The sequence below is a fragment of the Thiofilum sp. genome, assembly GCF_016711335.1.
Classification (GTDB): domain Bacteria; phylum Pseudomonadota; class Gammaproteobacteria; order Thiotrichales; family Thiotrichaceae; genus Thiofilum.
Window position 1 is genome coordinate 2,588,224 of sequence record NZ_JADJTF010000001.1, and the last position, 55,196, is coordinate 2,643,419.

The following is a 55,196-nucleotide window of genomic DNA, read 5'->3' on the forward strand; positions in this document are numbered from 1 at the left end:
AAAGTTCCACTCAACGCGTGAGCATGGTGTAGCGGTTTAAGTAAATAGGGGTAATCAAGTACTCGATGATTAATCGAGTACTTAACAGAAGGCAGGGTCTAATTATTGGGGTGCTGCGGGAGCAGTTGCAGCAGGAGCTTGCATTTTACTAGCTTGAGCGGCTTGCATTTCCTGCATAAATTCTTGTTGAATTTGCTGCATTTTGGGTTGTAAACCCACCATCATTTCTTGCGTGGCAGCCATAGTTTTTTGCATCAAGGTGGGCATTTTACTAGCCATAGCCTCACCTGCTGGGGTTTTGTAAAACTCAATCATGCCTTTTACCTCTTCTTCAGTAAAAGTTTCTTTATATAGATTCATGGTGAGGGGTTTCATTTTTGCCCAACTAATTTCCTCTTTCATCGCTACCAGCATTTTACTGACCATATTATCCAGCGCCTTTTTTTCTTCTGGACTAGGTGCTTGATCTTGGGTCATTTTAGCCATACTTTGTTCCATCATGGTTTTCATTTGATCCTGCATATCGGTAATCATTTTTTCCGATTTAGTTAAGACCAATAATTCTTCCAAAGTGGCATCGGTAACGGGTTCAGCAAAGGCTAAATTAGCACTGAGTAATAAAGAAAGGGCTAAGATTTTTAAAGGTTTCATCATCGTTCCTAGGGATTAAAAAAAGTGGCTAACTAAAATCTAAAGTGAAGCGCCATCAAATACCGTAAAAGCTAGCGCCAATGAATCAAGATTGTCTATACAACCTAAATTTACCCGATAATGTCCGGGTTTACGTACTGTTTGGTGGAAAGGATAAATCCCGCAATATTTACAAAAATGATGTTGGGCAATACCCGAATCAAAAGTATAGGTAGCGAGAGCATCCTGATTAATCTTAATCTGCAACTCGTCCGGTGCTAACACAAAGTCGCTCATAATTGCGCCTTTACGCTTGCAAATCGAGCAGTTGCAGCGCAAACCACTGCTAATAGCAGGTGCTTTAAACTCAAATTGAATCGCACCGCAATGGCAACTACCTTGATAGTTTTGCATTATAAACTCCTAGCTGGGGTGAGCGGTTTAGCTTATCCCTGTTTGGCAAGTGGCGCATAGACCTATCTAGGGATAATTAAGCGTTTTAGTAGCCATGGGTGCTAATGGGTTAGCACGATTTTAGTGCCAAACGCTATGCTAATAATAGGCTCATCAGCCTCTAAAGGTTGGTAATGCGCTAGCTGCTGCTGTAACACACTCAAATCCGCATCCGAAGCATCCTGATTATTTGCCAAGCGGGTACGAATATTTTGCGCTAATTGTTGTGGTGTCGCGCTAAAGTGCAAAATAGTAAAAGGCAGGTTTAAGCGCTGAGCGAGTTGAGCAAAAGGGTCACGGTGACTACGCTCTAAAAAGGCAGCGTCGACCACCACTGAATAGCCTGCTGTTAAGATTAACTCACTCAATTCAAGTAAGTAGTGATAGGTTTTTTGGCTCATTGCGGGAGCGTAAATCCCTTGCTGTAAACCAGTCGAGGCTCGCTCGGTAGCGTGCAATCCTACTAAGCGCTTACGTTCCACATCGGAGCGCACTTGAATCACACCATATTCATCGACTAAAGTGCGACATCCCCACGATTTACCCGAACCACTCAAGCCATGAGTAATAAAGAGTTGTGGGCTAGTAGTTTGGGTATAGTGCTTAGCTAAGTTGATGTAATCAATACAGTGCTCTTGGTAGCTAGCACCTTGTTGCTCATCCGTGTGTTGTTGAATCTGTAAGCCCTGCACTTTAGCGCGTACTAGCGCACGATAGATCTTGTAAAAATTCAATAACGCTAAAGCACTATAGTCGCCCGTAGCACTCAAATACTCATTCAATACTCGTCTCGCATGTGTTGGGGCGTGACGGGCTTCTAAATCCATCATCAGAAAAGCCAGATCGCATAAGGTATCAATCCAACGTAATTGCTCATTAAATTCAATCCCATCGAACGCAGTTGGTTGCCCCTCAATCAGCGCGATATTGCCTAGATGTAAATCACCATGACAAGCACGAATAAATCCTTGTTGCTTGCGCTGCTCTAATAGGGGTGATAAGGCTTGGTACTGCACTTGAGTCCATTGTTCTAAGGTATTAAGCGTTGCACGGTGCGCAGCGGGTAAGGGGATGTGCGCTAGGGTAGTAAAGTTTTCGTGCATTAAGTCGTAGATAGCGGGCGGTGTACCAAATAGTGTATTGGATGCAGCTCTTTCAGCTTGTTGGTGAAACTGTGCAATTTGTTGTGCGAGTTTTGGCATTAAATCAAGGGGCAGTTTGCCTTGCTCTAATAGGTGATCAAATTCTTGATTGCTAGCAAATTGGCGCATTTTAAGCACGTATTCGACTACTGTATCGTGCTCGCTTAGCTCAGTGGTTGATTTTAAAATAAATTGCTGAGCAGAAGTCTTTATAACCGCTAATACCGTTAGATAAATCTGCGGAGCGAGGCGCCGATTAAGCGTCAGCTCCAATTCGGTGTGATGCTGACGCAGCGCTAAAGTACTGTAATCAAGGAAGTCAAAACGTACTGGCTTTTTGAGTTTATAAGCATAGTCACCCGTCAAAATAATGTAGGAAATATGGGTTTCAATGAGTTGGATCTCACTAACCGCGTGTGGATAGAAGATGCTATTTTGCATAGCAGCAAGGAGTGATTCGAGGGTGTTAGGATTGTCCATTTCATCATCCTTGAGGTTGCGTGAGGAACTGATGAGAGCGCTCAGTCATTTAAAGCCGCCTAAGTGATTCAGACGGCTTAAAGGGTAAAGATTAGCGTTTTGCTAATACCGGAGCGGTCATTTGGGTAGCATAGTCACGCGCTTGTGCTAAATAAGCATCATAACTTTCTACCACTTTGGCTACATCCTTATTTTGCGCTACTAATCCAGCTTTGACCTCGTTCCAAGCATTGCGTTGTGCTTCAATAATCTCGTCAGAGTATTGTAAAAACTCCACACCATCCGCTTTGAGTTTAGCTAAGGCTTGTGCATTCATATAATCAAATTGGGCACAGGTTTCAGTGTTGACCGCTAAAGCTGCACTCTCACAAATTGCTTGTAAGTCTTTAGGTAGTTTATCCCATTGCTCTTGATTAAATACCACAGCTAAGCCCGCACCTGTTTCAAGGAAACCGGATAAGTAGCAAATTTTAGAAATCTTTTGTAAACCAAAAGCTTGATCGAGCATCGGGCCGACCCATTCCGCCGCATCAATTGCACCCGATTGTAGGGCTTGGAAAATTTCGGGAGGAGGCGTGAGTACGGCATTGACACCTAATTTACGCATCACTTCACCGCCTAAACCTGCGATACGCATATTCAAGCCTTTTAAATCTTCGAGCTTGTCAATGCGCTTTTTGAACCAGCCACCTGCTTGTACATTCGAGTTACCGCAATACAAGGGCTTTAATTTACGTTGCGCATAAATTTCATCCCAAATAGCTTGTCCACCACCCCATTTGAGCCACGCCGCCAATTCATTAGAGGTCATCCCAAACGGCACACCCGTGAACCAATGCAGCGCTGGATTCTTACCTGCACTGTAATAGGTGGGGCCATGTCCAACCGGAACATTACCGGCTTGCACCGCATCTTCCACACCAAAGGGTGGAACTAATTCACCCGCGCCAAAGACTTCAAAGCTTAAGCGTCCATCGGACATCGCCGCTACTTTTTCGGCAAAAGCAGTCACATTAGTTCCAACTCCAGGCGCCATTTTGGGAAAGGCGGTAGGAAGTTTCCATTTGAGTTTGTCATCCGCCAAGACAGGTTTCATCATGACGGTAGTGCCTAAGCCTGTGGCAACACTTCTGGTTAAAAATTGTCGACGTTGCATCAATCATCCTCCTAATTAAAAAGTTGTTTTGGCAACCAAGTGGCAAGCTCTGGCCAAAGTATTAATAACCCTAAAGCAAGTAATTGCAGTGCTACAAAAGGCACTATGCCTTTATAAATCGTTACAGTACTAATGGAAGCAGGTGCGGCGGAGCGGAAATAAAATAAAGCAAAACCAAAAGGGGGTGTTAAAAAGCTGGTTTGCAGATTCATAGCCAGCAGTACCCCAAACCATACCGGAGAAATATCGCCACTGAGCACCACTGGCCCTAATAAGGGTACTACGATATAAATAATTTCCACCGCTTCTAAAATAAAGCCTAGCAAAAACACAATAAGCATAATGATAAGCAGTGCACCCCATTCGCCCCCCGGTAAGGCTTGCATCCATTTGGCGACTTCGTGCTCACCACCCAAGCCACGAAACACTAAGGCGAGTAATGAGGCGGCTATGACAATACCAAATACCATGCCGGAAATTTTTATAGTATCTAAAGCCGCCAGTTGCAGTAGTCCAGTTTTAGCTGTATGTATCAGCGCTATAAGTACTCCCCCGACCATAAGTAAAGCCGCAATAAGGGCCAGTCCAAAGCTAAAACCTGCTGTAGGCGGATGCCCACCACTAGATATTCGTAATAATACTAAAGTGAAAGCGCCTAGCCCTGCGGCAATAATTATCTTTTTGCTAATCAATCCTAGCTGAGGATAAGCCGTCAATAATAAGGCTCCGATAGCCCCTAATCCTGCTGCTTCGGTAGGTGTAGCGACCCCAGCCAAAATCGATCCTAAGACGGCAACGATTAATAATAAAGTAGGGAAAAAAGCGGCGAGTAATGCAGTAATAGGTGGCTTTTCAGTGGTAGCACTGACGGATAAGGGAGTGCTTTTAGGTAAAGTGACAATCATGTAAATCCCATACAAGACTACCAGCACTAAGCCCGGAATCACCGCACCCGCAAATAGATCGCCCACCGATACTGCATCAGGTGAAAAGTTTCCAGCCTTTTGCTGTGCTTCGGTATACACATTACCGATTTGGTCACCGAGCAGTACTAACAATACTGAGGGGGGAATGATTTGCCCCAACGTTCCACAAGCACAAATTAGCCCAGCGGCTTTTGCTTCAGTCATACCTGCTTGTAGCATCGGGCGTAAACTGACCATGACCAGCATAACCACAGTAGCACCCACGATTCCGGTGGAGGCTGCAATCAAAGTTGAGAGTATCAAAACCGATAATGCCATACCGCGTGCCGAGCCACCCATGACTTGGGCGAGTACTTCGAGCATACGCTCGGCTAGGCGCGATTTTTCTAGCAATACACCCATTAGGACAAACAGCGGTACTGCCATCAATAGGCTATTGGACATAATGCCCCACACGCGGGCTGGAAATAATTGTAATAAAGTTAGATCAAACACCCCCACAAAATGCCCCGCCACTGCCACCAGTAACGGCACACCTGCAATTGCAATCATGGCAGGCAAACCACTCAAAATACCCGCAAATAAACCGAGTACTAATAGGATTAAAAATAATTCTTCCGTACTCATGAGGTGGTTTGTCCTTGGCGTATCACGACAGCCATACCCTGAATCAGGGTAAATAAAGCGGCAATAGGTAGAGCGGTTTTTACTAAAAACAAACCAGATAAGCCGCCGGTTTCCACTGAAGCCTCATAAATAGTCCAAGCGTATTGCAACGAAGGCCACCATGCCCAAATCAATAAACTACAGACGGGAATGAGCATAAAAATCAGACCGAACCAGTCGAGTTGACGCAAATAATTCAGCCCCAAACGCTCAGAAATAATATCGACTCGTACATGACCATTGCGTGCCAAGGTCACGGGTACAGCGAAAATTAACAGTATGGCAAACGCATAAGACGCCGCATCTTGTAGTTTAATAAAGCCAGTGCCAAAGCCATAACGTAAAATCACAATGGTCAGTATTGCACCCACCAATACGCCTAAAGCACTCAAACAAATCCACACCGTCAGGCGGTCGAGCCATTGAGCCAGCCGTAAAATCATCATGGATACTCTAGCGATTAGAAAAAATTAAATTCAGTTTCAAAGCACCCTGTAAAACTGTCAAGCGCTTTTTGTCTTATGAGCTGTGGTGAAAATATGTTATTAGTGCGTAATGGATTGAGATCAGATCATGGTTAGGAGTCGTTTATGGGCATTCAATACTGTCATAGTTTTAATGATTTTAGGCAATTAGCTAAAAAGCGTTTGCCTGCCCCCTTATTTCATTATATTGACGGTGGTGCTGAAGATGAATGGACATTAAAACGCAATACCGAAGCGTTTGAGCAAGTGGCATTAGTACCCAATGCTTTGGCTGATTTGACAGGTTTGGATATTTCCACCACAGTTTTGGGGCGCAAACTGTCTATGCCATTATTTTGTGCGCCTACCGGTATGACACGTTTATTTCACCCTGAAGGTGAATTGGCGGTTGCACGGGCAGCGAGCCAATTAGAGACCTATTACAGTCTTTCTACTCTTTCAACCGTCAGCATTGAGGCCATTGGACAAGCCACCACTGGTCCAAAAATGTTCCAACTGTATATTCATAAAGACCGCTCTTTAACCACTGAATTTATCGAGCGCTGCAAAGCCGCTCATTTTGATGCCTTATGTTTAACGGTGGATACTTTAGTGACGGGCAATCGTGAACGCGATAAACGCACCGGATTGATTATGCCACCCCAATTAACTGCTCAAAGCTTATTGAGTTTTGCTCTGCATCCGTTATGGGCGTGGAATTATTTAAAAGGCGAAAAATTTGAATTGGCGAATTTAAGTACGCGCTTAGCTCGTAGTGAGCAGGATTTAGTGTCGGTGATGAGCTATGTCACTGAGCAATTTGATCGTGGTGTAGTGTGGCGTGATGCGGAGGCGATTATTGCCCAATGGGGTAAACCGTTTGCTATTAAAGGCATTATGTCGGTCGCTGATGCTAAGCGGGCGGTGGAGATTGGAGCCAGTGCCATTATGCTATCTAATCATGGAGGACGCCAATTGGAGGGTTGTGCAGCTCCGTTTGATGTTTTACCTAAGATTGCCGATGCAGTAGGCGGGCAAATTGAAATTATTGTCGATGGCGGTATTCGTCGCGGTACGCATGTATTAAAAGCGCTAGCTATGGGGGCGACTGCGTGTTCAATGGGTAGGAGTTATTTATTTCCACTTGCAGCAGGCGGGCAAGCAGGAGTAGAGCGAGCATTGGGTTTATTAAAGGCTGAGATTGAGCGCAATATGATTTTAATGGGTTGTCAAAGCTTAAAAGATTTGGATCGAGATAAAGTTATGAGGTTGTAAAACCAGCACTTTTTTTAAAGTCCAGGTCTAAATTGACTGCTTTACCCTGTAAATAACGGGCAAGCTTCGCCGATTCTGGCTTTCCAATAACCGTAACCTCCTCATAGACCGTCTGCGAAACTCTGATTTCACCAAATAGCTGTTCCAATACATCCAAACAATCACAAGTTGCTAAAGTAACCAGAGGCGAAGCATCAGCCACTATAATCACGACAATTCCTTTGCCAATAGTTCAATTTCTGCCTGTAATTCCTCTATATCTTCATAAGTTTGTGGCTCGACCCCGCGTTTGCGGCATTCGTACAAAAATTCGTAACGATCAATATTGCCAACAAACTCAACGGCTGCACTCGCAGATAGTCTACCGTAGCGATAAAGATCAATAGCGGTATTGAGTTTGAGCAAACGTATTAGCTCAGCAGGAGACTGATAAATAAGATATTTTTCAGGAATGTCTAAGGTTAATTGCATAATGTAGCTCCTTAATACATTTTTAGGATATTAGCATATTTCAGGAGCTACCACCCAATCGGGTAAAATATCTATCTTACCCTTAGGAGAAGTAGGGAAGCACTCTTTACGCCTAAAGTACACTAACCCCGCTTCCAAGTAGTCACTCCAGCCTTGTCTTCTAGCAAGATACCTTGTGCTTTCAATTCATCGCGAATACGGTCGGATTCGGCCCATTGTTTATTAGCACGAGCTTCATTGCGCTGTTGAATCAAGGCTGCAATCGCCGCATCATCCAAGCCGCCTTTGCTTTCACCTTTAAACCAGCTTTCTACCTCACTATTGAGTAACCCCAAAATACCCGCAAGCTGTTTCAGTAGCGCTGCATGAGCATGAACGGATTCATTATTTTCATTGCGTAGGCGGTTAATTTCTCGCGCTAAATCAAACAATACTGCAATCGCTTCAGGGGTATTAAAGTCATCTTGCATAGCAGTGTGAAAGCGCTGCTCGTAAGTAGTCCCGGTCACAGGAGCAGCATTCAAATCTAACTCACGTAATGCAGTATAAAAACGGGTCAATGAGCTACGTGCATGGTCTAGGGTTTCAGTGCTGTAATTGACAGGGCTGCGATAATGGCTATTGAGGATAAAGAAACGAATTTCTTCGGCCTTATAGTGTTCAAGTACCTCGCGGATAGTAAAGAAATTGCCCAGTGACTTAGACATTTTCTCGCCATCGACGCGAATAAAACCATTATGCATCCAATAGTTGACGTATTGATGCCCGGTGCAGCCTTCACTTTGGGCAATTTCATTTTCATGGTGCGGGAACTGTAAATCATGCCCGCCGCCGTGAATATCAAATTGCTCACCTAATAGCTGGGTCGACATTGCCGAGCATTCAATATGCCAGCCCGGACGCCCATTACCCCAACTCGCTGCCCATGCAGGCTCCTGCGGTTTAGCCGCTTTCCACAGCACAAAGTCGAGTGGATCGTTTTTGACTTCATCAATCGCTATACGCTCACCTGCACGTAAATCCTCTAGTTTACGCCCTGATAATTTCCCATAACTCGGAAATTCCGACACATCGTAATACACATCCTGATTACTGCCCACATAAGCCAAACCCTTATTAATCAGGGTGTGGATCATACTTTGCATTTCGGGAATGTATTCCGTGGCTTTGGGTTCTAACGTGGGACGCAATACATGCAGCGCTTCTTCATCTTCATGCATAGCGGCAATAAAACGTTCAGTAAGGGTTTGAATCGACTCACCTTTTTCATTGGCACGCTTAATAATTTTGTCGTCAATATCGGTGATATTGCGTACATAGGTCACGTCATAGCCTAGTGCTGTTAAGTAGCGATAGACCATATCAAACACCACCATGACACGCGCATGGCCTAGATGACAATAGTCATACACCGTCATACCGCACACATACATGCGTACCTTTCCAGCTTCAAGGGGAGTAAAGGTTTCTTTTTGACGGGTCAAACTATTGTAAATCTGTAACATAATAAATGACTTATTCTCTAAAATTAATCAACTAATCGACTTAAAATACTAGCACCATTGCTTAGGGTTTTATGTACTGGACAGCGGTCTGCTATATCTAGTAAACGTTCACGCTGCTCTTGATCTAAATTACCTACTAATTTTATATCACGCTCAAATACACTATTTTTATTGGTATCGCGGCTATGGCGCAGAGTAATTTGAGCATCTTGTAAGTCCCATTTTTTGCGCTCAGCATACATACGAATGGTCATGGCGGTACACGCACCTAGAGCGGCTTTGAGTAATTCATAGGGAGCCACGCCTAGATCCTCACCCCCTAAGGGCACGGGTTCATCGGCAACTAAAGTATGATGGCCTGCTTTAATATCACAAGTATAACCAGTCGGGTTACGCAAATTGACGACAACCGTATGGGGGTCTTTACTAGGCATGATAGCTACTCCTTCTCGTTTCAGCATCGCATGGTAGCGAAAAGGAGACTAATGCGCCACTTGTGTATGTAGTCTTAGCATTTAAATCACTAGGGGGAATGAGCCATGCAGGTAGGTAAAGTCTTTATTCGTGGGCTATTTGGCTTACTCATTTTAGTGCATCTCGTAGGATGTGCTAGCACACGGTATATACCTAGCCAAGAACGCACTAAGCCTACACTGACAAGCCAGTATTTTATCGCTGATGATGCGACTAAGTTGCCCCTACAAGTATGGACACCACCACATAGGGTACAAACCCAATTAGTGTTACTACACGGCTTTAATGAGTATGCGGGAGCCTTTGAGCGAGTAGGGCAATATTTCGCTAGCCAAGGTGTCAAGGTATGGGCTTATGATCAACGCGGTTTTGGACGTGGTGAACAGCGCGGCTTATGGGCGGGTGGGGAGCGTATGGCTCAAGACGCGCGACAGTTTGTACAGTTAGTGCATGCCCAAGCGCCTGATCAACCACTCTTTTTATTAGGTACGTCAATGGGAGGTGCAGTCGCCCTAAAAGCTACGTCTAATGATCCCAACTTACCGCTTAAAGGGGTTATCTTAGAAGCGCCAGCCGTATGGACACGCGCTACACAACCTTTTTATCAACGTTGGTCTTTAGCTATTGCACGACAAGTTGCTCCACATTGGTCGCCCTCAGGGAATAGTTTGAAAATCCGTGCCTCGGATAATGACGCCATGCTGCGCGAGATTTGGCAAAGCCCCTATATGATTCGTAAAAGCCGTATTGATACGGTAGCAGGTTTAGTCGATTTAATGGATATGGCTTATCGAGCGGCGCATAACCTGTCTTATCCCACGTTAGTATTGTATGGTTTAAAAGATCAGGTGATTCCCCAAAAACCGATTATGCGTTTGCGCCAACGTTTGCCTACATTAAAAGGCAGTGAATATAAAGAATATACGCATGGTTGGCATATGCTGGTGCGTGATTTACAGGGGAAGCGTGTGATGGATGATAGTCTGCAATGGATGAGTGGTGTAGTTCAGCAAAATCTTTAGTTCTAGAATCAGCGGCATTGTCTGGGTTGTTGCTTCTTTTGTTAACCATCTAGTCGCGTAGTATTATCATCTAAGATTCTCAACAGGTAGCTATTATGTACGCAATAGAGTTTGAGTCCTTTATAAAAGGCAATACGCTGGAAATTCCCGCACATTTGCTCCAGCGTATCAATAAAAATCGGCAGGTGAAGGTGATTATGCTGATGCCTGAAAAAACGGAAACAGTCCAACGCCCCTCTCAGGTAGTACTTAAAGAACGATTGTTGAACATTGCTGAGCGTTGTGCTGCGCTGCCTCTGCTTGATCCGCGCACACCCGATGAAATTCTGGGTTACGATGATTATGGGATGCCCAACACATGATGATTGACTCCTCAGTTTTGATTGCCATACTCGAAAATGAGCCAGAAGCAGCTCGCTTGATTGAAGCAATTGCCGATGATTCGGTAAAGCTGATTTCAGCCGTATCTGTGGTAGAAACCAGCATTGTCATTCTAAATCGTCGGGGCGAAGCGGGAGTAAAGGAGTTAGATGCTTTTTTGCAGGAAGCAGGCATTGAAACGGTTGCAGTTACTCCCGAACAAGCCACATTGGCACGGCATGCCTACGAGCGATATGGCAAAGGCAGACATCCCGCTAAACTTAATTTTGGAGACTGCTTTTCGTATGCGGCAGCGTTGGCGTGTGGTGAGCCTTTGCTATTCAAGGGTAATGATTTTAGCGAAACAGATATTCCGTGCTGTATTGACTGGAAGATCAATTGAATTAGCCTGTTTTGATTTTCTAAGCCACAAAACAATGTATTCAAGTCGCTCGCATCTTGTGCATTTTCCAGTTTGCAAGCATCAACGCCGTGCTGATTCGGTTTTAAGACGGTAAATTCGTGATTGGTAGACACACCTTGAGAATAAATACGGCATGAAAGCTCGACTATAATCTAAGTTTATTGTTGTTATGCCCTTGAATTGATTAAGCTCTCAAAGAGTTTAACCCCCATGATTAATCAGGAGTGTTCCATATGCAGAAGTTGGGTCTACTAATGGCTACTGCCGTGCTGTCTCTGTCGACGTTGCTAAATCCAGCACTAGCAGAGACTAAGCCCGTAGTTGTGTCCTCTAAGATTGATACCGAGGGTACTTTATTGGGCAATATGATTATCCTGACGCTAGAAGCCAATGGCATCAAAACGCAGGATAAACTCTCTATCGGAGGTCTGCCGATTATTCGTAAAGCGATTATTGGCGGTGAGGTGGATATAGTCCCCGAATACACAGGCAATGGTGCATTCATGTTTGAAAACCAAAAAGATGCACCCGAATGGAAAGACCTGCAAAAAGGCTGGGAAAAGGTCAAACAACTCGATTATGAGACTAATAAATTAGTATGGCTTACCCCTGCCAATGCTAATAACACCTATGCCTTAGGCGTGCGCTCCGATGTGGCAGGTCCAAATAGCCTCAAAACCATGACTGATTTTGGTAAATGGGTTGCAGGGGGCGGTAATGTCAAAATGATTGCTTCTCAAGAATTTGTGAATTTTGATGGTGCATTACCCGCGTTTGAAAGTACCTATCAGTTTAAAATGAAGCCGGAACAAATGATTGTGGTATCGGGTGGTGATACCGCGAATACCATTAAAGCCGCTGCCGAGCAAACCAACGGCGTCAATACAGCTATGGTTTATGGTACGGATGGAGCCATTGAACCAGCAGGCTTAGTCGTCATGGAGGACGATAAAAATACCCAAGTGGTCTATGCCCCAGCTCCGGTGATTCGTGAGGAGGTTTTAAAGGCTAATCCCGATATTGAGAAAGTGCTCGATCCAGTATTTAAGTCGCTAGATGCTAGTGTATTACGTGGTTTAAATGCTCGCATTCAAGTAGATGGTGAACTCTCCAAAGCAGTAGCAGAGTCTTACCTTAAAGAAAAAGGCTTTATTAAGTAAGCTGTATTTGGAATCTTTAAGTAAATTGGATTACTCGAAGTAGGGGTATGTTTCTGGAGCAGTCTTGTCGGCATGGATGCCGACTTGTAGCGTACAGGGATGTATTTACAGCGACTGCGCAAGAAATATGCCCCTGCTTCGAGTTAAAGGTTCACTCTAATCACTTCGGAACGCTCATGACTCGTATTTTACCCCTCAAAGTCGACCGCGTTACCTTGCTATTAGTGACTGTGGCGTGGTTAGTGATGATGACTTTGCCGCTATTAGTGGTAAAGCCTAACCGCATTGCAGCAGGCAGTAGTAAAACCCTATTAGAGCTGCTAGATCAGCCTATAGCGGGAGTATTATTGCTAGCCTTATTGGGCTGGTCACTGATTAATCTACTGACTACTCAAGTACTTTGGCGCTTTTTAAGTGCCAATATTGCCTTGATTACTCTCATGATGTGCCTAGGTCTTTTAGCCACCCAATTTGCTGTCAAACCCGCCATACGTATTACCCCCGCCAGTGCGTTTTGGATAGTCATTACGGTGTTTAGCTTATGCATTACCGATGCTTTAGTGCATATGCGTTTAGTTGCGTGGCAACGCATTTTAGTGCTGGCGACTTATTTGCTCTTAGGCGTAGCGCTGATTCAATCGGGTTTATTAGATAATTTAGCCGTTATGCGGGAGTTTTATGCACGCGAACCACAGTTTTGGGCCGAAGCACTGCGCCATTTACAACTCACTTTTGGCTCCTTGGTCATTGCCTTACTCATAGGGTTGCCTCTAGGGATTATGAGCTTTCAAACCCCTGTACTGCGGGGATTGGTATTACAAAGTTTAAGTCTTATACAAACTATTCCTAGCCTTGCTTTATTTGGTTTGCTCATGGCTCCTTTGGGTTGGCTAGCGGCTCAAAGTGAGTGGGCTAAGGCGTTAGGTATTAGTGGTATTGGGGTTGCGCCTGCGCTGATTGCCTTGGTGTTGTATAGTTTATTGCCTATCGTAGCTAATACAGTAGTCGGGTTAGAAGGCGTATCGCCTGCGGTACGTGAAGCCGCTAGAGGTATGGGTTTAACTCGTCAACAACGCTTGTGGCAGATTGAAATGCCATTAGCCTTTCCGGTGATTTTAACTGGGATTCGGATTGTACTGGTGCAGGCAATTGGGCTAGTCACGGTCGCCGCATTAGTAGGGGGCGGAGGTTTAGGAGCCTTTGTATTTCAGGGATTAGGGCAAACGTCGACTGATCTAGTATTAGTCGGTGCATTGCCGATTGTCATGTTGGCGTTTGTCGCCGCCGTCGTGTTAGACGCTATTGTCGATAGCCTAAAGCCAGCCTAGCAGGAGACCCGCATTATGATTTCAATTCGTCAAGTATCTAAGCGTTATGGTTTTTCCACTGTGGTGGATCAGGTCTCGATGGAGATTGAACAGGGAACGATTACCGCGATTGTCGGCACGTCGGGTTCGGGTAAGTCGACCTTATTACGTATGATTAATCGCTTAACCGATATGAGTGAGGGTGAAATTTGGATTGAGGGGCAGGATATTATGAGCCAGCCCGCCACCGAATTACGCCGCCGCATTGGTTATGTGATTCAGGGCAATGGCTTATTTCCGCATCGTACCGTAGCCGAAAATATAGCGACGGTTCCTAAGCTGCTCAAATGGCAAGACTCCGATATTCACGAGCGTGTGTATGAATTATTGGATTTATTTAATTTAGAGCCAAAACAATACGCGCATAAGCTACCGCATCAGCTTTCTGGTGGACAACAACAACGCGTCGGAGTCGCCAGAGCGCTAGCCGCCCGCCCGCAATTATTATTGATGGATGAACCATTTGGAGCCTTAGATCCGGTGATTCGTCATAAGGCGCAAGAAGACCTATTAGCTATTCAACAGCAATTCGGTATCACCGTATTAGTGGTCACCCATGATATGGATGAAGCCTTTTTGCTCGCGGATAAGGTCGCAGTGATGCACGGGGGTAAATTACTCCAATACGCGGCTCCTGAGGATATTTTAGTTCAGCCTGCTGACCCGTTTTGTGTGCAACTCACAGGTACATCGGATCGTGCCTTAAAATTATTGTCGCTGGCAAAAGCTAAAGATTATCTAGCGCCTGTGGATGAGGCTATTGAACTGGATATGCCAGACGAAGCCTCACTGCGCGATGTGCTTTCGGAGCTTACATGGCGCGGTGTGCCCATGACTAATATTATTAATGCACACGGACAGCGCATTGGTTCGATAGGCTTAAACCAAATTTTAAAAGCAGGGCAGGCACGATGAGTCTGCTACGTACTTATTGGCCGTGGTTATTGCGCTTGGGTGTGTTGCTACTGTTTTTAGCCTTAGTGTTTAAGCCCTATTGGTTTGAAGGGGTATTTGCGCCTTTAGTCTCACCGGGTGCAACCGTCATTTATCCTCAAGATAGTCTTGCTTCTCTCACCCTTCAGCATTTAGAGCTAGTACTAATTTCATTGGTGGTGAGTGCGCTATTAGGAGTCAGTGCTGGAGTATTTGTAACACGTCCTAGTGGTGCGGAATTTTTCCCCCTCTCGCGGGCGATTGCTAATATTGGGCAAACCTTCCCTCCGGTGGCAGTGTTAGCACTTGCGGTATCAGCGGTGGGGTTTGGTGCGTATCCAACTTTAATTGCTTTAGCACTCTACGGTTTACTGCCCATTTTTGAAAATACCGTAGCAGGCATTAATCAAGTGCCTAACTCAGTGTTAGACGCAGCGGATGGTATGGGTATGTCCGGTACTCAACGTTTGTGGGGAGTGGAGTTACCCTTAGCGTTGCCATTAATTCTAGAAGGGATCAAGGTAGCAACAGTCATTAATATCGGTACGGCTACTATTGGTTCTACGGTGGCGGCTAAGTGTTTGGGAGAGGTCATTATTGCCGGATTATTGGTTAATAATATGGCGTATGTATTGCAGGGTGGGTTGATTGTGGGGCTAATGGCGGTATTGATTTATGACCTATTAGGTTTGACTCAAACTTTCTTGGTGCAGCGTATGGGATTGAGTACGCAGGTGGCTTAATTAACTTACCCCCCCCTCCTTGATCCTCCCCCCGCAAGGGCATAAGTATCTACACAAGTTGAAGTGATGATGAGAAGATAACGGTATGGATATAAAAAAAGTTAGCGGGTGTGGATGCCCGCCTGAGTTTGCGTTATGAACGCATGGTTCAGAGTTACATGAAGGTCAGTGAGCCGCTGAGTGCAGGTATGAAAGCCTTGAACGATGGGGTGAGCAGTTTTGCCCACACACAAGCGGCGTGGCGTTTTTATGCGAATCCGATGGTGAGTTTGTCAGTGCTGCAAGCGCCGTTAACGGCAGCGGCTCATGAGGGCATTACGGAGCGCTGTGGTTCGTATGCGTTGTGTATCCACGATTGGTCGCGGTTAGCGTATCGTCATGCGAATAAGGCAGATCGTTATGCGATTACGCATGCCAGCGATCAAGGCTATGATTTACAAAGTAGTTTAGTCATCAGTGATCAAACCGGTGAACCGATTGCCCCGGTAGCGCAATGCCTAGTGAGTGGAGTGGGTCGTCAAGCACGTATGAGGAGGAGGTGTTAACGCCTCGTACGCATTTGGATGAGGTGAGCCGTGCGATGGAGCATCTGGAGGGCTTAGGGTTTTCCCGTCCCTTGGTTCATCTGATGGATCGCGAAGGGGATTCGGTGGGTCATTACCGTCGTTGGCAGTCATCCGGGGATTCAGTGGTTGGTTCGTATTCGGGACAACCCGCAGTTGACCTATCAAGGGTCGGCTCTAGCCAGTAAAACCCTAGCAGAGCAGCTCACCTACCATCGAGCCAGAACCGTACAGGTTCAGGGTAAACCCCATGAACAATACGTGGGCGAAATACCGGTGAGTGTAACCCGTCGGTCTAAACCGAGCTGTAAAAAGCAGGTCCAACCCTCGGTCGCGGGGGAGCCGGTGATGGCACGCTTGGTGGTCAGTCGCCTCTTCAATGAACAAGGGGACATGATCGCTCAGTGGTTATTGCTCACTACCCTCACAGCCCCCACCGCCGACACACTGGTCTTGTGGTACTACTGGCGTTGGCAGATTGAGAGTTTCTTTAAACTACTCAAATCCGCCGGACATCAACTCGAAGCGTGGCAACAGGAGTCTGCACTAGCCGTCGCGAAACGGCTTTTGGTCACGAGTATATACTTGTGTCACCGTCTGGGCGATTGCCGTGAGTCCTCAACCGGAAGTACAGCAACTTCGGCAGTTGTTGATTCGCTTGAGTGGTCGACAGATGCGTTCTAAGGTCACCTTTACTTACCCAGCCTTATTAGCTGGGTTAGAAACTTTTCTGGCGTTAGTCCAGCTACTGGACTCGTATTCACCCGCAGAGATTCAAACCCTCTCCCAGACCCTCCGTTCGGTAATGCATAAAAATGTGTAGATACTTATGCCCGCAAGGGGTGGAGGAGTGCATAACTCTTGCTCCCTTCCCCCCTTGTGGGGGCAAGGGTTGGGGATGGGGGGTAAGTCTAAATGATTCGAGGCTAATAGCCATTGAGCAGTAGATGGGCTATGATGCGCACCGCATAACAACTGACCAAAACAAAGGGGGCTAGCATGAAACGTTTTATGAATTATGTTTTCGCAACCATGATTGCATTAGTAGGTATGAATGCTACTTTTGCGGAAGAGGCGAAACCAGCAACGGGAGGCACAATGTCTACAAATCCAAAAGTATTGCTCGAAACTAGCAAAGGTAATATCACTATCGAATTGGACGCAAAAAGCGCACCGATTAGCACCGAAAACTTTTTAGGTTATGTGCGTGATGGTTTTTATGATGGTTTGGTTTTCCATCGCGTGATTCCTAATTTTATGATTCAAGGCGGTGGCATGAATGAAGCGATGCAAGAAAAATCCACTAAAGCACCGATCAGAAATGAAGCCAATAATGGTCTGAAAAACATGCGTGGTACCTTAGCGATGGCACGTACTAACGTGCCTCATTCTGCGTCTTCGCAGTTCTTTATTAATACTAAAGACAATGATTTCCTCAATTTCCGCTCTGAAACACCACAAGGCTGGGGCTATGCGGTATTTGGTAAAGTGACAGCGGGTATGGATGTGGTTGATGCGATTGAAAAAGTTAGAACAGGCTCAAAAGGTCGTCATGATGATGTACCTGTTGAAGCGGTAACGATTGTAAAAGCAACCGAAATCAAAGAATAAATGAAGCATTGGTTTTAGTTGACTTGCAAACGGCTCCTTAGGGAGCCGTTTTTGTATGGATAAGTTGTAGGAGTGAGATGATGAATACCATTCAAATAGGGGCGCGTACTTTAATCCCCTCCAAAGTGGTTTGTATTGGGCGCAATTATGTCGATCATATCGCTGAGCTGAATAATGAAATACCTGATGATATGGTGGTTTTTATTAAACCTAATTCCGCTATTAGCTCAACCTTAAAAGCCTTTCACCAAGAGCCGATTCACTATGAAGGCGAATTATGTTTTGTGTATGAACAAGGGCGCTTTAGTGCGGTAGGTTTTGGTTTAGATTTAACTAAGCGTGGTTTGCAAAATAAACTGAAAGCCAAAGGACTACCTTGGGAGCGAGCAAAAGCATTTGATGGTGCAGCCTTATTTAGTGAGTTTGTGCCTATTCATGCCGATGATAACGCTTTTACGTTTGATCTCAGTATTGATCAGCAAATCGTACAACAGGGCAATAGGGGTTTAATGATTTATTCGCCGGATACTATTTTAAGTGAATTGAGTACTTTCATTACTTTAAATGACGGCGATATTGTGATGACGGGTACTCCGAAAGGCGTGGGAGAGATTAATGCGGGTGCTAGTTTTACGGGACAGGTTTATTTAGCTGAGCAGTTGCTTGTGACTCAGACGTGGAGGGCGGAATAAATAAGGCTAAGACTATCTATTGGGAACAATGGTAGCGATAAGCGAGTCTCAGTTATGATGATGTAAAAGCTAAGAGAGTATTATGATGACTGATCGAAATCGTTCTATTAAAGCCATACCACGTCGAGGCTTTTTGCAAGGTTTGTTAGGTTTGGGTGCATTGGTGGGGCTTAGTGGGCTAGGCATACGGTCTTTACAGGCCGAAAGTGTGGTGAAGTCGCCTTTTCCGGTGCAAAAATCGGTGCAGGAGTGGAAGCAACAACTGACTCCTGAGCAGTATGCGGTGTTGCGTGAGCATGATACCGAGCGCCCTAATACTAGCCCTTTATTGCATGAGAAGCGTGCGGGAATTTTCCACTGTGCTGGTTGTGATAATGAGCTGTATGACAATGCCACCAAGTTTGATAGCGGTACGGGTTGGCCGAGTTTCTATCAGGCACTCGAAGGGGCGGTAGGTACTCAAGAAGATCGTTCGTGGTTTATGAGCCGCGTGGAGGTACATTGTGCTGATTGTGGCGGACATTTAGGGCATATTTTTGATGATGGCCCTGCACCCACCGGAAAGCGCCATTGCATTAATGGAGTCGCCATGACCTTTAAGCCTAAAGCAGCATAAATCCATTTTTATCTAAAATTCATTTCATAGTTAAACCCTGATTCGTCTAAACTAGACTTTATACTAAGTCCTGTTAGGGTTTAACTATGCTGCCCGCTATTCTACGTCAAGCTTCTGCTTATATTCTTAATCGTAATCTCCCCAGCTATAAACGCTTTTTGTATCAGGCTATTGATTTTAAAGAGCATTTGATTGGAGTTAAGGGAGCACGGGGTTGTGGTAAGACCACCTTATTATTGCAATATGCTCAAAGTACAGGCTTAGAGCCACAACGAATTTTATATATTGCTTGTGATCATCCGGCGATGATTGATGTGAGTTTATATGAGCTAGCCCAAACCTTTTATCAAGAAGGTGGGGAGCTATTGCTGATTGATGAAATTCATAAGGTCAAGGGCTTTGCCGCTCACCTAAAAGCTATACGTGATACTTTTGATTTACAAGTACTTTTTTCTGGCTCATCTGCTTTACGTCTAGAGCATGAGTTAGGAGATTTATCACGCCGTGCGGTGGTGTATGACTTACCTGTGTTATCGCTGCGTGAGTTTATGGAGATTGAAACAGGATTGCGTTTTAAGGCTTATGCTTTAGCTGAAATCGTGCAACAGCATAGTGCGATTGCCGCTCAAGTGATGCAGCAGGTGCGCCCTATTGAGCAATTTAAAAAATATTTACAGTACGGTGCTTATCCGTTTTATCGTGAATCGGTGGAGAACTATCCACGTAAGCTGTTGGAGGTGATTAATCTGACCATCGATGTGGATTTAAATACGCTTTATAGCATTGAAACCGCCAAGCTCGATAAGCTTAAAAAAGTGCTTTATATGCTATGTAGTACTGATCCCGTGGAGCTAAATATTGCCAAACTCAGTGCGGCGGTAGGTACTTCTTGGGCAACGCTAGCCAAATATTTAGAGCGCATGCAGGCAGGAAGTTTAATTCATTTGGTGCGCGGGGGTAGTGGCATGCGAGCGGTCACTAAACCCGACAAGTTATTGTTAAATAATCCGAATTTATTTTATGTGTTGTGTGCACATCCGAGTGTGGGATCCGTGCGTGAGAGCTTTTTTGTGGCGCAATGTGGGTATCAGCATCAGGTGCATTGTCATGATAAGGGTGATTTTGTGGTGGATGAGCAATGGGTGTTTGAGATTGGGGGCGCGAGTAAGACCCTGAAGCAATTAGAGGGGCAGGCAAACGGATATGCGCTGGTGGATGATGTGGTATTGGGGGAAGGGAGACGGATTCCGCTGTGGTTGTTGGGGATGATGTATTAAGCGCTTAAGTTACCTTTTTTAAGGCATCCGCAGTCTCAGCAATGATCGCCTCCAAGCGCATTTTTTCTTCAACACGAGTTTCTAAATCATAGCTTTTATAAAGCGCCCGTAGTTTTTCTTCGAGCCGTGCGCGGCGCTCGGCATTGATGCTAGTCAGTGCACTGGAGCTATTAGGTGCTGGCGGTGGTGAAGTGTTGTTTTGATTAAGAGTGCTGCTAGAAGTATTGCCTAAAGGTGGGAGTACTTTTTTCGAGCCTAATGGTGGTGGTATATAAGCAGGTTGTTTAGTTAAATAGCGGTATAAATTATCGTAGTCATCGGGTAGGCGGTAACAGTCATAGGCTCTCAAAGGCAGCGGAACATGATCTAGACTGCCGTCATGCGGAATTACCGGAATAAATTTATCGTTACGCTGAAACGCGTCATATAAAGTTTGCGAAATCACCACACCTTCAAAATTTACTCCCCGACCCTTTTCTAAATCCTGCCCACGATAGCGCTGCAAATAAACAGGGGTACACATCAGTAAAACAAAATCAGCCGTTTCAATCTGTTGCTCCATCCATTTAATCCAACCTTCACGGGGTGAGCCATTAAGGTATTGATCAATTAAAGCATCTATGCCGTCTGTGCGTAACTGATCCGCAATAGAGCGCACAAAATCACGGTGAGTTGAAGAGTCATGGCTGTAACTAATGAATACTTTAGGGGATGTAGTCATGGGGTGTACCTACTCAGGGATGCTGATTTAATTATACACAATTTTAAGCACTGGATACGGTAAAAACCTTATTAAATAGCTACTACGTTTACCTAAGACTTACCACGCTTTACGCACAAAACTATCTTTAGGAATAAGCTGTTGTTGCATTAGCTTATCTTTCCAAGTATTAGCGCTCGTAGCATTAGCAAACTCTCCAATCATAATATGATATTGATTGGGCTTATTAGGGGCTATTTTGTAGTAGCTTTTAGCGGTATTTAAATAAGGTTGGAGTTTAGTAGTGAGTTTTTCAGCCTGCGCTTGGTCAGACAATGAAGCGATTTGAATAATAAATTTAGTTTCAGTTAAAGGATTAAGAGGTTGTGCCGTATTGGGTTGGGTAGGTTTTATAATTTCATTAGCGCGAATAATTAAACTAATAATTTCAGTATTCCAGTATTTAGGTAAATACATGATACCTTGATAGGGGGAGATTAATTGGTATTGAGTGTTATTAATAGCCAGCTTTAGTTTGTCGCCTTCTGCAACATGAGGTGGAAGGGTTAATCTGAATACCCCTTTCTGATCTGAGGCGGCACTGATTTGATAGGCGTCTATCGTGACAGTGATGTTAGGAATCGGCTTGCCTGCGGTTGTCAAAACCTCCCCTGTCAATACAATGCTGGTTGCTTGGGCAATGGTGGATAGGCTCAATCCTATTAGAGTTGGTATTAGGGAGATGAGTAGTTTTCTCCATAGATTCAAAGACATTATGCATAAACCCTCGGCTACTGTGGTGGTAGTACATCATACTATTCTATAGAGCGAGAGTAACCCTAATACGCTTATTTCTTAGCCGATAAGCATCTCTGTATTAAGGCTAGGAGTGATGCAGTGTTTGAGTTAATAGTCACAATTATTAACTAATTAATGTTAAAAAACTGCTCAATCAAACCCAATACCATCCGATACCGCGTAAATCCATGATCCCCACCATTAAAAATCAACTGGTGACAATCACGGTAGTAATGTGCGGCTTGCGTCCAATCCAGCACCTCATCACCTTTTTCCTGCATCATTAAAATATTATCGGGATAAAGCGGAGCAGATAGTTCTAAAGCTAATAGCTCATTCAAATGCGTCTGAGTAAAGAAATAAGTACTATCACCATACCAAGACTTTTGTAAGGTATTAAGTGCAGGCTTGAGTAATTGTGAGGGAGTAACAGCGGGATTGATTAAAACGGCTTTGAGATTAAAACGTGCTACTAAAACAGTGGCATAAAACCCACCTAAAGAGCTACCTATTAATACGGGAGGTTCAGCGCATTGCTTCATAAGTGTGGTGAGTTGCTCAATAGCTTGACTAGGGTAATGCGATAAATCAGGGCATAACCAATCGGTTTCACGACCGTGAGCGGCTAAATAGCGTTTTGTTTCTTGGGCTTTGCCAGATTGTGAGGAGGAATTAAAACCATGAATATAAAGCCAGCGCATGATTGACTCTCAACTAGGTATGATGATGAATCATACCATCATACCTAATCATGAGAGCGTCAGACGCGAGATTAATTAGTCCACTCTTTATAAGCTTCTAAATCACGCTCTTTACCAGCGGCATAGCCTGCTTCATACGCTTCAGTAATGCGCTGTTCTTCGCGCTCTGGTATTAATAAATAACCACATTGGAAGCCTTGTACAAACTCTGGATCAGTACCTGCCTGTTCCATTGTAACTACGGCATCGTAATATTGTTGATTCATGCTCTCATCCTCTATCTAAAACTAAAATAATTAAGCTGCCGCTTTAAATACGGCTAAGGCGCGACCACTATCGAGTACAGTACGTACAGCGTGTGCCGCATCGGTGAGTTGGGAATAACGCCCTAAATGGGTTAGTGCGATAGCGCTGGCATAGACAATACTGTCGTACATTAAGCCTTTTTCACCGCCAAGTGCCGCCAAACCTAGTTGAGCTGAACGCTCAGCTAGCGCATCGCTATTAACGGTGGTACTAATATTATCTTGCGCTTCTACCGCTGGCAGATCATCAGGCAATGGAATAGCGCGTGTAGGGGAGTCAATATCTAGTTCTCTGGGGCTTAGATCCCATTGCGTTAATGCGCTATCAGCGTGGTAATAGAATAATTTTCCAGCTTGTTGTAAGGAGGGAATAATGCCGCCTTCCACACCGCGTACAAACATAGCACTGGTGAATCCAGCCTGACGTGCCAGATATTCATAAATCGGTGGGTAAGCCGTGTGCACATAACCACCCATGCAATGCGTTTGCTCAGCGCCTCGAATCGGACCAATTAAAGTCTCGACTGTAGTCAGTACTTGACGTTTGATCATGCGCTGGCGAATGGGGATTAAATCATGTAGCTGAGGAGCGAATTGGCTTTGATCAATATAGGTCCAACCGATTTGCTCTAATTGTCGGCAAGCTGCTTCAGGACTTAACTGTACGTTTAACCCTGCTGCTTTTAAAATCTTGTGATGAGTTGCCCCGTATTTGGGTCCTACTTGATTGAGACCGTGAATAACTGCGTATTCTCCCATTGCTGCCAGTACCGCAGGCACAAAGCTAGAAGCAGGGATACCACGAGCATAGCCATCATAGGGGTCAGAGAAATCAATAACCGAGGGTACTTTAGCGGTTTGAATTTGAGCCGTATCTACAATGGCTTGCAGCGTACCGCGATTTTCCGCCTCCGTTTCACGCTTCATCCGTAGCGCGATAAAGTACACCGCTACTTGGACTGGATCCGCAGCACCACTAAGAATGTAGCGCATGGCATGGTAGGCCTCCTCATAGCTTAAATCCTTACTGTATTCAGGACCGGTGGCTACTTTTTGGATGCACTGGCGTAAATTACGCTTAAGTTCTAAGTCTGTCATCATAGGTTCATTCATGGGGTTAGAGTGTAGAAATCGGGCTAGTAATACTAAATACCCCTATCGGGGTAAAGAGAGCGCTACCTTAGATTATTAAAGCCGAACAGTTGAGTAGGTGATAGCGTTTAATGAGTCAAGCGATCAAGAACATCATCAGAGCTTAAGTACCTCGGTGCTTAGTGCTAAGGGTGCTTTATTCAGTACTTAGCTGGTTAAATCATGCAATTTTTTAAAATCTGTAAAAACATAGTTTTATAAAATTTTGTGAACTTGTAAGCTCTCTCTTGAGGGTGTGACTTAGCTATAAAAACTGTTGGGATAGTGTAGCTTGTATTTTTACCACGCTGAGTTAAAGGATTGAGAAGTGCGTAAAAAGTTATTTGTTATAGTAAGTACCCTCTTGTCTTTATCGGGTTGTTTGGGCGGTGGGGGTAGTAATGATACTACCATCAGCACTAATGCAGCACCCTTAGCCAAACAGGTAGTGCTCAACGATAGTAATGGTGGTTCGGCTCAAGTAGGCGATGTGTTAACTGGTAGTTATACCTACAGTGACGCAGAGCAAGATGCTGAGGGTAGCTCTACTTTTCGCTGGTTACGTAGTGGTACATTGATTAGTGGTGCTACGGCTAAAACCTATACCCTAGTGACCGCAGATATAGGCGCGACTATTCAGTTTGCCGTAACGCCAGTCGCAGCAACAGGTACGCTAACGGGTACAGAAGTCAAATCTAGCGCTAGTGGTGTCGTTGAAGCTAAAGCCAATAGTGCACCCGTAGCCTCTAATGTGGCTTTAACGGGTAATGCTACGGTTGGTCAGACGCTGACAGGTAGTTATACCTATAGCGATGCAGACAATGATGCAGAGGGCAGTTCAACCTTTAAGTGGTTACGCAATGGTACTGCTATCAGCGGTGCTACGGCTAGAACCTATACTTTAGTCACAGCCGATATAGATGCTACCCTGCAATTTGCAGTGACTCCGGTAGCAGTTGCTGGGCAACTCACGGGGACTGAAATCAAATCAGCCCCTAGTGGTAAAGTAGCTGCCTTAGGTGATCCATTAACAAGTCAACAATGGCATCTGGGTAAAATTAATGTAGAGGGTGCTCATGCTTGTGCTGTTAATGCTAATACGTGTAGAGGCGAAGGCATTTTGGTGGGCGTACTAGATGATGGAGTTGAAATCGCCCATGAAGATTTAAGAGCTAATATTGCCCCACGTAAAAGCCGCAATTTTAATGTGAGTGATAATACTCAAGATAGTTATTATGACCCAACCCCAGCAGTAGGTACTGCTCAACAAGAGCGCGAAGAGCCACCTGCACATGGTACCGCCGTAGCTGGCATTATTGCAGCGGTCGATCAAAATGGTCTAGGTGTTACAGGTATTGCGCCGCGTGCGCAATTAGCGGGTTTTAATATTTTAGCTACTAATACCACAGGTGCTTCCGCCACAGCTTTAGGTAACAAAGATTTGTATGTGTCTAATAATAGCTGGGGTCCAACCGATAATGTTTGTATTTATCAAGACGATGAAGCATTAAACGCACAAGCGATTCAAGCTGCTGTCGTAGGTGCTGAAGCCGCGCGCGGTGGTAAGGGAGCTATCGTATTATTTGCCTCAGGAAACGGTGGTGAAAACTGCGATCCGAACAAGCTAAATGAATTAGGGATTACCGTTGATGCAGCGTTATTAGCTAGCATTGGAGGTGATCAATCTAGTATGGATGGTCCTAATAATAATCGCTATGTTATTTCAGTAGCAGCCTTAGCCAATGATGCTACTAATACTAAAGCAGTTTATGCGGAGCGTGGAACTAATATTCTAGTAGCAGCACCTTCAGGTAATTACTGTAATACTAGCTTGCCTACCTTAGTGACCACCGATTTGTCAGCTAATCGCGGTTATAATCGTCCAGACTCGACTGGTGAGTTACCTTTAATGGCGAGTAACCTCAATTACACGAGCTGTATGAATGGTACTTCAGGGGCAACACCGGTAGCGGCGGGTGTAGTTACACTGATCTTACAAGCCAATCCTAATCTGGCATGGCGCGATGTACGTGCCATTCTTGCCAAAACCACTACTCAAAATGACAGTAGTAGTACAGAGTGGCAAACGAATACCGTTAGTGGTCTGAAAGTTCATCCTTATTATGGTTATGGCATGGTCAATGCGGTGTCGGCTGTTGCCTTAGCTAAAACTTGGGTCAATTTGCCTACCGAGGTGTCCCTAGTACGTACCCCTAATCAAGAGCTAGTACCGGGCGATAATGGCTCATCAGAGGCTACTCATGCAGTCGATATTGCCGATGCAGCGGAGGCTGGTTTCAATACCTTAGAAACGCTACAAGTCGAGGTAGAGTTTAATCATCAACGTGCTGGGGATATTGAGCTAGTACTGGAGCATCGTGATGCTAGTAATGCACTGATTAGTTCAGAGTATTTGGTTAAGCTCAATGCTGATCCTACTAATAGCGTCAAGACCATTACTTTTACCAGTACACAACATTTGTATGATACACCAGTGGGCAAATGGGTATTAAAGGTGAATGACCGTTACGCTGGTAATACGGGTAAAGTGCAATGGAAAAGCATTAAATTCTTTGGGCATCAGAACGCAAGTTGATGGAGGAAAGCAGAATGAAACCTAAAAATTGGTTATGGGCCACCTTATTCGCAGGTGTTATGAGTGTTAGTACTCCGGTAATAGCACAAGATTATACTTACTATGATTTGGCTCTGTACACGACAATTCGCTTAACTCATTGAATCTTTTTCAAAAGAAAATCGCCTGAGTTTCATCCGTCCATCCTCGATCGCCATGAATTGTGGTGGACAAAGGAACAGAAGCAGCAGCCTAAGCCTATCCACTTTTTCCCGTACCCTTCCATTCAATAAATCGGTCAAGTAGTCCAAGCCGTAACGGAAGACACTTTGCTCTTTGCGTCCATGTTTTTTCGTCTTCAAAGGCTTGACGGCTTTTTCCTTCCATTCGCCGACTTTGTGCGCCCAACAGAAGCCAATGGCAAGCAACGCCATCATCTTTTTGATGCGAGGGGTTTGGTGAAGTGAGTGGCTTCCATGTGAAAACCACGCCCTTTCAAGCATTGGAACAGGTTTTCAATTTCCCAACGTAGCCGATAAGTGCCAATGGGATCAGCCGTGTAGTGGTTGCTGGCGATAATCAACAACTCACCACTGGGCAGCTTTGAGCCACTGAGCCAAACCCATTCCCCGCTAACGTCGCGACGGTGACGGAGAACGCGCCGTTTACCCGGCTTGAGGTTGGCAAACAGCGAGCGGACATGCGCCTCTTTTTTGTGTTTGTCGGTCATCAACTGATTACCCTTGATACGAATCAAGTAGGGAATCTCTTTGGAAGACAACCACTTCCACCATTGACCACCAATAAACTCACGGTCAGCCAACACACCCAAGATGTTGTTGCGCCCGAATTGGCTGATAAATCGTTGCAGCAGGGCAATACGTTCACGTTGGTTAGAATTACCGCGTTTGTTCAACACCATCCAGTAAACGGGGATAGCCGCACCTTGGTAAACAACCGCCAAAGTCAGGAGATTGAGGTTGGATTTGCCCCATTTCCAGTTGGTTCTGTCGAGTGTGAGGTAGTATTGTTGACCACTAAAGGCGAACATTCCCATAAGAAAATGGGCAATGTCATTGTAATTAAAGAACACTTGGCTAAAAAAGCGTTGCATCCGTCGATAGCGGGAACCAATGTCGGTGTCAGAATCTATGTGTACCGCCAACAACGCCAAATTCATTTGTCGCGCACTCAGCAAAAGTTGCAGCATTCCCACAAAACAATCCAAACGGGGCTTGCCCCAACTCAAGTGGGCTTTTAAACTGTCACGTAGTCCATCGCTCAGATCCATTTTGCTCTCCTGTGTGGTAACTAGAGAGTAAAACATAGGAGCGGTGGACTTTCACCATCTCCATGACAAACATGCTAAATCAATAAGTTAGTGGTTTTGTCGTGTACAGAGATGATTTGGGTAAGCCTAAGACGGTTCGTTTAGTACCTAATTTGGTCGCTGAAGTAGTATCAGTAACACAAAGCTCTGTACAACCACGCTCTGCAAGTGTGAGCAGCATAAAAGCTCTGAGTCCTAGTGCACAATTGACTAAGCAAGGCAGTGGTAATGTGCGTATTTGGAAAACAAATACAGCAATTAGTGCACGTAACCTTCAAGCCGCTAATGCGGTTACCTTATCCCCAGTCTTCCAAGGGGGCGGGGTACTTAGAGCCTTAGCGGGTGGTGTGGTAGTAGGTTTTAAGAATGGAACTACTGAGAGTCAGGCTCAGGCGTGGGCATCTTCAAAAGGCTACACTATTAAAGAAAGGTTGAGCTTTGGTAATTACTATCTAGTTGATACACCTATTGGACTGACCTCGTTAGAGCTGGCTAACCAATGGCAAGCCTCCGGTGAGGTAGTGTCTGCAACGCCTAATTGGTGGCGACAAGTACAATCTAAGTAATGAACTAATCCATTGAAGGGGTAGGTAGCTCTACCTGCCCCTTTAAAAGGTAATTTGTAGTTTAATGTCTCCAATAGGAGCATTGTCGCCCTTTAAGGCTATCAGTTATCCTAGCGCTATTTAAGGAAAGACTAATGTATAATCCCCATATGCCCGATGAAATAGATTTAGCCAGTGCTATAGCTGCCTTTGAGGCTAAAAACTTTTCCCTTGCTATGATGTTATTATCGCCTTTTGCTGAGGCAGGGCATGCTCAAGCACAACATTTAGTCGCGATTATGCATCAAAATGGTTTAGGGGTAGTGCGCAATGAGTTAGCCGCCTATAAATGGATGAAAGCGTCTGCTGAGCAAGGCTATGGCTTAGCTCAACACGGTTTAGGCTTCATGTATATGGAAGGCGAGTGTGCTCCTAAAAATGTCCAGCGTGCTAAAGAATGGTTCCAAAAAGCAGCAGATCAGGGGCTAGAAGGCTCAATTGCTATGCTGGAGTATTTAAAGCAAAGTGAATAGAAGCTGAGTATTAGACTAATTATTAATTAAATTTATTAGCCTAACGACAGTTACCCGTTAATGCAGTACACTGAGAGTGTTTAATTACAGGGTAACTATTATGAAAAATTCTAAAAAAGCTAAGGTCTCTTCTCCTAAACAATCACCTTTAGTCACCATCGTGGTAAATGATCAAGCGGTCATGCAGTATGACCGCCGTAAACAACCCTCATCTGAACAGTTTGCTTATATCGATAATATGGATAAACAAATGGATCAGGGGATTGAAATAGCAGGCACTTTCCATAAAAAGCCCGATCCAGTAGTAAAAAGTCAATTAGTGGCACAACATTTATTAATTGCTTTAGCCGATAAAAACTACTCCCTCGCGGCGGCTATGTGCACTTGGCTCAGTGAGCGTATGCCAGAGCTAATCAAAGTACAGGCTAGTGGCACGGTGGAGTCTATGAGAGTTGATTTAGTTTTTGCACGTCCGGCGTAAAAACTTGAATAGCTTAAGTATTGATTCAGTCGTGTATTGGCAGACTACAAGCGCTCGGAAGGGCTAAGTTGTATAAAGCAAGGAGCTATCCTAAAGCAGGATCAACAAAAGGGCTAAAGGGGTGTTGATCCAAGGCTTTTGTAGCTCACTCATTATGCTAATAGATTGGGGAAGTATAATGAGTGAATAACAACAATAATAAAGCGTTTAAGTTGCGGGTATGGAAGTTATAATAATAATAATAAATTCATACCCGCAGCCAATTTTAGCTTAATGTAATTGAAAAGGGATATTATCAATTAAACGCGCTTTACCTAACCAAGCTGAAGCCAATAAGACTAAATCAGTATCTTCACTCGTTGGCTCTAATAAATCACTCGCTCGCCTAATTTCAATATACTCTGCTTTAAAACCTTTAGTGTTTAATTCATCCATCGTCCATTGTTGTAAGGCTTGGTAATTCGTATAGTCACCACTTTGTAGACGTTTTAAAGTCGCTTGTAAGGTTTGCTGTAAACGCGGAGCAATAGCGCGTTGTTCAGGGGTTAAATAATTATTTCGTGAACTCATGGCCAAGCCATCTTCCTCACGCACGGTAGGTAGTTCAATAATTTCAATGGGCATATTGAGATCTTGTACCATCTGGCGAATGACCATCAGTTGCTGAAAATCTTTTTGCCCAAACAAGGCCACATCAGGCTGCACTAGATTAAAGAGTTTACATACGATGGTTGCAACCCCAGTAAAATGTCCGGGGCGTTTTTCCCCTTCTAATATGTCACTAATACCCGGCACTACTACGCGTGTCGCTAAACCACCGCTGGGATACATGGTTGCCACTTCAGGAGTAAACACAGCATCACAGCCAACACTAATGAGTTTTTCCATGTCCTTTTCTAAGGTACGTGGGTAATTAGCTAAATCATCAGGGCGATTAAATTGAGTGGGATTTACAAAGATGGATACGATGACGCGCTCACCTAAGGTTTGAGCATGACGTACCAACGCCATATGCCCAGCATGCAGATTCCCCATAGTAGGCACTAAAGCCACTTTAATGCCTTGGCGACGCCATTCGCGTACTAATTGCTGTACTTCAGCAGGGGTAACTAATGTTTTAATCATACGAACCAATACTCCGCTGAGGGGAAAGTGCTTTGCTTAACAGACTCATTATAGGCGTGAACCGCTTGTGGGATAGTGGCACCATCCACCATAAAATTACGTGAAAACTTAGGCGCATGAGCACTAATACCGAGCATGTCATGCAGTACCAATACCTGACCATCACAAGCCACTCCAGCACCAATACCAATGACCGGAATCGCCAGCGTTTTAGTGATTTCTTCGGCTAAGGTAATGGGTACGCATTCAAGTACCAACATATCTGCACCCGCATTTTGTAATGCTATAGCATCGGCTAGCATTTGACGCGCAGTCTGCTCATCACGGCCTTGAACGCGATAGCCGCCGAGTTTATGCACCGATTGAGGTTGTAGACCTAAATGCGCACAAACGGGTACACCATAATGAGCCAGTTGAGATACGGTATTAATTTGGGGCGCACCTCCTTCTAGCTTCACCATATGAGCGCCACCCTCCTGCATTAAACGCGTGCTATTACGCAATGCCATTTCGGGAGAGGTATAGCTCATAAAAGGTAAATCACCCAAGACTAAGGCTCGTTGTGCACCACGCGCGACTAACTTAGTATGATAAACCATTTCATCAATAGTCACAGGAACAGTGGTTTCGTGTCCTTGAATGACCATACCTAATGAGTCACCGACTAGGATGACATCAATACCTTGCTGATCCAACACTCGGGCAAAACTCGCATCGTAGGCTGTTAGCATGGTAATTTTTTCACCTTCGCGCTTCATTTTGCGCAAAGTGGTGACAGTTATGCGGGGATTTTTCACAAGCGTCTCTTCCTGTTCAGGGTCACTCTAAGGAGATATTAACATAACAGACCCTTTGCGCTTGTACATCAAAAACAGCTACACGGCATGCTTAGTTTTGGTGCATAACAGGCTGAGTTTAAGCTAGGTGGCAAAGGCTAGTGAGGTTATGTTCAATTTAAGCGGCTTAGCTTAGCGATTAAATAACACTTTGCCTAGAGTGCGTTCTATATTTTGGAGTTGATTACAAGGTTGGAGTAGCAGTACTTCTGACTCTTAATGGTGCAGGTCAGCACTCTATCAGATTAATGCCTCAGTTGAGCTAAACACAATAGGCGCAAGGAAATCACTACAGTGAGTAATTCCCTTTTTAGCTAAGAGAGCACGGATATTATTTGGGGCTAGCAGGTGTCGCAGCTTTGCCTAAATTATCGCGCTTCAAGCGAATCAGTTCATTAGCAGTACCTGCATTATCTAGCAGCGCTTGATCATAAGCAGCACGCGCCTTGTCGATTTCATTCCGCGCTACATAAATATCGCCGCGTATATCAGCAATTAAGGCTTGATAAGAGGTAGGGAAGGATTCATCAATGATTTTCAATGCTTCATCGGTTTTATTCTGCGCTACTAACACGCGTGCTAAGCGTAAGCGTGCTACTTGCTTATAAGCGTCTTCACTCCCATGATCGACCACCCAACGTAAGCCCTGAATGGCTTTATCATAGTCTCCCACTTCAGCGTAACTACGCGCATAATCTAAAGCCGCTAAGGAGGCGTAAGAGGTATTACTATAATCCGCTTGGAGTTTTTTAAGTAAATCCTCAGGGACTAAGCCTTCTTTATCTTGCTGAATTTGATGATAAATAGCCGAGGCTGCTTCCATGGTTTGATTTTGATATTTTTGCCAATATTCGTAACCAAATAACACGGCAATCGCTAAGCCTACCCCAGCGACGACAGACGTTCCATGTTGACGCCACCATGCTTTTAGCTCTTCGGCTTTTTCCTGATCGGTTTTTAATTCATCTAATATCGCCATTACTAGCCCCTAGTATTATGCTTTTTGATTAAGGAGAGAGGGTAATTGAGTCAGTGCCGCCTCTGGCGTTAATACCACTGGCTCAGTACGTTCCCGTAAAGATTTCAAAGTAATCTGCTGAGGATGATCAAAGGTCAGACCAAAAGCAGCACCCGATTTATCAGCGCGTTTAATTTGTGCTTTGAGGCTGCCACCGCCACCATTAGTAATCATCGTTAATGTAGGTAGAGCAGAGCGTAGCCGCTCCGCAAAAGCCATGCCCGCCACTAAATACTCACTATCGACCATAAAGTAAAGAGCTAAAGGTTTGGCAGGTGCGACTAAGGCACGATTTTTGAGGATATGCACTAAGCGCTCCACCCCCATCGCAAAACCAAAGCCCGCAGTCGGTGCACCCCCTAATTGTTCCACTAAACCATCATAACGCCCCCCCGCACACACCGTACTCTGTGAGCCTAAATCGGCATCGGGGGTAATCCATTCAAATACCGTGCGTGAGTAATAGTCTAAGCCCCGTACTAAGCGCGGATTGATCACAAATTCAATTCCCATCGCCGTGAGTAGTGCTTGCAGTTGAGCAAAATGCTCGGCCGATTCAGGATCTAAATGATCATGTAAGTTGGGAGCACCTGCAACCAAGGCTTTCATCTCTGGGTTTTTGGTATCCAGAATGCGCAACGGATTAGTGTGTAAGCGGCGCTTAGAATCTTCATCGAGCTGATCGGCATAAGCAGAGAAATAGTTCACCAGTAAAGCACGATAAGCTTGGCGTGATTGAGGTGTGCCGAGGGAATTCAGTTCTAGACGATTATCTATGAGACCCAATTCTTTCCAGAGCCGTGCAGTCATCGCAATCACATCGGCATCAATATCAGGACCTGTCATACCAAAGGCTTCAGCGCCAATTTGGGTAAATTGACGATAGCGGCCTTTTTGTTGGCGCTCATGCCGAAACATTGGACCTGAGTACCAAAAGCGTTGTTGTTGGTTATACAATAAACCATGCTCTAAACCCGCTCGTACACAGCCTGCTGTACCTTCAGGGCGCAAAGACAAACTGGTCTTCTCGCGGTCATTGAAGGTATACATTTCCTTTTCAACAATATCGGTAACTTCGCCCACTGCACGACTAAATAATTCGGTGGCCTCTACAATAGGTGTGCGAATTTCATTGAAACCATAGCGAGCAAAGAGGTTGCGGACTGTTGATTCAAGGGTATGCCAGTACACCATATCAGGCGGCAAAATATCATTCATACCCTTAGCGGATTTAATTAAACTAGCCATTCATTATTCAACCTTGAAAGTGGCAACACTACCACGGGTATAGGGACTAAGATCATAGGGCTGGCCATTCAGTATGAGCTTCATGCCCGGAGCATTACCAATTTTAAACATCATCGGGGTTTTAGCATTTAATTCTTTAACCGTATTGGGTGCACCTAGCACCTCGAAAATACGCTTACCCTTGGCATCTCGAATTTGCATCCACACCTCTTGACTAAACTCTAACCGGATAACGACTTGCGTCCCTGCTGGGTTAGCTTCAGTGGCAGGATTAGGAGTGTTAGGATTAGTCGTAGCTGTAGGGGCGGCAGGAGGAGTAGCTGCATTAGGTGTGGGAGGAGGTGTCACCACCGAAGTAGTAGTGGTATCGGTACTTTGTGGCTGAGGTGCTGTGGCTTGAGCTGCTGTAGCAATAGGTACAGCCGGATTAGGCAAGCCATTAGCTAAAGTAGCTGGTGCATTAGTACTAGCCGCAATTGAGGGGCTGGTAACACCACCCGTATTATTCGGCACAGCGGTAGCGCTAGGCAGGTCAGGAGTCGCTGTACTAGAAGAGCTAGCTAATGCAGTCGCTGTATTCGCACTATTAGTTGTCAGTGTAGCGGTCGATCCAGTTGAGTTTGGATTAGGTAGCGTAGTAGTGGTGGCTAAAGGGGTAGTACTAGGTGCTGGCTGATCGGCTGCAATGGTTTGAGCAGCCGAAGTAGTGGGACGAGTGACATCACCTGCGGTAGAGGCAGCCGGACTATTCGCGCCGGGTTGAGCAGCTCCACTCAGTGTTTGCTGGCGCTCTAAGTTGGCTTGTTGGGTTTTATAGGCAAACTCATTCCAAGTGGTTTGTACCCAACTTCTCACCCCCGGAATCATACTGATCAGTACTACTAATAATACCAATAGTGCAATTACCCCTAAACGTGCTGTTTCAGGAGAAATACGTGGCGCAGGACGCTGGGTGTGCAAGGGAGCAAAGTGCTTAGCCATAGCATCAGGGTCAGCACCGCGTAGAATCTCATAGGTACGAATTAAAGGCGCAGCTTCTTTATCAGCCAAACGCGCATAGCTACGCAAATAGCCCCGCACATAAGGTGGCTCTGGTAGATGCTCAAAATCCTCATTTTCTAAGGTCACTAAAATCTGGCGAGACAGATGCATATGCTCAGCCGCTTTGTCTAGATCAAAGCCTACTTGTTCCCGTAGTGCTTTGAGTTGTTTAGCCAAGTCGCCTGCTTGAACAGAGGACGATCCTTCCTGTGTACGGTTCTCTGTTGGCTGTGTCATAGTCCCTCTAAGTGTATTCCAATCGTTAATTAAGTCGTTGTGCTTCAGCACTATTAGGGAAACGTGCTAATAGTGTTTGAGTGCATTGCTCCACCTGAGCCGCATCATTTAACGCACTGCTAATCTGCACACACAACAGCAATGATTCCGGTGTGAGCGGGCTAGTATCCCGATGCCTAAACCAAAAAGCTTGTGCTTTGGCATACTGTTGATTCTGATAATTTAACTCAGCTAATTGATATAAAGCCAAACCAAAATTCTCATTAGCATTTAAAGCCTGTTGAAAATAATGCTCTGCTTCTGCTGCGCGTCCTTGTTTGTTTAAACATACTCCAATATTGGCATAAGCGTATTCAGGGGTGCGGTATAACGGATCGCGTAAAGCCAGTTTAAAGGCACTAATAGCCTTGTCATATTTTCCGATACGACAGAGGTGCGAGCCGTAGTTATTCATTAATTCTGGATTAGTCGTCTTACTCAGACGCACTGCTTTAATGAAATAACGACTGGCACTAGCATCATCATTCAGACGCTCTTGTAAGAGTGCGTAATAGTGATTAGCTTCAACGGAGCGCGGGTTGTATTTTAGCGCTTTATCTAAATACTCTTTGGCTAAATCCAAGCGTCCGTTTTGTAAATAACCTACCCCTAGTTGCGCATTGTAGGAGGCTGCTTTAACCACATCGCCGCTACTAGCTGTTGCTATATCAGTCGAGGGGTTAGTACTGCTACAAGCACTTAATACCCCAGCTAATATGCTATTAATGACCACCCATTTAAGACTTGTTTTCATTGTTGTTGCCCTGTTCAATGCGGGCAAAATGTATCTCACGTCTGCTGCGGTCATTGACTTGTCCCGCCAATTGCCCACAAGCAGCATCAATATCATCGCCCCGTGTTCTTCTTGTTATCGCAGTATATCCGGCTTGCGCCAAAATGTCGCCAAATCGATGGATACGATTATTACTAGAACGTTTATAGCGTGTCTCTGGAAACGGATTAAAGGGTATGAGATTAATTTTTGAGGGAATTCCTGTAAGAATTTTGGCTAATTGATGCGCATGTTCATCGCTATCATTCACCCCCTCTAGCATCACATATTCCCAAGTGATTTTCTCACGATTGGAGCCTTTTTTATCCAAAAAGCGCTCACAAGCGGCTAGTAGTTCTTTAATAGGATATTTTTTATTTAAGGGGACTAATTGATTGCGTAATTCATCATTAGGGGCATGTAAAGACACCGCTAAGGTGACATCAATCACATCACCTAAACGATCTAAAGCAGGTACTACCCCAGAAGTACTCACCGTCACACGCCGCTTGCTTAAACCATAGGCATTATCATCGAGCATCAGCTCTAGTGCTTGCACCACCGCATCAAAATTGAGTAAGGGTTCGCCCATACCCATCATTACGACATTAGTAATGATACGTGCACCCTTGGGTTCTTCTTGTAGTAGCTTCTTAGCTAGCCACAATTGACCAATAATCTCGGAAACTTTGAGGTTGCGATTAAAGCCTTGGCGTGCGGTAGAGCAGAAGGTGCAATCGAGTGCACAACCCACTTGAGAGGAAATACATAATGTGCCGCGCTCTTCTTCAGGGATATACACCATTTCAATGGCATTACCTTCGGGTAATTTTAGCAACCATTTGCGTGTACCATCGGAGGCGTTTTGATCGAGCACCACTTCAGGCGCACGAATTTCAGTGTGTTCTTGTAAATAAGCTCGCAACGACTTACTAAGATTGGTCATCGCATCAAGATTATCCGCCCCCATTTGATGTAGCCACTTGATCACTTGGGTGGCACGAAAGGGTTTTTCACCCATAGAAACAAAATAAGCCTTTAAGGCCTCATGGCTAAAGTCCAGTAGATTGACTTTAGCGTCGGTGGAGGCAGGGGCCATATTGAGGAGGGGGGCGGAGGTAGTCACAGTAGTCTCTCAGATTAGCGAGTGCGTGGGCACAATTTATCGCCAAAGAAGTAAGCAATTTCAATCGCAGCATTCTCAAGGCTATCAGAACCGTGTACTGCGTTTTCATCAATACTTTCAGCGAAATCAGCGCGGATTGTACCAGCTTCTGCGTTTTTAGGATTAGTAGCACCCATTAATTCACGGTTTTTAGCGACTGCATTTTCGCCTTCTAACACTTGAATCATCACAGGACCTGAAGTCATAAAGCTTACTAGATCTTTAAAGAAAGGACGTTCTTTGTGCACCGCGTAAAAGCCTTCTGCTTCTGCTTGAGAGAGGTGTTGCATACGTGCCGCGATGATTTGTAAGCCAGCATCTTCAAAGCGAGTGTAGATTTTGCCAATAACGTTTTTAGCAACAGCATCGGGTTTAATAATAGAAATAGTACGTTCGATAGCCACAGTGATACTCCAAAAGCTAATTAATCAAGGTTTTTCAATAAGGGCGCAATTGTAATGACACTAGGGCGCAGTGGCAAACATATTCCTATTCCTTTAGGTGCGTGTTTTAACTCAATGGGGTTATTGGTTCGTGGGTTAGGTGCTTTTAGAGTGTGTTCTTTGTCTTGGTAGCTGAGGTGGCGGAGTCTTGGGGTATGTATTCACAGCGCCTCTGGAAAATAGATACCCCAAGACTTCGCCTAATCTGCCTAATGTTCTAGGAGAAAAATCAATGCTCACAACACTCATTTGGGATGTAGACGGTACTTTAGCTGATACCGAGCGCGATGGTCATCGGGTGGCATTTAATCAAGCGTTTACGGAAGCGGGATTAAACTGGCATTGGTCGGTGGAGCTGTATGGTGAACTATTACAAGTGACTGGAGGCAAAGAGCGTATTTTATTTTATGTACAACATTATCAGCCGGATTTTACACAAGCTGATCTAAAAGGCTTTATTGCTCATCTGCATCAACGTAAAACCTATTTCTATACGCAACTCCTTAATACCGGTGTTATTCCGCTACGTGTTGGGGTAGAGCGTTTATTAAGGGAAGCCAAAGCAGCGGGCATACGTCTAGCGATTGCCACTACTACCACACCGGAAAATGTAACCGAATTACTCAAGGCGACTTTAGGGGCGGAGTCTCTTACTTGGTTTGAATGTATTGCCGCAGGCGATATAGTGCCTGCTAAAAAGCCCGCGCCTGATATTTATCAGTATGTAGTAGAGCAGATGCAAGTCCGTCCTGAGCAATGTCTCGCACTAGAGGATTCTGCCAATGGTTTAAAGGCTGCTTTAGGCGCAGGGATCAAGACAGTGATCACACGGAACGACTATACGCGAGCCGATGATTTTACTGGGGCGAGTTTAGTGTTGGAGAGTTTAGGGGAGGGTAATAAGAGCTTAACTGAGCCAAGTGACTATATTGATTTGGCTAGTTTGCAACAACTGATGCAAGGGTTTCAGGAGCAGGTCGGTGCTTAAGATTGGGTAGTAGTAACGCTGTGTGCAACTTTATAGAGTAGTGATGAGAGAGTTAACAACTATGCCAGAACATGAAGGATGAACGCCCCCCAAACAAGTAGCCGCTTTGATGAAAGATCGACGCTTAGTGGAAACGGTGATCGGGCAATTGACCGAGCAGTTTGCCATTCAAACGCTCCAAGCTAGAGATTGTTGGCATCTGACGGTCAGAATCACCCGCAAAATTTTGAGTCACACGATGGTCGTGTTTCTAAACCAAGCCTTGGGCAGACCGCCCTTGCAGCTTGCTGGCTTAGTCTGCTGAAAGTTGCACACGGCTTAAGCTATTATTTTTATACGTTTTCATTGCTTCGTCTCTGAGTGAGTGCTAAAAGCAATGGATAACACAATGTTTTCAGTGAGACAGTCTGACACCATGTGACACAACCTGAGACACAAAAGCCCCTACAGATTGCAGCCTGTAGGGGCTTTTGGAACAGTCTGACACAGTGTAAGACAAGGTATTGGTGGAGGCGGCGGGAATTGAACCCGCGTCCGTAAATCCTCTGCCTGAAGGCACTACATGCTTAGTCTATATTTTATTTAACCCGCATCCCGCCAATAGACAGGCTGGCATGTTGGGCGGTCTCAGTAGTTTTTTAGTATCGCAGCCCTGAGCAAGCCTTGATACGATCTTGTGAGAGATTATGCCTGAGTTGAACGCACAAGCACGGCTTCTATCAGACAGCACTCAACCGGTTATTAAGCGGCGAGAGCGTAAGAGTCGTCGTTTGCGACTATAAATTGTGCCTAGTGTTATAGTGGTCAACACACCCACTGCATGCTCCCCAGGTTTTGTAATCCACGTCGAAGCCGGATCGCCCCCGTGGTCGCTTGACCTAAGAGGCGCGTATTATAGGGGCTTTTAACAGTCTTGTCATGTAAAACCGAAAAATGACCTGACACCGCTATATATATCCGTTAAAATCAACACGTTCATCCCAAGGCCTCATAGTTAAATGGATATAACGGCCCCCTCCTAAGGGGCAATTGCAGGTTCGATTCCTGCTGGGGCTATTTAGTTATAGTCCAACATCCTCCAAAGTCGCTCAAAATCCTCTTCAAAACAACGCTTTAGAGCCTTTCTACTGTCCAGTATTGTCCAGTTTAGGCTTGTGAAGGCTTGCTGTTTTGTGTGTATAGGTGTGTGTAAGATGGAATAAATCGATTAGACCGGAGCGCCCCTGTGTGTAAAAGTGTGTATAAGAGCGGTCTAAGCCCTTGATGTAAGCAGCATTAGGATTCCTTTATATGGCACTGACGAATACACAAGTAGAACACGCTAAGCCACAAGCTAAACCGTATCGCCTCAATGATGGTGAGGGATTGCAATTAGAGGTGAGGGTAACAGGCACTAAGGTCTGGATTCACCGTTATAGAAACCCGTCTACCAAGAAGCAAACTATTCTGACTGTGGGTGATTATCCCCGCATTACCCTAAGGCAAGCGCGAATGCTGGTAGAGGACGCTAAGGCACTCATCAAGGAAGGCATAGACCCCAACAACCATAAGCAGCAACAGCGCACCATGGGCAAGGGTGAACGCTTCAAAGACGTTGCCTTGGAATGGCATGACAACCGCAAGGGGGTTTGGTCAACGGCGAATGCTGAACAGGTGATGGAGTGCCTAGTCAAGGACATACTCCCTTATTTAGGTGAGATACCGATGGAAGCCCTCAGCGCCCCCGATATTTTGCAAGTGGTGCGACGGGTGGAGGCAAGGGGTGCATTAGATAAGGCGGCAAAAGTAAAACAGCGCATTGGGGCGGTGTTTCGGTATGCGGTCGCAACGGGGCGGGTGAAATATAATCCAGTACCGGATTTAGCGGGGGCGCTCAAGCCTAAACCCGTGAAGCACGTTAACGCTCTACTGTCGGCTCAGTTGCCCGACTTCCTCAAAGACCTAGCGGCGCATCCCTCCGAGATCATGCGTAAGGCAATACAATTCACCTTATTAACCTTAGCCCGGACCGGTTCTATACGTTTAGCGCAATGGTCTGAGATTAATTGGGAGGCTAAAGAGTGGCGTATTCCGGCTGAGCATATGAAAATGGGCATAGCTCATGTGATCCCACTGTCGACGCAAGCTTTGACCTTGTTAGAGCAGTTGCACCTGATTACAGGCAAGGGGGCGTTGCTCTTTTACACCGCTAAGCGCTCCCAGCCTATGAGTAATAACGCGATGCTCAGTGCCTTAAAGCGCATGAAGTGGAATGACAAGACAACCATACACGGCTTTCGTGCCTTAGGTTCTAGTATCTTTCATGATGCAGGCTTTAGTCATCATGTGATAGAAAAGCACCTAGCCCATGCAGAACGTAACGAGGTAGCAGGGGCTTATAATTACATGGCAACCTACCTACCAGAACGTAGAGCCTTGATGCAGTGGTGGGCGGACTACCTAGACGCACAGCTTAATAGTGGTGCTAAGGTTGTGCCTCTCTTTAGTGCCAAAGCCCAGCAAGGGTAGGGCACGTGATGTTACCTTCATTAGTGAGGGTAACATCCTACTGAAAACACCTTGACCTTGGTTAAGGAAAATCTTGCAACCTGTGCGAGTACACATATGACAGACCAACCTAAGAAAACTCTGAAGATCATTCGTAAAGTTGCACCCGCAACCGTAACCCCAACAGAACCCACTAAGCCTATAGAGCTAAGCCCTAAACCTATGGAGGTGCAGGCTAAACCTATGGAGGCTAAAGCCCTGCCACGTACAGGTAAGCGCGTACTGACTAAGGACACCCTGCAAGCCGTCAAGCCAGAAAAGGGCACAGACTTCTATCGGGCTAAGAAGCTACCCAAACCTAAACCCACTCCCACCACGGAAAAGGCTACACCTACAGGCGCTAAGCCCACGAATCAAAACGCGCTCAAGAAACCCGCCAAGCTCAAGCCTAAACCGCCTAAGAAAAAACACATTAAGCCACCTAGTGACATACGCGCCAAAGAGCTAGACGCTAGTCTTAATGCCTTCTCTATGTGGCGTGAACGTAAACCCTTAGCCCTGAACTTTGAGCGGCAAGTGTTTCAGCATGTCGGCAAGCATCATTTGAGCGCATCAAAACGGGTGGTGATGAAGTTACTAGAATGGCATACCGCTAACCGTTTCTACCTGCAAGCGGTCACTGAAGGCGGTAAACGTTTCAATCTGGATGGAACTGAAGCCGACACCATCCAAGACCATGAGATAGCCCACGCGCTGAATAAGCTGGCTAAGCGTAAGAAGTGAGCATATATGACTCAAAATAAGGTTGATAAAAGCATATGCCCTGAATATTTGCCGCTGACTATTTGGGACTTATATCAAGAGCATAAGGGTAATGCTGAATTAGTGTGTGCTTATGAGAAGTTGATTTGGGGATATGCCTTTAGTTCTCAGAAAGATATAAAGCGAATGTGGTTAGTGCTTGAATCAGCGAGAAAGAAAAAATGGTCTGAGATGTGTCGTAGTAAAGTCTTTTATGGAGGTGATTCCTTTGATGAAGTAACCACATATGAGATGTTTGATATTCATATTAGAACTTTAATACGGGTAAGCAAAGAAAATACCCATGAATGGCTCACTCCTAAACAAAAAGCAGATCAAGTGAGAGCACTAATAAAATCAGGTTTGGAGTTTGCAGACTTATTACGAGACACTTCATATGACGACTATTTTGGGGCTGGATTGAAAAGGGAAGAGTATTGCCAACTAAGTGAGCAAGTATTATCAAATGGTAAAATAGTTGAGGTCTTACAAGATCTTGTATTTGATGTGCGTATGAATGCTATAGATCGTTATTTATCCAAACAAAGCGAGGTTAAAGATTTTCTATATCATCCTGATTTTACGCAATTATGTGATGAGTTAAGTTCGATAGTGGCACAGTATACGCAGGCAATAAAGGAAATTATTATTCCTTTGGTAATTGAATATGCTTTGGCTCTTCACCCTGTGCCTCTTTCTGAAAGACTAAGGCGAGATTTGAGTGATTTAGAAGATAAACCAGAAAGGATAGAAGAGGATAGTTGTATTTTACCTAGAGTAAACATTAAGAATGCTAAGCAGACTTATATGATTAGGTATTTAACTGATTGCTTTTATACTTTGTTTAGAACTAGAAGCCTTGTGATGCCTGTTGCTCGTTTTGTGGGGGCGATTCTTGAAACTAATATTACTAGAGATGAAGTTCGAGATGCTTTAAGAGGCTACCCGCTCTATGGTATACGCCAAAATAAAAATGAAAGGGGTGAATAAGAATTATAAAAATAAAGTTCACTTCACTGGTGAACTAGACTCATAAAATACTTTTTTTATTCATCTCTTTATGTCTTTGTAAATCCGTTTAAATGTCCATGTTAAGTCACTAAAGCGCAAAGAGGCGCATTAATATGGACAGAAACGCACCCGCGAATCAACGCTATATCGATCAAGACGAACTACTCCCCATGCTAAGCGTGTCACCCAATACCCTGAGAAAGTGGGAAAAGGAAGGACGTTTTCCTAAACGGACGGTCATGTCAACGCGCATGGTGCGGTGGTGGTTGCCGGATGTGGTGGACTGGCTCAAAGACCCTAACGGCTGGAAACCTAAACAGGAGGCGGCGTAATGATTCAGGTACTCAAAGAAAAAAGCCACTCACGGGCAATAAGTGGCTTGCTTAGAGACTTACAGAAGAGAACGGAATCATAACGTATTAAACCGCTTCCTGAAACACCATACCCCTAGTCTAACCATGTCTAGGGGTGTGTATGTGTGGGGTAATCATTACCATGACAATATGTTCTCAGTCTCACGACCTACCGCAAAATCTACCTAAGCGAGTCTTAGAATTAGCTGACCTAATTGGAATGGATAACACCTTAGCCCTCATGAGGCGCTGGGGTGGTATTGTTTTTGATATTCCTCGTAATGCAGAAAAAGCCAGTCGGCTAAAACAAGTCATGGATGGTAAGGCGGTGCAAGCCTTGTGCGCTATGTGGGGCGGTGATCGCTTTTATGTTCCCACCTTATATTCAATTGAACGTTACCAGCGGGATAAGGCTATTTGTGACCTACGCCATAGCCACAGCGTGTCACAGTTAGCTAGGCAATTTCATCTCAGCAATCGCGCCATAGAGAAAATTATTAAGCGGCATTCAATCTCCGTGGAGGCTGAGTGTTAGGGGGGCGCTAATTCCTGTCTCTCCCAACCCTGCCTAATCCCTTCATACGTCTAGCGTTTTGCCGTTTATCAGGCACTTAAAGTCTTTTGTTATAGTGCCTAAAACTTGCTAATCAGGGCTAAAAACCTATCCGGCTTGCATCGAAAACTAACCCAAAAGCGTTATTTTTTCCGGTTAATAACGATTAATTCCGAATAATAACGGTTTTAAGTACCGAGTTAGCGCCCCCTAACCACAACTCAAAGCCTGTTCAAAGTGCGTTTAAACCCTGTTTGAACTGCCTTAGAGCGGCGTTTTAAAAGGTGATCATATGAGCGATATAGCAAGCCGGCTCTTTGAGGCAGAACACGGACAGTTTAGAGGGAGTGCACCCTGTCAGGCAGTTGATGCCCTGAATTGGGCACAGTGGGAGGTTGAGAAGGTGGCTAAGACCATGAGCGTGATTAGTACTTCATTGGGTAGTGTGCGGCGTGGAGTGGGCGCTAATGTGCGTGATATTGATTTAGAGGGGTGTTTGGTGCTGTTAGAAGGGCGCTTAAGGGCGGCAAGTAAGGCTATAGAGCTAGTGATTAACGTGGATTGCCTCAACGATTCATTGGGACAAGACGGGACAGAACGGGATAAGGCGGGATAAAGGGCTAGGGCTGCCCCTGTAGTTTTAGCAGGGGTGGTCTAAACCTAAGGCTAAAATCCTCTAGCAGCGCTCATAGTTCAGTTTTATTGAGTTGACAAGATAACGCTGTGCATTTTTTGAGTGCATAGAAATGCAAGGTGGCTCAAGGTTGTGCAATAGAAAAAAAGCACTTTAGAGAGGCTTATCAAGAATAATCGACTTTTGTTCGGAATAGGTTCGCTTTTATCATGATGTATGACATTAGAGCAGGGCAAATAAGATGCAAACTGAAACCGACACCATCACACTCTCAGGCGACCTAGCCCACTGGATTAGCACACGGGCGCAACGCAATACCCGTACACCGCTACAAGAACTTACCCACATGCTTACCCCGCATATGAAGCGTGAACGGGATTCAGTAGAGCGCAAAGCTAAACGGGCTGAGTATGAACGCACGGAACGCCTACGACTGCACTAAGCCACGCCCCCTAAATGACAAAGCCTTGAGCGCGTTAACACTCAAGGCTTAGCTAAACCCCATTATTCAAAGAGATCAAAGCATGTGCACGACTACACGCTTAGAGCGCCTTTGTGCCTCACAATCTAAAAAACAATTCGATACTTGTCAAACGATTCAAAGAGTAGGGCATAAGCACCGGATGCGTGCCTTGACCGTTTATTCATCGGGTGGGTATGATGCACCCATGCCTATTGAGTTAGGCATAAACGCAGAATTTGCAGACTTGTGTTATATCTGTGGCGACCATTACCGCCAACATGCAGGCGGTGGTCATAAGCCTGTAAGCTACCCACACGGCGGAATGTCGGGTGTGCGTAGACTACAACACGGCTTAGACCGAAATACACGCATCGTTTCCACAGAGACGACACAAGTACCTGACAACTTCTGGTCATTTGTGATATTCATCTGTGAGAAAACGATTATGGGCGCTCCTAGCTTATTGTCCTTACTGGCTTATCCCTTAGCGGTCAAGCCTCACTACACTGCACCTAAACCCCACTACCTACCCGTAGCGACACCTTTAGTCTTTACCGAATCCCCCACCGGAATCATTGCCCTATTAGACCGTGTACCCGTTGCATGGATTGTATGTGGCTATCACCACGGTGCTATCAATAAACAACCTCACACTTGCCACTTTGTCGATGTGGTGTATCACCGTCAAACCCAACGCGGCGTAAACCTAGAAACCCTTGAGGCTGACAGTATTGAGGATGCCAAAGCCCAGCTAAACCGTATCTTTGCCCCCACTCATTCCACTCAAGGGGGCGCACAATGAGCTTACTTCCTCCACGCAAAAAGCCAGCCGTACCGGAAACCCTCGCACCGGAAAGCACCGCACCCGCTCCCTTATTTGAAGATCGCCTCTTAAGACTGGCTGAGGTCTGCCACAAAGTCGGCTTAGGCAAAAGCACGATCTACACCATGATACGAGAAGGACGTTTTCCTAAACCCGTCAAATACAGCGCTAAGATCAACACATGGCGCTTGTCCGAGATTAACGCCTATATCAACGGTGAATTTGTCCCTACCCCTATAGCCCCTGTGATTCAATTGGTGCAAAGCAACAAAAGGGGGCGGGTATGAACTCACTGACTCCTACCCCACTACTACCCGTTGGCTTTGCCCAACGCTTGCCACACGTGAAAGCCGAAATTGAGCGGCGCATTGCCACACATAAGCCTGAAAATACCTATTTTCTACGCAGTCGCTTATGGAATGCGTGGCTAGAAAAAAACGTATGGAGTGGGGTGCGCCATGCTTAATTCATTACCCTTTCAGCATCATCATGAGGATGCAGTATGGATAGCCCAACGTCTAGCAGAACTGCCAGCCCTAGCCTATGACGTACTCACTCAACAGTATGAGCGCACCTATACCGACACCACACTCAAAGCCTCAGAAGCCCGACGGAATGCGAACCTTGCTCTACTAGAGGCAGTCGATACCGCCAAACGTGTCAAGCCTCAGAGTTGCCGGAATATCTCCCTCTCCGATGAAGCGATAAAACTGAAAGCGGAACGCCTAAGCCTGTTGGCTAGACGCTCCATTCGTGCCTTAGGCAAAGATGAAGCCAGCCAACCTAAAGCCTATCAAGTCGCTTGTGAGCTATTGGAGAGTCAAGGCTTAGCCGTCGGTGCTCAAGACCCAGCCGGATTAATTGCCAGAGTGCAAGATGAACAGTTTTGGCGTAGACGCTTGACCGTGACGCAAGATCGTGAGGAAGAGCACTTCATGATTGCCAGCGGTGCAGTCGGGCGCGGTGTCGGTGCTTACCTCTCTAATCCTTTGCATACCCGCATTACCAACCGCATTCGTAATGCCTATAAAGCCTTAGAGCACCTAGAGGCAGTATGTGAAGAAACAGGTGAGCGCCTCGCTATGAGTAAGGTCATAGAGGGTTCTATGGCGAATCCAGCGGTGCGACGCGCTGAACTCATGGTGAGAATGCGCGGGTTTGAGAATGCCGCGAAAGCATTAGGGCACGTCGGAATGTTCTACACTCTGACGTGTCCCTCCAAGTACCACGCCAAAACTATTAGCACCGGTGGCAAAGCGATTGCGAACCCCACCTATAACGGTACTAACCCACGACAAGCACAAGCCTACTTAAGCACCTTATGGAAGCGAATCCGTGCCAGCTTCAAATACTATGAGCTAAACGTGTACGGATTCCGTATTGCAGAACCGCACCACGACGGTACACCGCACTGGCATTTATTGCTCTTCATGGCAAAACAGGACCGCTATGAAGTCACCCGCTTAATGCGTGAATACGCGCTCTCTGAAGATGGAAACGAGAAAGGTGCATTTAAACACCGCTTCACGGTGGTCAAGATCGACACCACGAAAGGCAGTGCTACCGGATACATCGCCAAATATGTGAGCAAAAATATTGACGGTGTTGGCGTAGATGAGGATTTTGAGAGCGGTAAGTCGGCTAGTGATTCTGCTTCAAGGGTAAGAGCATGGGCTTCTCTTTGGGGTATTCGTCAGTTCCAACAAATAGGCGGTGCACCGGTGGGCGTGTGGCGCGAACTACGCAGAATCAAGGCTGAAAACGACCTTGAGCATGACCTACTCAAGCAAGCCTATCGTGCAGCCGATGGGGGCGATTGGGAACGCTACCTGATTGCACAAGGGGGCGTGTGTGTCCCTCGCAGCTTGCGCCCCCTTAAGCTCTATACTTTGGCGCGTATCGATTCCAGTACGGGTGAAGTACTCACTAATAAGTATGGTGAAGTGGTCGCTAAGGTAAAGGGTATTAGCTTATGGTCAAACCCCACCATTGAAACCCGTGTCCATACATGGCGCATCGAAACCAAAGCCGATGCAGTCAATACGTTTAATGACGTACTCAAGGGTGCTGAGATTACGTATAAGCCTGACTTTGACCTCATGGCGCAAGTGCAACAGACCTTTAGAGTATCCCCTGCTAGTGATCTTTCTTCATTGGTTAGCGCTATTTGCGCTAACCCTTGGAGTACTGGAAATAACTGTAGAGAGCCTGATTTAACCCCTGAAACAACCTATCGAGAGGCTGAAAAGTGGCGACGCGATGCCGTTGCTATGTGGCGAAAAATCCAGATAAAGCCCTATTTAGACTCATGGGCACACCAGCACTATGAGTCGGAGGCGGATTATGTAGAGGCTTGTATGCAGCTATTTGAACCCTCCACAGCTCAAGACTACGAAACCCGTAAAGAGCAAGCGGCTATCTGGCTTTATAACCTCGATTGTGAGGATGAAGTAAGCCCAATAGGTCAAGCAATCAGTCAAGGTAAGGGGGATTAATCATGAGCTTTACTTACGCAACCAACCACGCATTACCCTCTATCGTAGGTTATAGCGCTGTTGCTCTAGGGGTCTTAAGTGCAGGTAGCCTGTTATTTGGAGGTCTACCGATTATCAACGTATCCGGTGGAGAGGTGGCAGATTTTGCCATATCCGCACTAACCGCTATTGGTGGTAGTGCCATCTTAAAGAGCCGCGAACCCGTAGCCGCATGGATGGGTATAGGCGTAGTCGTCATGGCGTTTGCGTATGCGAATGTCAATGTGGACACAATGCAGGCTAGCCGCATGCTAGAAGCCGCTAAACAAGCCGCTGCTAAGGGGGCAAGCACTGCTAGTAACTCAGGATTACAAGTCTTAGAAGGCAATGCAGGCAACCAGAACGCTATCACGAAGCAAGGGGCTAGTGTGCAATGGCAAGCCGTGCGTCCTCTTAATCAAGCTGAGATAGCGGAATGTATCGAAGCCTCAAAGGATTGGACACGCACACCACAAGGTCGCCTCAATTGCAGCCTCGCTACCGACGGCAAGCGCTACGTGTGGAGGAAAGCCCCATGAATAAGCTCTTAAGCTATACCAGCCCCTTTTGGGTTTGGCTCATAGCGTGGGTGCTGATTATGAACGGCGCAGCGCATACGCTAGCCCAAGCGATTACAGGCGATTCCCTCAAGGGACTAGGTGCTCTCCTATGGGAGCACTTGGAACAGTGGAAGGGGCTAATACTATGAGCCTCGACACTCAAATCATGAGCCGCCTAGACCGGATTGAAGCACAGACTAGCGAACTATTAGCCCAAACCCTGCCACGGATGCCGCAACTCTATGCGTGCGTCCTTGGTTTGGTGGCGTTCTCCATAGCCGACTACACCTTAAAAACCCGTGATATTCCCTATTTGAGCGCCACTTATGAACAGATCACGGATTACATCGGCAATGGATCGGCAAGCCTAGGCGTGTGGATTAGTGACGCTTTGGGGCATGTAGACCGCTCTACCCCTAGCATAATCTCTGAAAATGCCATACGTGGGCTAGATCAACAGCAAACATGCCGCTTGATGGTGACATTAAGAGCACGCGAATCTAGCCATAACTACCAGATTGTAAACCCTTACGGTTATCTAGGCGGTTATCAGTTTGGAGCATCCGCACTGGCTACCGTCGGGCTAGTCAGTACGCAAGCCGTACAACAAGCGCCTAAGCGGGTACGGCAAGGGCTAAACCCTGAACATGGCGCATTTTTGCGTAATCGGGCGAACTGGCTAGGCAGCAATTACCAGCATTTTTTAAGCACTCCACGCTTACAAGATGCCGCGTTTATAAGTTTGGCTAATACCAACGTAGGCGCGGGTTTTGGCTCAAGAGCACTGATTAAAACCAACCCTAACCGGATAGCAGGCTACATTGCAGCCGCTCATTTAAAGGGTAGTGGGGCGGCTAATAGCTGGTACTTGCGAGGCAAAGACAGCAGGGACGGGAACGGAACTAGAACCAGTGACTATGCCAAGTTAGGAGAGCAAGCCATTAACCAGCGCACTGAATTATGCGGTGATAAATCACTCATTAGTGACCTAATTGACACCATCACCCGATGAACCCGTAAAACCCCAAAAGATAGCCCTAAGCCCTCTAAAATCCCGTGATTTTCAGATGGGGGAGTTTTGGGGGACTTTTGGGGGCGCAAAAATTAAGCAATTGAGGCTTAAAATCATGACACAGAACACCTTAAACGACAGCCAAACCGTACACGATAAATTATTAGCAGAACTCAAAAAGGCTGATTTACGTAATCAAAAAGGACGCGATGCTATCCACAGCCTGATTATTAAATCCCATGCGGTAACGCTCATTAGTGACCATGTAAAAGCGAATAATGGCAATCGTGAGCAGTACGTAAGCGGGTTGCTGGCACTGGTAAATCATTATGATTGTGGGGCTAGTGTGAGCACTCGCACCCTTGCAACACAGGCAGCGGGTGAAGGCTTAAGCGCTACGTTCCTAGAAACTAAACTTATACCCTTACTCTTAGAGCTAGGGGTGATTATCCGGTTAAGCGAGAAGTCGTATAAATGGCAGATAGCCGAAAAGATAGGGACTAAGCCCTCTTTCCTTGAATACTTTAAGCCTGTACTCGACATTGAAAGCACGCAAGCGCTACGCAAACAACAAGCCACGGCGGCGAATGAGGCTAGATTGTTAGAGTTGGCACGCAAGCAAGCCCTGATTGCCCAAAGCCGCAAGCAAGCCACGATGCAAGCGCTCAATGCTGCACAAGAAGCGGAACGTTTAGCCGCCTCACTGCCTGCCACTCCTAAAACGCCTTTCGATTGGGCAAAAGCTAACGCTATGCCCTTGGTGATTATGGTTTTACTAGGTGCGGTCGTCATAGGTGGAATCCTCCAACCCACAGGCACACCTGCCAACAGTCCCCAACTTGCACCCTTAGCACTGCAACCTAGTCCTACCCTATCCATTCAATCCGCTACGTTTGGGAGTGCTGAATAATGTTCATCGGTAAATTCAACCCACACTCCATAGTACCTAGCACCTATAAAGCAATGGCAGCGTGTACAGGTACGGTGCTTACTACGCTGGCACTCACTCACAGCGCACCTTTAGCCGTCGGTGCATTAGGTGCGCTTTACCTCGCTAACCAATACCGGACCAGGGACAGTCGAGACGGGTACTTATTCGATAGTCCTTTAGATGACTTGATTAATTCACCGGAATTAATCGCTAATGTGAACGACTTGGTAACGGAACGCCTACGCAAAGCCACAGGGAATAAGGATTTAACCGCCTTGGAATCCCGTAGCGCTCAATACCGTCTCTTTAAAATCTCCACGGATAACCCGCAAGAACTCGCTAAAGCCTTGCCTAGAGTGGCTAGTGTCTTAGGTATTGCACCGGATGAATTAGGGTTTATTCCCACAGCAGCGCGTGATTTAAGCATTATTTTAGCGCCCTTACCTCGCAGTGAATGGCAAGCCGTGCCTTTTGATGAAAGCCAGCTTAAGCCTAATGAGTTAATAGGTTATGTGGGCATAGACGTACAAGGGCAACCTGTGACCTATAACCGCCAACATTCACCTCATATGATGATTAGCGGAACAACCAACGCGGGTAAAACCGAAGCCATTAGAGCCGATATGCACGCCATGCGGTTAAGTGGCTTAAATCCAGAGATTTATATTATCGATGCAAAAGGCACTTTGAGGCGTGAACCTTGTAATCAATTCACCGCTGATATGAATGAGGGATTAGAAATACTCACTGAAATAAACCAGCGGGCTAGAGAACGGATGCAGGAAATAGTAAAGGCAGATTGTGATAATTGGTTTGAATATAAAAAGCGGTGTCCTGATATTTGCCCTAATCCTATTTTGGTTTATATCGATGAATACCCGCAACTTAGAGCCTTGAATAAGGAGGTTGTTGAATTAGCCCTAGGTGAGCTTTTGCGCGTGCATCGTAGTGCAGGCGTATTTATTACCCTAGGCATTCAAAAGCCTAAGGCTGATCAATTGCCTACCGAGATGCGCGACATGTTAGACGTGAGGCTAGCCCTACGTGTACCGGATAAAACCGCTTCAATGGTCGCTATTGATGACACGGGTGCAGAAGGTTTGGCGGGTGAAGGAGCGTTTTTATTCCGTGTGGGTGGGCATAAGTTGGTGCAAGGGCGTGGGGTTTTTATGGCTACTCTAGGCGTTACGAATTAAGAGCGCCACTATTTCGTAACACAGCAAAACAAGGCTAAACTTAGAAGCATGGTGATGCTATGATAACGTTATCATTCACTGGACAAGGTAAAGGTGCATTATGCGAACCATCATCGATTTACCCCCGCATCATGTGGCACAGCTTGATAGGTTTAGCCAGCATGAAAAGGTATCCCGTGCTGAATTGGTAAGAAGGGCTATTGCTGAATACTTGGCGCGTCACACTCCAGCGCATTCAGAAAGTGAAGCCTTTGGCTTATGGGCTAAGCGTCAAGAGGATGGGTTGGACTACCAAAACCGCTTACGTGAGGAGTGGGATTAATGAAAGCACTGCTTGATACCAATATTCTGATTGATTACTTAAACGGTATTCCACAGGCTAAGCATGAAATAGACAGCTACCCAAAGCCTCTTATTAGCATTATTACATGGGTAGAGGTGCTAGTAGGGGCAACTCCAGAAGATGAAGCCACCATTAGAGGTTTTCTCAGTCGCTTTCAGGTGATTGCTTTAACAGCGGTGATTGCTGAAAACGCGGTATTGATTAGGCGACAATCTAAAATTCGTTTACCTGATGCGATTATTCAAGCGACTGCACAGGTAGAAAAGGTGTTGTTAGTGTCTCGCAATACTAAAGACTTTCCAGAGAATGCACAGTGGGTACGTATTCCTTATAAACTTCACCCTGACAAGATACATTAGCAATATTGCCTTTTTTATTGCCTGCTTAGTTAAGCGTTGGGGGCGAATTACTATAGTCAAAACCTCAAAAGTACACCGTAAAGTACACCGTAAACCTACCTATACCGTGTTGGTAAATTCTAAAACCTTTATGTACCAAGGCTTATAGCCTCTATAATGGGCTTATGACCTATTGATAGTTAATCAATGGGTCACACTAAAACGCAGTTATAAAAGCCTAAGACATAGCAAAGTGTGTGTAAGACTGTGTATATAGATGTTTTTCAAAGTAACTATTTTTTATCTTTAACAAATAGTTAGCTTGTTACTTCAATTCCTGCTGGGGCCATATTAGTGGTATTAGTCCCACCCATAGGATGTACTACATATTGTGGGTAAGGAATAATAATATTGTTTTTCCTAAAAGCTTTCTCAATCGCTACTAACATGTGACTGGTGACTTGGTTCTTCTGCTCTACATTACGAATAAAAAAGCGTAACTCGAAATTTAAAGCACTCTCTCCAAAACTTCTAAATAACGCTTGCGGGCGCATATCAATTTGATTATTAATGATATCACTGTGGTCTTGGGTAAGACTCACTAATAAAGCCATGAGCTTTTCTATATCAGTGCCATAAGCCACTCTGAGCGGAATAATAACTCGTCCATAACTATCATTTAAAAATAAATTAGTGACACGTCCTGAAATCAATTCTGAGTTAGGGACAATAATATCAGCCCGATCAAAATCCTGAATCGTAGTAGATCGAATACTAATATCTTTTACATATCCCTCAGCAGTACCCACTCTAATCCAATCCCCTCGGCGAATAGGGCGTTCAAATAATAAAATAAGCCCAGAGACAAAATTATTGACCACATTTTGCAGACCAAAGCCAATTCCCACTGATAAAGCTCCAGCAATAATAGCAAGGTTTTGAAATTTCAAACCAGCAATAGACAAGCCTATAATTACGGCAAGAATAATACCTATATAGCCTGAAATAGTCGTCATAGCATCGCGGGCCCCATGACTTAGATTAGTACGTTTTAACCAGCTTTCGGATAAATATTTCTTGAAAAACTGACTAAAGCTAATCAATAGACCCGCAACTAAAACCCCACTGAGTAAGCGAATAGGTTCTAGGGTAATTTCACCAATCTGGATACCATTCAAGAGCTTATTTAATAATAAAATAATGTTTTGCTCTGAAACACCCCATATCCGTAATAATAAAAGCAAGGCTAAGCTATTAAGTGTAATAGCAATAGCTAAACGCACCCAAATCAATCCGGGAAACAATTGTCCAGTTTTAACATCTAGTTTGTTGCGTAAATCACGTTGCCAAGCCGTTTTGCCTGTATCGAGTCCATCACATAATTCATTCGGAATATGCTGCAATAACCATAGCAACATCAAAATGAATAAAGTACCTAACATGCCAGAAAATAAAAACTCGGCAAAATTGCGATAACCTAACCACAACGCACCTATACCTATTAATAAACTTATAATAGTGAGCCATTGCAAGCGCATACGTTGTACTAAGATAAAGTGCTTACTTAGTCGCCACATTAAAGCGATAACGGCTAAGCCTAGAATCGTACCTAGCGCAATGCGGGTTAAGTTAATTAGGTGACTATCCAATGAGTTAACTAATTTGGAGTTGATGATTAAGCCAATAAAGCCGGAAAAAGCGAGTAATTTGACATAAAAATGAGTATGAATACGCTCTGATTTACTAAGGGGTGTGAAGCCATCAATAGTAACGCCCGTGCTTAAAGGCGCACGCATAATAGCATAGCTGATTAAAGCTAATAAAAAATAAAGTGAGATATACTGAATTAGCTTGTGTCCTACCGAGTAGTAGCTGAGATACAAATAAATAAAAAGCGCAAATAAAATAAATGGCATGAAACGCATACTACTTGTCCAAACGGCTACAAAAGTAGGGCTACCAATTTCTAGTGTTTGAGCATTTTGTGCGAGGCGGCGACTTCTATAATAGAGCCAAAATCCTCCTAACATACCCCCTACTAAACCATAAGCTAAGGCATAACGTAAAGCACCCCATTCAATAGGCATATTATTAAATAGCACCACTAAATTCTTAACTTCGGTTTGAATTAAAGAGGGATTGAAAATGATATTTTGTAAGCTGCTAAATAATGAGGTTTGCTGAGCAAATAAGCGCTCTTTTAAGTCTTGTTGAATAATATCCCGTGCTGATTTTTGTAAAGTCCCTGCTCGCAAACTAATCAGTTTGCATTGAGAAATACGTTTAGTAGTGACCTGTAGTTGACGGCTTAATTCATTGCGTTTTTGTCTTAGCGCAACATCTTCAGCACTTTGTTGATCACCTAATGATTTTAACGATTCATCTAATTGGGTTTTTTGTTTTTCATTATCAGTAATACAGGTTTGAGCATTTTGTTCGTGTTGGGTACTTTGGAGAATAAGCTCCTCTAGTGCTTTAATATCACGATTTTTTTGCCAAGTGGTTAGGTTGCGCTCAGCAATAGTGAGTTTTGCATTAATCATCGCTAATGCTTCTGCACTATAAGGATCTTCCTTAGTCGTATCTTCGGCACTAAAAGCTAGTGTGTTAAATAATACTAGCCATAGCCCTATTATAATAGTCCAGCGCCCCATCATTAGCCTTATCATTAATTAAGTTAGGTGGTAAGTTTAAAGACACGCATGGAGTAATAATGCAGTTTATTGTAATCCCATGCCTGTGCTACGCCTATTAAAA

Annotated in this window: 65 protein-coding genes, 1 tRNA gene, 1 other RNA gene and 1 pseudogene (1 of these 68 running past the window's edge); 41 read left to right on the plus strand and 27 right to left on the minus strand. The window is 45.2% G+C overall.

Translation table 11 applies throughout. The features are described 5' to 3' along the window. Positions 1–40, plus strand: the 3' portion of a protein-coding gene (locus IPL34_RS12325; protein WP_296841747.1) for a peptide chain release factor 3. The gene continues 1,550 nt to the left of window position 1, outside the view; only the last 40 of its 1,590 coding nucleotides appear in the window; the start codon falls outside the window, past its left edge; the stop codon is at positions 38–40. Between the two features lie 62 nt (positions 41–102). Here the strand turns inward: IPL34_RS12325 and IPL34_RS12330 are convergent, their stop codons facing one another. The 6 genes from IPL34_RS12330 to IPL34_RS12355 all read right to left on the minus strand — a co-directional run bounded on the left by IPL34_RS12330 (position 103) and on the right by IPL34_RS12355 (position 5,899). Then, the gene (locus IPL34_RS12330) at positions 103–654 is read right to left on the minus strand and encodes a DUF2059 domain-containing protein (protein WP_296841748.1); all 552 of its coding nucleotides are present in this window, start codon (positions 652–654) and stop codon (positions 103–105) included. Between the two features lie 36 nt (positions 655–690). Then, positions 691–1,044 carry a GFA family protein gene (locus IPL34_RS12335; RefSeq protein ID WP_296841749.1) on the minus strand — a complete coding sequence of 118 codons (354 nt, stop codon included), beginning with the start codon at positions 1,042–1,044 and terminating at the stop codon, positions 691–693. A gap of 101 nt (positions 1,045–1,145) precedes the next feature. Then, the gene (locus tag IPL34_RS12340; RefSeq protein ID WP_296841750.1) at positions 1,146–2,705 is read right to left on the minus strand and encodes a bifunctional aminoglycoside phosphotransferase/ATP-binding protein; all 1,560 of its coding nucleotides are present in this window, start codon (positions 2,703–2,705) and stop codon (positions 1,146–1,148) included. A 91-nt stretch (positions 2,706–2,796) separates the two neighbouring features. Then, entirely contained in the window at positions 2,797–3,861 is a 1,065-nt protein-coding gene (locus tag IPL34_RS12345; RefSeq protein ID WP_296841751.1) for a TRAP transporter substrate-binding protein, read from the minus strand. An 11-nt stretch (positions 3,862–3,872) separates the two neighbouring features. Beyond that, entirely contained in the window at positions 3,873–5,414 is a 1,542-nt protein-coding gene (locus IPL34_RS12350) for a TRAP transporter large permease subunit (RefSeq protein WP_296841752.1), read from the minus strand. Beyond that, positions 5,411–5,899 carry a TRAP transporter small permease subunit gene (locus tag IPL34_RS12355; RefSeq protein WP_296841753.1) on the minus strand — a complete coding sequence of 163 codons (489 nt, stop codon included), beginning with the start codon at positions 5,897–5,899 and terminating at the stop codon, positions 5,411–5,413. The genes IPL34_RS12350 and IPL34_RS12355 overlap by 4 nt, the downstream gene beginning before the upstream one ends. 144 nt (positions 5,900–6,043) lie before the next feature. Here IPL34_RS12355 and IPL34_RS12360 point away from each other — a divergent pair, with 144 nt between their 5' ends. Continuing rightward, a complete protein-coding gene (locus IPL34_RS12360; protein WP_296841754.1) occupies positions 6,044–7,192 on the plus strand; it encodes an alpha-hydroxy acid oxidase in 1,149 nt (382 codons plus the stop codon). Here the strand turns inward: IPL34_RS12360 and IPL34_RS12365 are convergent. The 4 genes from IPL34_RS12365 to IPL34_RS12380 all read right to left on the minus strand — a co-directional run bounded on the left by IPL34_RS12365 (position 7,179) and on the right by IPL34_RS12380 (position 9,602). After that, a complete protein-coding gene (locus IPL34_RS12365; protein ID WP_296841755.1) occupies positions 7,179–7,403 on the minus strand; it encodes a hypothetical protein in 225 nt (74 codons plus the stop codon). The genes IPL34_RS12360 and IPL34_RS12365 overlap by 14 nt on opposite strands. Further along, the gene (locus IPL34_RS12370) at positions 7,400–7,663 is read right to left on the minus strand and encodes a UPF0175 family protein (protein WP_296841756.1); all 264 of its coding nucleotides are present in this window, start codon (positions 7,661–7,663) and stop codon (positions 7,400–7,402) included. The genes IPL34_RS12365 and IPL34_RS12370 overlap by 4 nt, the downstream gene beginning before the upstream one ends. 122 nt (positions 7,664–7,785) lie before the next feature. Next, entirely contained in the window at positions 7,786–9,168 is a 1,383-nt protein-coding gene (gene cysS, locus IPL34_RS12375; RefSeq protein ID WP_296841757.1) for a cysteine--tRNA ligase, read from the minus strand. 23 nt (positions 9,169–9,191) lie between these two features. Then, the gene (locus tag IPL34_RS12380; RefSeq protein ID WP_296841758.1) at positions 9,192–9,602 is read right to left on the minus strand and encodes an OsmC family protein; all 411 of its coding nucleotides are present in this window, start codon (positions 9,600–9,602) and stop codon (positions 9,192–9,194) included. Positions 9,603–9,707: 105 nt separating this feature from the next. Between IPL34_RS12380 and IPL34_RS12385 the strand changes: the two genes are divergently transcribed. The 14 genes from IPL34_RS12385 to IPL34_RS12450 all read left to right on the plus strand — a co-directional run bounded on the left by IPL34_RS12385 (position 9,708) and on the right by IPL34_RS12450 (position 20,410). Further along, positions 9,708–10,664 carry an alpha/beta hydrolase gene (locus IPL34_RS12385; protein WP_296841759.1) on the plus strand — a complete coding sequence of 319 codons (957 nt, stop codon included), beginning with the start codon at positions 9,708–9,710 and terminating at the stop codon, positions 10,662–10,664. Between the two features lie 95 nt (positions 10,665–10,759). Further along, positions 10,760–11,026 (plus strand): hypothetical protein, encoded by a 267-nt coding sequence (locus IPL34_RS12390; RefSeq protein WP_296841760.1) that lies wholly within the window; start codon positions 10,760–10,762, stop codon positions 11,024–11,026. After that, a complete protein-coding gene (locus IPL34_RS12395; RefSeq protein WP_296841761.1) occupies positions 11,023–11,427 on the plus strand; it encodes a type II toxin-antitoxin system VapC family toxin in 405 nt (134 codons plus the stop codon). The genes IPL34_RS12390 and IPL34_RS12395 overlap by 4 nt, the downstream gene beginning before the upstream one ends. Before the next feature lie 254 nt (positions 11,428–11,681). Further along, complete coding sequence (locus IPL34_RS12400) at positions 11,682–12,608, plus strand: ABC transporter substrate-binding protein (RefSeq protein ID WP_296841762.1); 927 nt, start codon at positions 11,682–11,684, stop codon at positions 12,606–12,608. 176 nt (positions 12,609–12,784) lie between these two features. Further along, positions 12,785–13,936, plus strand: a complete 1,152-nt coding sequence (locus IPL34_RS12405; protein ID WP_296841763.1) for an ABC transporter permease — start codon at positions 12,785–12,787, stop codon at positions 13,934–13,936. A 15-nt stretch (positions 13,937–13,951) separates the two neighbouring features. Continuing rightward, positions 13,952–14,890, plus strand: a complete 939-nt coding sequence (locus tag IPL34_RS12410; protein ID WP_296841764.1) for an ABC transporter ATP-binding protein — start codon at positions 13,952–13,954, stop codon at positions 14,888–14,890. Continuing rightward, positions 14,887–15,651 carry an ABC transporter permease gene (locus IPL34_RS12415; protein ID WP_296841765.1) on the plus strand — a complete coding sequence of 255 codons (765 nt, stop codon included), beginning with the start codon at positions 14,887–14,889 and terminating at the stop codon, positions 15,649–15,651. Before IPL34_RS12410 ends, IPL34_RS12415 begins: the two co-directional genes overlap by 4 nt. 110 nt (positions 15,652–15,761) lie before the next feature. After that, positions 15,762–16,196: a hypothetical protein gene (locus tag IPL34_RS12420; protein ID WP_296841766.1), complete on the plus strand. Its 435-nt coding sequence runs from the start codon at positions 15,762–15,764 to the stop codon at positions 16,194–16,196. Then, the gene (locus IPL34_RS12425; protein ID WP_296841767.1) at positions 16,190–16,402 is read left to right on the plus strand and encodes a hypothetical protein; all 213 of its coding nucleotides are present in this window, start codon (positions 16,190–16,192) and stop codon (positions 16,400–16,402) included. Before IPL34_RS12420 ends, IPL34_RS12425 begins: the two co-directional genes overlap by 7 nt. Beyond that, the gene (locus IPL34_RS12430; RefSeq protein WP_296841768.1) at positions 16,344–16,898 is read left to right on the plus strand and encodes a hypothetical protein; all 555 of its coding nucleotides are present in this window, start codon (positions 16,344–16,346) and stop codon (positions 16,896–16,898) included. The genes IPL34_RS12425 and IPL34_RS12430 overlap by 59 nt, the downstream gene beginning before the upstream one ends. A gap of 414 nt (positions 16,899–17,312) precedes the next feature. Beyond that, positions 17,313–17,825, plus strand: a complete 513-nt coding sequence (locus tag IPL34_RS12435) for a peptidylprolyl isomerase (protein ID WP_366931098.1) — start codon at positions 17,313–17,315, stop codon at positions 17,823–17,825. 77 nt (positions 17,826–17,902) lie between these two features. Then, the gene (locus tag IPL34_RS12440) at positions 17,903–18,517 is read left to right on the plus strand and encodes a fumarylacetoacetate hydrolase family protein (RefSeq protein ID WP_296841770.1); all 615 of its coding nucleotides are present in this window, start codon (positions 17,903–17,905) and stop codon (positions 18,515–18,517) included. A gap of 82 nt (positions 18,518–18,599) precedes the next feature. Then, complete coding sequence (gene msrB, locus IPL34_RS12445; protein ID WP_296841771.1) at positions 18,600–19,133, plus strand: peptide-methionine (R)-S-oxide reductase MsrB; 534 nt, start codon at positions 18,600–18,602, stop codon at positions 19,131–19,133. 86 nt (positions 19,134–19,219) lie between these two features. Further along, entirely contained in the window at positions 19,220–20,410 is a 1,191-nt protein-coding gene (locus IPL34_RS12450) for an AAA family ATPase (protein WP_296841772.1), read from the plus strand. A gap of 4 nt (positions 20,411–20,414) precedes the next feature. Here the strand turns inward: IPL34_RS12450 and IPL34_RS12455 are convergent, their stop codons facing one another. The 5 genes from IPL34_RS12455 to IPL34_RS12475 form a co-directional block, all read right to left on the minus strand. Beyond that, positions 20,415–21,131, minus strand: coding sequence for an SEFIR domain-containing protein (locus IPL34_RS12455; RefSeq protein ID WP_296841773.1), 717 nt, complete (start codon positions 21,129–21,131; stop codon positions 20,415–20,417). A 99-nt stretch (positions 21,132–21,230) separates the two neighbouring features. After that, positions 21,231–21,884, minus strand: coding sequence for an SPOR domain-containing protein (locus IPL34_RS12460; protein WP_296841774.1), 654 nt, complete (start codon positions 21,882–21,884; stop codon positions 21,231–21,233). A gap of 152 nt (positions 21,885–22,036) precedes the next feature. After that, positions 22,037–22,609 (minus strand): YqiA/YcfP family alpha/beta fold hydrolase, encoded by a 573-nt coding sequence (locus IPL34_RS12465; RefSeq protein WP_296841775.1) that lies wholly within the window; start codon positions 22,607–22,609, stop codon positions 22,037–22,039. A gap of 71 nt (positions 22,610–22,680) precedes the next feature. Next, positions 22,681–22,875: a hypothetical protein gene (locus tag IPL34_RS12470; protein WP_296841776.1), complete on the minus strand. Its 195-nt coding sequence runs from the start codon at positions 22,873–22,875 to the stop codon at positions 22,681–22,683. A gap of 30 nt (positions 22,876–22,905) precedes the next feature. Continuing rightward, entirely contained in the window at positions 22,906–24,015 is a 1,110-nt protein-coding gene (locus tag IPL34_RS12475; protein WP_296841777.1) for an anthranilate phosphoribosyltransferase, read from the minus strand. A gap of 358 nt (positions 24,016–24,373) precedes the next feature. Here IPL34_RS12475 and IPL34_RS12480 point away from each other — a divergent pair, with 358 nt between their 5' ends. Further along, positions 24,374–26,641 carry a S8 family serine peptidase gene (locus tag IPL34_RS12480; RefSeq protein WP_296841778.1) on the plus strand — a complete coding sequence of 756 codons (2,268 nt, stop codon included), beginning with the start codon at positions 24,374–24,376 and terminating at the stop codon, positions 26,639–26,641. Between the two features lie 131 nt (positions 26,642–26,772). Here the strand turns inward: IPL34_RS12480 and IPL34_RS12485 are convergent, their stop codons facing one another. Then, positions 26,773–27,057 (minus strand): hypothetical protein, encoded by a 285-nt coding sequence (locus IPL34_RS12485; protein ID WP_296835791.1) that lies wholly within the window; start codon positions 27,055–27,057, stop codon positions 26,773–26,775. After that, on the minus strand, positions 27,054–27,911 hold the full coding sequence (locus tag IPL34_RS12490) for an IS4 family transposase (RefSeq protein ID WP_296841779.1): 858 nt from the start codon (positions 27,909–27,911) through the stop codon (positions 27,054–27,056). The genes IPL34_RS12485 and IPL34_RS12490 overlap by 4 nt, the downstream gene beginning before the upstream one ends. A 101-nt stretch (positions 27,912–28,012) precedes the next feature. Here IPL34_RS12490 and IPL34_RS12495 point away from each other — a divergent pair, with 101 nt between their 5' ends. From IPL34_RS12495 to IPL34_RS12505, 3 genes are all read left to right on the plus strand, one after another. Next, positions 28,013–28,516 carry a hypothetical protein gene (locus IPL34_RS12495; protein WP_296841780.1) on the plus strand — a complete coding sequence of 168 codons (504 nt, stop codon included), beginning with the start codon at positions 28,013–28,015 and terminating at the stop codon, positions 28,514–28,516. 134 nt (positions 28,517–28,650) lie between these two features. After that, positions 28,651–29,028 (plus strand): tetratricopeptide repeat protein, encoded by a 378-nt coding sequence (locus IPL34_RS12500; protein ID WP_296841781.1) that lies wholly within the window; start codon positions 28,651–28,653, stop codon positions 29,026–29,028. A gap of 100 nt (positions 29,029–29,128) precedes the next feature. Continuing rightward, positions 29,129–29,509 carry a hypothetical protein gene (locus tag IPL34_RS12505; protein WP_296841782.1) on the plus strand — a complete coding sequence of 127 codons (381 nt, stop codon included), beginning with the start codon at positions 29,129–29,131 and terminating at the stop codon, positions 29,507–29,509. 270 nt (positions 29,510–29,779) lie between these two features. On the opposite strand, the gene panC is transcribed toward IPL34_RS12505, so the two are convergent. The 8 genes from panC to ndk all read right to left on the minus strand — a co-directional run bounded on the left by panC (position 29,780) and on the right by ndk (position 37,394). Next, complete coding sequence (gene panC, locus IPL34_RS12510; protein ID WP_296841783.1) at positions 29,780–30,634, minus strand: pantoate--beta-alanine ligase; 855 nt, start codon at positions 30,632–30,634, stop codon at positions 29,780–29,782. After that, on the minus strand, positions 30,631–31,431 hold the full coding sequence (gene panB, locus IPL34_RS12515) for a 3-methyl-2-oxobutanoate hydroxymethyltransferase (RefSeq protein WP_296841784.1): 801 nt from the start codon (positions 31,429–31,431) through the stop codon (positions 30,631–30,633). Before panB ends, panC begins: the two co-directional genes overlap by 4 nt. 370 nt (positions 31,432–31,801) lie before the next feature. Beyond that, complete coding sequence (locus IPL34_RS12520) at positions 31,802–32,449, minus strand: tetratricopeptide repeat protein (protein WP_296841785.1); 648 nt, start codon at positions 32,447–32,449, stop codon at positions 31,802–31,804. Between the two features lie 15 nt (positions 32,450–32,464). Then, positions 32,465–33,736, minus strand: coding sequence for a histidine--tRNA ligase (gene hisS, locus IPL34_RS12525; protein WP_296841786.1), 1,272 nt, complete (start codon positions 33,734–33,736; stop codon positions 32,465–32,467). A gap of 3 nt (positions 33,737–33,739) precedes the next feature. Continuing rightward, entirely contained in the window at positions 33,740–35,014 is a 1,275-nt protein-coding gene (locus IPL34_RS12530; RefSeq protein WP_296841787.1) for a helix-turn-helix domain-containing protein, read from the minus strand. A gap of 25 nt (positions 35,015–35,039) precedes the next feature. Beyond that, positions 35,040–35,807, minus strand: coding sequence for a type IV pilus biogenesis/stability protein PilW (pilW, locus tag IPL34_RS12535; protein WP_296841788.1), 768 nt, complete (start codon positions 35,805–35,807; stop codon positions 35,040–35,042). Further along, positions 35,791–36,924, minus strand: a complete 1,134-nt coding sequence (rlmN, locus tag IPL34_RS12540; protein WP_296843068.1) for a 23S rRNA (adenine(2503)-C(2))-methyltransferase RlmN — start codon at positions 36,922–36,924, stop codon at positions 35,791–35,793. Before rlmN ends, pilW begins: the two co-directional genes overlap by 17 nt. Before the next feature lie 41 nt (positions 36,925–36,965). Further along, entirely contained in the window at positions 36,966–37,394 is a 429-nt protein-coding gene (ndk, locus tag IPL34_RS12545; protein WP_296841789.1) for a nucleoside-diphosphate kinase, read from the minus strand. Positions 37,395–37,665: 271 nt separating this feature from the next. Here ndk and IPL34_RS12550 point away from each other — a divergent pair, with 271 nt between their 5' ends. Together IPL34_RS12550 and IPL34_RS12555 are read left to right on the plus strand one after the other, a co-directional pair. Next, positions 37,666–38,421: an HAD family hydrolase gene (locus IPL34_RS12550; protein ID WP_296841790.1), complete on the plus strand. Its 756-nt coding sequence runs from the start codon at positions 37,666–37,668 to the stop codon at positions 38,419–38,421. A 106-nt stretch (positions 38,422–38,527) separates the two neighbouring features. Further along, positions 38,528–38,725 (plus strand): annotated as a pseudogene (locus IPL34_RS12555) (IS982 family transposase); the annotation flags it as partial. A gap of 200 nt (positions 38,726–38,925) precedes the next feature. Here IPL34_RS12555 and ssrA read toward each other — a convergent pair. Then, positions 38,926–39,286, minus strand: a transfer-messenger RNA (tmRNA) gene (gene ssrA / locus IPL34_RS12560). Positions 39,287–39,405: 119 nt separating this feature from the next. Here ssrA and IPL34_RS12565 point away from each other — a divergent pair. From IPL34_RS12565 to IPL34_RS12655, 19 genes are all read left to right on the plus strand, one after another. Then, positions 39,406–39,477 (plus strand) — tRNA-Arg (locus IPL34_RS12565). Between the two features lie 234 nt (positions 39,478–39,711). Then, positions 39,712–40,929: an integrase arm-type DNA-binding domain-containing protein gene (locus tag IPL34_RS12570; protein WP_296841791.1), complete on the plus strand. Its 1,218-nt coding sequence runs from the start codon at positions 39,712–39,714 to the stop codon at positions 40,927–40,929. Between the two features lie 96 nt (positions 40,930–41,025). Next, the gene (locus tag IPL34_RS12575) at positions 41,026–41,691 is read left to right on the plus strand and encodes a ProQ/FINO family protein (RefSeq protein ID WP_296841792.1); all 666 of its coding nucleotides are present in this window, start codon (positions 41,026–41,028) and stop codon (positions 41,689–41,691) included. Positions 41,692–41,697: 6 nt separating this feature from the next. Beyond that, entirely contained in the window at positions 41,698–42,699 is a 1,002-nt protein-coding gene (locus IPL34_RS12580; protein WP_296841793.1) for a hypothetical protein, read from the plus strand. Positions 42,700–42,833: 134 nt separating this feature from the next. Then, positions 42,834–43,052, plus strand: a complete 219-nt coding sequence (locus tag IPL34_RS12585; protein WP_296841794.1) for an AlpA family transcriptional regulator — start codon at positions 42,834–42,836, stop codon at positions 43,050–43,052. Positions 43,053–43,215: 163 nt separating this feature from the next. Beyond that, on the plus strand, positions 43,216–43,608 hold the full coding sequence (locus IPL34_RS12590) for a Mor transcription activator family protein (RefSeq protein WP_296841795.1): 393 nt from the start codon (positions 43,216–43,218) through the stop codon (positions 43,606–43,608). Positions 43,609–43,918: 310 nt separating this feature from the next. Then, positions 43,919–44,242, plus strand: coding sequence for a hypothetical protein (locus IPL34_RS12595; RefSeq protein ID WP_296841796.1), 324 nt, complete (start codon positions 43,919–43,921; stop codon positions 44,240–44,242). Positions 44,243–44,501: 259 nt separating this feature from the next. Further along, positions 44,502–44,702 (plus strand): hypothetical protein, encoded by a 201-nt coding sequence (locus tag IPL34_RS12600; protein ID WP_296841797.1) that lies wholly within the window; start codon positions 44,502–44,504, stop codon positions 44,700–44,702. Between the two features lie 82 nt (positions 44,703–44,784). Continuing rightward, a complete protein-coding gene (locus IPL34_RS12605) occupies positions 44,785–45,525 on the plus strand; it encodes a hypothetical protein (RefSeq protein WP_296841798.1) in 741 nt (246 codons plus the stop codon). Continuing rightward, a complete protein-coding gene (locus tag IPL34_RS12610) occupies positions 45,522–45,833 on the plus strand; it encodes an AlpA family transcriptional regulator (protein WP_296841799.1) in 312 nt (103 codons plus the stop codon). Before IPL34_RS12605 ends, IPL34_RS12610 begins: the two co-directional genes overlap by 4 nt. Next, a complete protein-coding gene (locus IPL34_RS12615) occupies positions 45,830–46,012 on the plus strand; it encodes a hypothetical protein (protein WP_296841800.1) in 183 nt (60 codons plus the stop codon). The genes IPL34_RS12610 and IPL34_RS12615 overlap by 4 nt, the downstream gene beginning before the upstream one ends. Continuing rightward, positions 46,005–48,041: a replication endonuclease gene (locus tag IPL34_RS12620; RefSeq protein ID WP_296841801.1), complete on the plus strand. Its 2,037-nt coding sequence runs from the start codon at positions 46,005–46,007 to the stop codon at positions 48,039–48,041. Before IPL34_RS12615 ends, IPL34_RS12620 begins: the two co-directional genes overlap by 8 nt. A 2-nt stretch (positions 48,042–48,043) precedes the next feature. Next, positions 48,044–48,598 (plus strand): hypothetical protein, encoded by a 555-nt coding sequence (locus IPL34_RS12625; RefSeq protein WP_296841802.1) that lies wholly within the window; start codon positions 48,044–48,046, stop codon positions 48,596–48,598. Continuing rightward, entirely contained in the window at positions 48,595–48,768 is a 174-nt protein-coding gene (locus IPL34_RS12630; protein WP_296841803.1) for a hypothetical protein, read from the plus strand. Before IPL34_RS12625 ends, IPL34_RS12630 begins: the two co-directional genes overlap by 4 nt. Beyond that, a complete protein-coding gene (locus tag IPL34_RS12635) occupies positions 48,765–49,631 on the plus strand; it encodes a hypothetical protein (protein ID WP_296841804.1) in 867 nt (288 codons plus the stop codon). Before IPL34_RS12630 ends, IPL34_RS12635 begins: the two co-directional genes overlap by 4 nt. Positions 49,632–49,746: 115 nt before the next feature. Then, entirely contained in the window at positions 49,747–50,541 is a 795-nt protein-coding gene (locus IPL34_RS12640) for a hypothetical protein (RefSeq protein WP_296841805.1), read from the plus strand. Beyond that, entirely contained in the window at positions 50,541–51,758 is a 1,218-nt protein-coding gene (locus IPL34_RS12645; protein ID WP_296841806.1) for an FtsK/SpoIIIE domain-containing protein, read from the plus strand. The genes IPL34_RS12640 and IPL34_RS12645 overlap by 1 nt, the downstream gene beginning before the upstream one ends. Before the next feature lie 100 nt (positions 51,759–51,858). After that, positions 51,859–52,080: a CopG family transcriptional regulator gene (locus tag IPL34_RS12650; RefSeq protein ID WP_296841807.1), complete on the plus strand. Its 222-nt coding sequence runs from the start codon at positions 51,859–51,861 to the stop codon at positions 52,078–52,080. Beyond that, positions 52,080–52,460 (plus strand): type II toxin-antitoxin system VapC family toxin, encoded by a 381-nt coding sequence (locus tag IPL34_RS12655; RefSeq protein WP_296841808.1) that lies wholly within the window; start codon positions 52,080–52,082, stop codon positions 52,458–52,460. Before IPL34_RS12650 ends, IPL34_RS12655 begins: the two co-directional genes overlap by 1 nt. A 296-nt stretch (positions 52,461–52,756) precedes the next feature. Here IPL34_RS12655 and IPL34_RS12660 read toward each other — a convergent pair whose 3' ends face one another. Continuing rightward, complete coding sequence (locus IPL34_RS12660; RefSeq protein WP_296841809.1) at positions 52,757–55,096, minus strand: mechanosensitive ion channel domain-containing protein; 2,340 nt, start codon at positions 55,094–55,096, stop codon at positions 52,757–52,759. Positions 55,097–55,196: the final 100 nt, after the last annotated feature.

What these genes read in the sequence shown, in the direction of transcription:
- IPL34_RS12330 (WP_296841748.1), bottom strand. Translation starts at nt 654, where the DNA reads ATGATGAAACCTTTAAAAATCTTAGCCCTTTCTTTATTACTCAGTGCT.
- IPL34_RS12335 (WP_296841749.1), bottom strand. Translation starts at nt 1,044, where the DNA reads ATGCAAAACTATCAAGGTAGTTGCCATTGCGGTGCGATTCAATTTGAG.
- IPL34_RS12340 (WP_296841750.1), bottom strand. Translation starts at nt 2,705, where the DNA reads ATGGACAATCCTAACACCCTCGAATCACTCCTTGCTGCTATGCAAAAT.
- IPL34_RS12345 (WP_296841751.1), bottom strand. Translation starts at nt 3,861, where the DNA reads ATGCAACGTCGACAATTTTTAACCAGAAGTGTTGCCACAGGCTTAGGC.
- IPL34_RS12350 (WP_296841752.1), bottom strand. Translation starts at nt 5,414, where the DNA reads ATGAGTACGGAAGAATTATTTTTAATCCTATTAGTACTCGGTTTATTT.
- IPL34_RS12355 (WP_296841753.1), bottom strand. Translation starts at nt 5,899, where the DNA reads ATGATGATTTTACGGCTGGCTCAATGGCTCGACCGCCTGACGGTGTGG.
- IPL34_RS12360 (WP_296841754.1), top strand. Translation starts at nt 6,044, where the DNA reads ATGGGCATTCAATACTGTCATAGTTTTAATGATTTTAGGCAATTAGCT.
- IPL34_RS12370 (WP_296841756.1), bottom strand. Translation starts at nt 7,663, where the DNA reads ATGCAATTAACCTTAGACATTCCTGAAAAATATCTTATTTATCAGTCT.
- cysS (WP_296841757.1), bottom strand. Translation starts at nt 9,168, where the DNA reads ATGTTACAGATTTACAATAGTTTGACCCGTCAAAAAGAAACCTTTACT.
- IPL34_RS12380 (WP_296841758.1), bottom strand. Translation starts at nt 9,602, where the DNA reads ATGCCTAGTAAAGACCCCCATACGGTTGTCGTCAATTTGCGTAACCCG.
- IPL34_RS12385 (WP_296841759.1), top strand. Translation starts at nt 9,708, where the DNA reads ATGCAGGTAGGTAAAGTCTTTATTCGTGGGCTATTTGGCTTACTCATT.
- IPL34_RS12390 (WP_296841760.1), top strand. Translation starts at nt 10,760, where the DNA reads ATGTACGCAATAGAGTTTGAGTCCTTTATAAAAGGCAATACGCTGGAA.
- IPL34_RS12395 (WP_296841761.1), top strand. Translation starts at nt 11,023, where the DNA reads ATGATGATTGACTCCTCAGTTTTGATTGCCATACTCGAAAATGAGCCA.
- IPL34_RS12400 (WP_296841762.1), top strand. Translation starts at nt 11,682, where the DNA reads ATGCAGAAGTTGGGTCTACTAATGGCTACTGCCGTGCTGTCTCTGTCG.
- IPL34_RS12405 (WP_296841763.1), top strand. Translation starts at nt 12,785, where the DNA reads ATGACTCGTATTTTACCCCTCAAAGTCGACCGCGTTACCTTGCTATTA.
- IPL34_RS12410 (WP_296841764.1), top strand. Translation starts at nt 13,952, where the DNA reads ATGATTTCAATTCGTCAAGTATCTAAGCGTTATGGTTTTTCCACTGTG.
- IPL34_RS12415 (WP_296841765.1), top strand. Translation starts at nt 14,887, where the DNA reads ATGAGTCTGCTACGTACTTATTGGCCGTGGTTATTGCGCTTGGGTGTG.
- IPL34_RS12435 (WP_366931098.1), top strand. Translation starts at nt 17,313, where the DNA reads ATGTCTACAAATCCAAAAGTATTGCTCGAAACTAGCAAAGGTAATATC.
- IPL34_RS12440 (WP_296841770.1), top strand. Translation starts at nt 17,903, where the DNA reads ATGATGAATACCATTCAAATAGGGGCGCGTACTTTAATCCCCTCCAAA.
- msrB (WP_296841771.1), top strand. Translation starts at nt 18,600, where the DNA reads ATGATGACTGATCGAAATCGTTCTATTAAAGCCATACCACGTCGAGGC.
- IPL34_RS12450 (WP_296841772.1), top strand. Translation starts at nt 19,220, where the DNA reads ATGCTGCCCGCTATTCTACGTCAAGCTTCTGCTTATATTCTTAATCGT.
- IPL34_RS12455 (WP_296841773.1), bottom strand. Translation starts at nt 21,131, where the DNA reads ATGACTACATCCCCTAAAGTATTCATTAGTTACAGCCATGACTCTTCA.
- IPL34_RS12460 (WP_296841774.1), bottom strand. Translation starts at nt 21,884, where the DNA reads ATGTCTTTGAATCTATGGAGAAAACTACTCATCTCCCTAATACCAACT.
- IPL34_RS12465 (WP_296841775.1), bottom strand. Translation starts at nt 22,609, where the DNA reads ATGCGCTGGCTTTATATTCATGGTTTTAATTCCTCCTCACAATCTGGC.
- IPL34_RS12470 (WP_296841776.1), bottom strand. Translation starts at nt 22,875, where the DNA reads ATGAATCAACAATATTACGATGCCGTAGTTACAATGGAACAGGCAGGT.
- IPL34_RS12475 (WP_296841777.1), bottom strand. Translation starts at nt 24,015, where the DNA reads ATGATGACAGACTTAGAACTTAAGCGTAATTTACGCCAGTGCATCCAA.
- IPL34_RS12485 (WP_296835791.1), bottom strand. Translation starts at nt 27,057, where the DNA reads ATGATGGCGTTGCTTGCCATTGGCTTCTGTTGGGCGCACAAAGTCGGC.
- IPL34_RS12490 (WP_296841779.1), bottom strand. Translation starts at nt 27,911, where the DNA reads ATGGATCTGAGCGATGGACTACGTGACAGTTTAAAAGCCCACTTGAGT.
- IPL34_RS12500 (WP_296841781.1), top strand. Translation starts at nt 28,651, where the DNA reads ATGTATAATCCCCATATGCCCGATGAAATAGATTTAGCCAGTGCTATA.
- IPL34_RS12505 (WP_296841782.1), top strand. Translation starts at nt 29,129, where the DNA reads ATGAAAAATTCTAAAAAAGCTAAGGTCTCTTCTCCTAAACAATCACCT.
- panC (WP_296841783.1), bottom strand. Translation starts at nt 30,634, where the DNA reads ATGATTAAAACATTAGTTACCCCTGCTGAAGTACAGCAATTAGTACGC.
- IPL34_RS12520 (WP_296841785.1), bottom strand. Translation starts at nt 32,449, where the DNA reads ATGGCGATATTAGATGAATTAAAAACCGATCAGGAAAAAGCCGAAGAG.
- hisS (WP_296841786.1), bottom strand. Translation starts at nt 33,736, where the DNA reads ATGGCTAGTTTAATTAAATCCGCTAAGGGTATGAATGATATTTTGCCG.
- IPL34_RS12530 (WP_296841787.1), bottom strand. Translation starts at nt 35,014, where the DNA reads ATGACACAGCCAACAGAGAACCGTACACAGGAAGGATCGTCCTCTGTT.
- pilW (WP_296841788.1), bottom strand. Translation starts at nt 35,807, where the DNA reads ATGAAAACAAGTCTTAAATGGGTGGTCATTAATAGCATATTAGCTGGG.
- rlmN (WP_296843068.1), bottom strand. Translation starts at nt 36,924, where the DNA reads ATGGCCCCTGCCTCCACCGACGCTAAAGTCAATCTACTGGACTTTAGC.
- IPL34_RS12550 (WP_296841790.1), top strand. Translation starts at nt 37,666, where the DNA reads ATGCTCACAACACTCATTTGGGATGTAGACGGTACTTTAGCTGATACC.
- IPL34_RS12570 (WP_296841791.1), top strand. Translation starts at nt 39,712, where the DNA reads ATGGCACTGACGAATACACAAGTAGAACACGCTAAGCCACAAGCTAAA.
- IPL34_RS12575 (WP_296841792.1), top strand. Translation starts at nt 41,026, where the DNA reads ATGACAGACCAACCTAAGAAAACTCTGAAGATCATTCGTAAAGTTGCA.
- IPL34_RS12580 (WP_296841793.1), top strand. Translation starts at nt 41,698, where the DNA reads ATGACTCAAAATAAGGTTGATAAAAGCATATGCCCTGAATATTTGCCG.
- IPL34_RS12585 (WP_296841794.1), top strand. Translation starts at nt 42,834, where the DNA reads ATGGACAGAAACGCACCCGCGAATCAACGCTATATCGATCAAGACGAA.
- IPL34_RS12590 (WP_296841795.1), top strand. Translation starts at nt 43,216, where the DNA reads ATGACAATATGTTCTCAGTCTCACGACCTACCGCAAAATCTACCTAAG.
- IPL34_RS12595 (WP_296841796.1), top strand. Translation starts at nt 43,919, where the DNA reads ATGAGCGATATAGCAAGCCGGCTCTTTGAGGCAGAACACGGACAGTTT.
- IPL34_RS12600 (WP_296841797.1), top strand. Translation starts at nt 44,502, where the DNA reads ATGCAAACTGAAACCGACACCATCACACTCTCAGGCGACCTAGCCCAC.
- IPL34_RS12605 (WP_296841798.1), top strand. Translation starts at nt 44,785, where the DNA reads ATGTGCACGACTACACGCTTAGAGCGCCTTTGTGCCTCACAATCTAAA.
- IPL34_RS12610 (WP_296841799.1), top strand. Translation starts at nt 45,522, where the DNA reads ATGAGCTTACTTCCTCCACGCAAAAAGCCAGCCGTACCGGAAACCCTC.
- IPL34_RS12615 (WP_296841800.1), top strand. Translation starts at nt 45,830, where the DNA reads ATGAACTCACTGACTCCTACCCCACTACTACCCGTTGGCTTTGCCCAA.
- IPL34_RS12620 (WP_296841801.1), top strand. Translation starts at nt 46,005, where the DNA reads ATGCTTAATTCATTACCCTTTCAGCATCATCATGAGGATGCAGTATGG.
- IPL34_RS12625 (WP_296841802.1), top strand. Translation starts at nt 48,044, where the DNA reads ATGAGCTTTACTTACGCAACCAACCACGCATTACCCTCTATCGTAGGT.
- IPL34_RS12630 (WP_296841803.1), top strand. Translation starts at nt 48,595, where the DNA reads ATGAATAAGCTCTTAAGCTATACCAGCCCCTTTTGGGTTTGGCTCATA.
- IPL34_RS12635 (WP_296841804.1), top strand. Translation starts at nt 48,765, where the DNA reads ATGAGCCTCGACACTCAAATCATGAGCCGCCTAGACCGGATTGAAGCA.
- IPL34_RS12640 (WP_296841805.1), top strand. Translation starts at nt 49,747, where the DNA reads ATGACACAGAACACCTTAAACGACAGCCAAACCGTACACGATAAATTA.
- IPL34_RS12645 (WP_296841806.1), top strand. Translation starts at nt 50,541, where the DNA reads ATGTTCATCGGTAAATTCAACCCACACTCCATAGTACCTAGCACCTAT.
- IPL34_RS12650 (WP_296841807.1), top strand. Translation starts at nt 51,859, where the DNA reads ATGCGAACCATCATCGATTTACCCCCGCATCATGTGGCACAGCTTGAT.
- IPL34_RS12655 (WP_296841808.1), top strand. Translation starts at nt 52,080, where the DNA reads ATGAAAGCACTGCTTGATACCAATATTCTGATTGATTACTTAAACGGT.
- IPL34_RS12660 (WP_296841809.1), bottom strand. Translation starts at nt 55,096, where the DNA reads ATGATGGGGCGCTGGACTATTATAATAGGGCTATGGCTAGTATTATTT.